Raw genomic sequence first — 56,511 nt, 5'->3', positions numbered from 1 at the left:
GCCTCCTCGACCCGACGCTGTTGCGCACGGCGCTGCCCGAGGCGATTCGCAAACTCGACCCGCGCACCCTCTGGAAGAACCCGGTCATGCTGATCGTGGAGATCGGCGCGGCGTGGTCGACCGTGCTGGCGGTCGCCGAACCGTCGTTGTTCGCCTGGGCCGTCGTCGCCTGGCTGTGGCTCACGGTGGTCTTCGCGAATCTGGCCGAGGCCGTCGCCGAGGGGCGCGGCAAGGCGCAGGCCGAAAGTCTGCGAAAAGCCAAGACCGACACCGTCGCCCGTCGGCTCACCGACTGGACGCCGGGCGCCCCGATCGTCGAGGAGCGGGTCGCCGCCCCTGCACTGCGTCGCGGTGACTTCGTGGTGGTGGAGGCCGGCCAGGTGATTCCCGGCGACGGCGATGTGGTCGAGGGCATCGCGTCGGTGGACGAATCCGCGATCACCGGTGAATCGGCGCCGGTGATCCGGGAATCCGGTGGCGACCGATCGGCGGTCACCGGCGGCACCACTGTGCTCTCGGACCGCATCGTCGTCCGCATCACCCAGGAACCCGGCGCCAGTTTCATCGACAAGATGATCGCCCTGGTGGAAGGCGCGAACCGGCAGCGCACGCCCAATGAGATCGCACTGAACATCCTGCTGGCCGCGCTGACGATCATCTTCGTCTTCGCGGTCGCGACCTTGCAGCCCTTGGCGATCTTCTCGAAGTCGAACAATCCGGGTGTGGCCGACACCCTGGCGCTGGACGGCGACGGCATCACCGGCATCGTGCTGGTGTCGCTACTGGTCTGCCTGATCCCCACCACCATCGGCGCGCTGCTCTCGGCCATCGGCATCGCCGGGATGGACCGGCTGGTGCAGCGCAATGTGCTCGCCATGTCGGGACGTGCAGTGGAGGCGGCGGGTGATGTGAACACGCTGCTGCTGGACAAGACCGGAACCATCACCCTCGGCAACCGCCAAGCCGCCGAATTCGTCACCGTGCCAGGTGTTCTCGACGACGAGCTGGCCGATGCGGCGCAGTTGTCGAGCCTGGCCGACGAAACTCCGGAGGGCCGCTCGATCGTCGTCCTCGCCAAGGAAGTGTTCAACCTGCGCGAGCGCGGCGCGGGCGAACTGCCGGGCGCCGCCTGGGTGGAGTTCACCGCCCAGACCCGCATGTCCGGCGTCGATCTCGCCGACGGGCGCCGCCTGCGCAAGGGCGCGGCCGGTGCGGTCGCCGAATGGGTTCGCGCGCAAGGTGGTTCGGTACCGGTCGAAGCGTCCACCATCGTCGACGGTATTTCCGCGTCCGGCGGAACACCACTGATGGTCGGTGAGGTCGACGGCGGCACCGCCCGCGTGCTCGGCGTCGTCCACCTCAAAGACGTGGTCAAACAGGGCATGCGGGAACGCTTCGACGAAATGCGGCGGATGGGCATTCGCACGGTGATGATCACCGGCGACAACCCGTTGACCGCCGAGGCGATCGCGGACGAAGCGGGCGTCGACGACTTCCTCGCCGAGGCGACACCGGAGGACAAACTCGCTCTCATCAAGAAGGAACAGGACGGCGGCCGCCTGGTCGCGATGACCGGCGACGGCACCAACGATGCCCCCGCGCTGGCCCAGGCCGATGTCGGCGTGGCCATGAACACCGGCACCTCGGCGGCCAAAGAGGCGGGCAATATGGTCGATCTGGATTCGGATCCGACCAAGCTGATCGAGATTGTGGAAATCGGCAAACAGCTGCTCATCACCCGTGGGGCGCTCACCACGTTCTCCATCGCCAACGACATCGCCAAGTACTTCGCGATCATCCCGGCCCTGTTCGTGCCGCTGTTCCCCGGACTGGAGGCGCTCAACATCATGCGGTTGGCCAGTCCACAGTCGGCGATCCTGTCGGCGGTGATCTTCAACGCGATCGTCATCGTCGCACTCATCCCGTTGGCTCTGCGCGGTGTCGGATACCGGCCCAGCAGCGCCTCGGTCCTGTTGCGCCGCAACCTGACCGTCTACGGGCTGGGTGGCATCGTCGCACCGTTCCTCGGCATCAAAGTCATCGATCTGTTCGTCCAACTCCTTCCCGGGATGTCCTGACATGCGTACTTCGACCTGGTTCCGCCAGCACCTGGCCGCCCTGCGTGCCCTGCTGGTACTCACCGCGATCACCGGAATCGTCTATCCCCTCGCGGTTTTCACGATCGCCCAGCTGCCCGGTCTGGATCATCGAGCCGCCGGATCGCTCGTCGAGCGGGACGGGAGGCTGGTGAGCTCGAGCCTGATCGGGCAGTCGTTCACCGATGCCGACGGCACCGCCCTCGGGCAGTACTTCCAGAGCCGTCCGTCCGCGGCGGGTGAGGGCTACGACCCGCTCGCCTCCGCCGCGAGCAATCTCGGCCCGGAGGACATCGTCGACACAACCGACCGGACCAGCCTGCTCACCACCGTCTGCGCGCGTTCCGTGGAGGTCGGCGACCGTGAGGGGGTCGACGGCCGTCGCCAGTTCTGCACGGAAAGCGGTGTGGGCGCGGTTGTCTCGGTGCTCGGTCCGCGCGATGCCGACGGTGACGTGTCGCGGCCGGAGCGGGTGGTCAGCGTCAACGAGCCGTGTCCCACGCGCCCTTTCACCGCCACCTTCCGTGGTGTCGCGGTGGAATGCGCGCGAACCGGCGAGGACTACTCGACGGGCGTGCTCGTTCCCGTCCGCGGCGACGCACCGGTCCACCCGGCGGTGCCCGCCGACGCGGTGACGGCGAGCGGCAGCGGCCTCGACCCGCACATCTCCCCCGAATATGCCGCCATCCAGGTCGACCGGGTGGCGCGGGCGCGCGGCATTTCCCCCGAGCAGGTGCGCGCGGTACTCACCGAGCACACCCACGGCCGCACGCTCGGCTTCCTCGGTGAACCGCGCGTGCATGTCCTCGAGCTCAATCTCGCACTGGACGAACAGTTCCCGCTGTCGCGCTGAACGGATGCGCCGGGCACCACGTGGGTTCCCGGCGCATCGCCGCGCTATTCGATCACCAGTTCCCAACCCTCGGGCAGGCTCGCGGTGAGTATCTCGGTGCCACGCACTTCCATGTCGATCGTGTCGGTGCCGAGCCGGAAATCGGCCAAACGGACGATGCCCCACGAGGCGGGCACGCGCGGACGAACCGTCAGGGTCTTGGCGGGAACGTCCGGGTCGATACCGACGAAGGAACGGATGAGCAGCAGCGGCGCGGCGCTGGCCCAGGCCTGCGGGGAGCAGGAGGTGGGGTACGGCACGGGTGCGGCGAAGCGTCCACGGGGGAAACCGCAGAACAATTCCGGCAGGCGGCCGTCGAAAGCCGCTGCCGCGTCGAGCAGCCCGGCCGAGAGCTGGGTGGCCAGTTCGATCGCGCCCGGCACGTGCTGGTATCGCATGAGCCCGGCCACCGCGATGGCCGTGTCGTGCGGCCACACCGAACCGCAGTGGTAGCTCATCGGGTTGTAAGCGCCCATGTTGGAAGCCAGTGTGCGCAAACCGAAGCCGGAGTCCATCTCCGGCGAGGACAGGTGCCGGATCAGGATCTCGGCGTGCTCGTCGGTGGCGATTCCCGACCACAGGCAGTGGGCCGCGTTGCTGGTGAGCGCGTCGACCTGGCGCTTGTTGCCGTCCAAGGCCACGGCGTACCAACCGCACTGGGGTAGCCAGAACTGCTCGGCGAATTTCGTGCGCAAGGCGACGGCGCGTTCGCGCATCTTGCGGGCCAGCGGTTCGTCGTCGAAGGCGTCGGCGAGTTCGGCGCGCGCGAGCAGCGCCGCGTAGACGTACCCCTGCACCTCGCACAGCGCGATCGGCGCTTGCGCGAGCTGGCCGCTCGCGAAATTGATGCCGTCGAAGCTGTCTTTCCAGCCCTGGTTGATGAGTCCACGGTCGGTGGCGCGCACGTATTCGACGAAACCGTCGTCGTCGCGGTCACCGAAATCGGTGATCCAGCCGATGGCGGCGTCAGCGGCGGGCAGCAGGGTGGCGATCGACGCGGGATCGGCACCCCAGCGCAGACATTCGGCGAGCAGCATCACGAACAGCGGGGTGGCGTCGACCGTGCCGTAGTAGATCTGGCCACCGAGGACCTGCCCGACGGCCGGGCCACGGCGCATCTCGTGCATGATGCGGCCCGGTTCCTCCTCGACCAGCGGATCCACTGTCTCGCCCTGCAATTCGGCCAGCTGCTGCAGCGTGCCCAGGGCGAGGTCGGTTTCCAGTGGCAGCGACATCCAGGCGGTGAGCAACGAGTCGCGACCGAACAGGGTCATGAACCAGGGCGCGCCTGCCGCGACGAACGGTCGGCCGGTACCGGAATCGCTGTGGATCTGCAGTGCGCCGAGATCGCTTTCGCTGCGGCGCAGTATCCGGTTGAGCATCAGGGAATCGCTGGTGATGTCGGTGGCCGTGGCCCGCCAGGCCTGGATCTTCTTCACCGGTTCGCTCGCCCGGTAGCGTTCGCCCACCGAACCCTGCATCGGCGGGCGCTGGGCCGCGCCCGCGGGCAGGGCCGCGATCTCGGTCTGCCAGCGACCGCCCGCGGGCACGACGATGCGCCAGATCATGGTGCCGGGCAGCACCATCGGCTCCACCGTCGAGGTGAGGGCGAGCCCGCGCGCCAGGTCGGCGCGGTCGTGGAGCAGCAGTTCGCCGTCGGCGGTGGTCATCTCCGCGCGTCGCCCGCCCGCACGGCCCTCCTTCACCGAGAACAGGTCGACGAAGTCGGCGTCGACGTGCACCTCGAGCACGACCGCGGTGGCTTCGCGGCTCATGTTCTCGAGGGTGATCACCTCGTGCATGCCTTCGGCGACGAGCCGGTCGCGCACCACGAGCAGCGTGCTGTCGGCCATGCCCGCCTGGGGCGGCCTGCGCAGCACGAAACGCGCCGCGAAGGCCTCCGGGCTCAGCACCGACAGCGGCTCGGGCTTCTTGCCGTCGACCAGCAGTTCCCAGCGCGAGATGACCCGTGCGTCACGGAAGAACAAACCCTGCGGTTTGCCCGGCTCCACGTCGCCGAGCCGGTCCGAGAGGCAGAAGGTGCCGCCCTCGACCAGGGTCACATTGCCGCCGTGGCCGCCGAGTCCGGCCGGTTCACCCGCGTTCAGCGGAGTCGGGCTCGGCTGCGCGTCGCTGTGGCTCATGCGCGCCCGGTGGTCGCCGCGACGGACGGCATCGCGAAGGCGCCGCCGTATCCGATCGTGGTGCGCGCCAGAATTTCCCGGTACACCTTTTCGTAGCCACGGCCGAGGGTGTCGGCGCCGAAGTTGGCCTCCACGTGCGCCCGGCAGGCGGCCGGGTCGTAGGTGGCGACCTCGTGAATCGCGGCGGGCAGTTCGGCGGGGTCCTCGCAGATGCGCGCGGTGACTCCGTCGACCAGCACCTCGCCCACCGCGCCGCCGCGCAGGGCGACAACCGGTGTGCCACAGACCATTGCCTCGATCATCACCATGCCGAACGGCTCCTCCCAGCGAATGGGGAACAGCAGACACCGAGCTCCGGCCAACAGTTTACGCTTGGCGGTCGCGTCGGCGAGGCCGAATACATGATCGTCCGCGGTGAGCCGGGGGCGCACGTATTCCTCGAAGTAGGCCATTTCCGGCGGTTCGGAGCACTTGCCCGCCAGGATCAGCGGGATACCGGCCTCGTGGGCGGCGTCGAGGGCCAGATGCGGGCCCTTGTCCATCGAGAAGCGGCCGAGGAACAGCGCGTAGTTGTCCTTCTCCGGCTGGAAGGGCCACTGATCCGGGCGGAGCGCGTTGTGCACGCGACCGGCCCAGCCCAGATCCGGCGCCAGCTCGCGCTGCCGATCGCTGATGGCGATCAGCGAGCACTCCTCGCCGAGTTCGCGGTAGTAGCGGTAACAGTCGTCCTGGACGGGGCCGTGGACGGTGACCACGGTCGGCAGGCCGAGATTGGCGTAGGCGGGGGCGTTGAGCGGTCCGGCGAACGTGTGGTCGTGCACGAGGTCGATGCCCTCGGTGTCGGCCAGTCGCTCGATCGCACGGCGCACGCGCAGCGCGTGGACCACCTCCGGGAACGGGTCGCCGAGCCGCTCGGGCACGATCCGGTCCCACAGCGGGACGAAATTCGCTTTGGTACCGGCCTCGCCCGCACCGAACAGGGTGACGTGATGGCCGCGCTCACACAGGGAATCGACCAATTCGGCGACAACAGCTTCCACCCCGCCGTACGCCTTGGGGGGAACATCGAAATACGGTGGCACGACCATCGCAATTCGCAGTGGGCCACCATTGTGCTCGATCGAATAGAGATCAGAACTGGAGAACCCGGTCGGCGACATTGCCGACATATCTGTACTCATGACCTTCCTTCCAGGGACACAACCTCGCAACACTTGCGCGAACAAGAGATGGCCGCCTCGGCGGGGTGGAGACCGAGAGCTTCACCGCCGTCCATGGGGCATGGTTGGCCTGGCCAGGCGCGGAGCGCACCGCTGGGGTGCCCGCCTGATCAGAGGGGCCGTCAAGGAACGTACCCCGCTACCGGAAAGTAAACCAGCATGTTGCTGGTTTTGTTGTACGCGATTCCCTGCCGCGACAGCAGATTCCGCCGTCACGGCCGGTCTACGCCGTACAGAGAATTGTCACGGCCGAGTCGCGCCGCGGTCAACCGGCGGCCGTAGCGCACTGAGCGACCGATCAGCACACTTCGATTACGGTTCGCATTCTGATCGCTTGGCCAACTCCAGGCAGGCGATGCCACCGAATTCGGCGACGACGAGCCGCCCGTCACCATAGACGAGATAGTCGACGAATTCGGCCGCCAGCGATCCGGCGGGCATGTTGCCGCCCGGATAGTCGTGGAAGACGAATTCCACCGAGTAGAACGGGTAGCTCCGGTCGGCCACACGGGTTTTGGTCGCGTCCTGACCGTTGATGGTCACCGCGCGCAACTCCTCGCCGACGGTCGTCGCCTCGAGATAACCCACCGCGCCCGGCGTCGCGGCGACGACCTCGGCCATCTCCCCGGTCGAGCCGACCTCGCAGTGCACCAGTCGTGCTCTGCCCGCACAGAATTCGGGATGGTAGAGGGGGCGCTGCCAGTCGAGCAGCCGGGCTTCGAGGGCGAACCGCGACCCCGATCCGTGCTGGCGATCCACCACGACCACGGGCAGATCCGGACCACCGAGCATTCGCCAGTTGTCGATCTCGCCGCGGAACAGGCGCTGGATCTGCGCGGTCGACAGATCGGCGATGCCGAGGTCCGGGTGGGTGACGACCGCGAACGGCGCCACCGCGAACGGTGTTTCGAACAGGTCGGGGAAGGTGTCGCGTTTGGGGCCCTCACCGATGGCGACGGTGTTCGGTGCTTGCTCCGGTTTGTCGAGGACACGCAGACCGTCGCTGGTACCGGCGAAATCGAAGGTGAAGTCGGCACCGGAACAGTGTGTTTCGTAGTTTTCGGCGACCTCGCGGACCATCTTCTCCATGGCGGTGGAGCCGACGAGGGTGAGGTTGCCGTCGGCGCAGTAGCTCGGTGGCGGGTCGGTGCGCGTCAGGGCGACGCCGAGCTGGACCAGGACGAGGACCAGCAGGAAGATGCTGAGCGCGATCAAGGGCCACGATCGAGAGCCGCTACGCGTCGTTTTCGCCTGCTGCGCACTACCGCGCAGACCTGTCAGCGTCGGCTTGTCGAACGCGGCGAGCCCGCGTTTGTTGTTCAGGACGGCGAGGATCTTGTAGTGGCCCTTACGGTCGATCGGTGCTTTCGGCAGGTCGACGATGCCTTCGAGCGTGTCGCCCGCATCGACGTTGCGCCAACCTATTCCCGACTCCGGCCCGAGGCTGCCCGCGTAGACGCCGTCCAGTTCCGTGACCGCGACGGCGACCACCTGACGGCCCGGAAATGTCAGGTGCAGACCGGCTTTCGGAAGCGCGGGGTCGGCAAGGGCGTAATCGTCCTTTTCGATGGGCAGCGACCCGACATTCTCGATGCGCACCAGTGCCAGCGACAACTTGTGCAGTTCCAAGTCGTCGCCGCCGGGCGCCCCTGTCTGCAGATTGCGCAACGCCCCGGTGACATCGACCTCCCCCGGCGAACTCGGCGGGGGAAACTGGATCTGACCGGTCACCGGGGTGTCCATCTGCACCCGGAACCCGATGCGCTTGTAACCGGGGAACACGAACTGCCGCAGGAAGGTCGCGACCGCGACCACCACGCCGAGCACCGACAGCACGATCTCGATCGGAAAGTTCACCAGTCCCCCACGCCACTCGTCCGAATCGAGTTGTATCAGAGGGAAACCCGTCGCCCGGCCGCCGACATCAGCTGTTGGGCAAACCTTCACCCACCGGATTCCGCCGTCCAGGCGAGCAGGTCGTCCAGCGGCCACGTATTGACGACCCGCTCCGCCGACACCCCGTGCGCGACGGCGCGTTCGCATCCGTAGCCCTGCGAGGACAACTGGCCCGGTGCGTGGGCGTCGGTGTCGATGCTGAAGTAGCAGCCGACCTCGACGGCGAGGTCGATCAGCCGACCGGGCGGGTCGCGGCGTTCGGGGCGGCTGTTGATCTCCACGGCCGTGCCGTACTTGCGACAGGCCTCGAAGACGAGTTCGGCGTCGAACTGGGATTCGGGGCGGGTGCCGCGCCCGCCTTCCACGAGCCGGCCGGTGCAGTGGCCGAGCACGTCGACATTCGGGTCGGCCACGGCGTAGACCATGCGTTTGGTCATGGTCGCGCTGTCGTCGCGCAGGTGCGAGTGCACGCTGGCGACCACGATGTCGAGCCGTTCGAGCAGGTCGGCGCGCTGGTCGAGGGTGCCGTCGTCGAGGATGTCGACCTCGATGCCGGTGAGGATGCGGAAGGGGGCGAGTTCGTCGTTGAGTTCGGCGATCACGTCGAGCTGGCGAAGCAACCGTTCGGCCGACAACCCGTTGGCGATTTTCAGTCGCGGGGAGTGGTCGGTGAGTGCGCAGTACTCGTGGCCGAGTGCGGCGGCCATGCGCATCATCTCGCCGATCGGGCTGCCGCCGTCGGACCAGTCGGAGTGGGTGTGCAGGTCACCGCGCAGCACGGTGCGCAGGGGTTCGCCCGCGGGGCCGATGGGTTCGGCGGCGGCGCGCAGGTCGGCCAGGTAGGCGGGGATCTCACCGGCACAGGCCTGTTCGATGACCGTGGCGGTCTTGGGTCCGATACCGGGTAGGTCCTGCCAGCTGTGTTCGGCCGCGCGCGAGGATCTTTCGCCCTCCGACAGCCCCTCGACCACGTCTGCGGCCCGCCGGTAGGCCTTCACGCGATGGGTCTGGGCGCGCGATCGTTCGAGCCAGAACGCGATCTCGCGCAGGGCGGCAACCGGATCGAGGCCCGTCATCGCTACCGGATCCGGCCGTACTTGAGGAAGGCGACACCGTCGGAATACACCCGGCTGGTAATCACCCGGAAGCGTTCGGGCTCGGGCAGTTTCATGCCCCCACCGAACAGTGGCCTGCCGGTGCCGAGCAGCACCGGATACAGCTTCAGGAACACCTGATCGATCTCGGGCAGTAGGGCCTGGGCGAGTTCACCGCCACCACAGAGCCAGATACCCAGGCCTGCTTGCTTTTTGAGATCGCGCACCGCCGCCACCGGATCGCCCGAGATCACCTCGACACCGGGTGCCGGCGGCTCGGGCATCGTGGTCGACACGACGAACTGGCGCAGATGCTCGTACGGGCTCGCGGTGCCGGTGCGCACCCCGAAGTCGTGGGCCTTGCGCCCCATGATGACGGTGTCGAAGTAGATATTGCCCGCCGCGACCCCGCGCGCCTCGCGCACCTTGGTCGGCAGCGTCTCCGGGTATTGCGAGATGATCGATGGCACGTGATCACCGCCCACCGGGAAGAAGTCCACCGACCCGTCCTCGGCGGCGATGAAACCGTCGATCGTCGATGCCACGAAATACGTCAGCTTGCGCATACCCGTCCTCCTGCGGACCCCACCTGCGGCAGATCTGTCAGGGAAACGGTATCGCGCGGCGATCAGCGCCGACGAGGCTTCCGCTGACACGTCGGACAGGAAAACGACGAGCGATTCATGAACTGCTCACGGATCAGCAGCGCTCCGCACCGGTCGCACGGTTCGTTCTCGCGGCCGTAGGCGGCCAGTGACCGGGAGAAATACCCGGATTCGCCGTTCACGTTCACATACAGCGCGTCGAAGGAGGTGCCGCCGACGGCCAGTGCCTCGGTCATCACGGCGGTGACGGCGTCGAGCAGGGTGCGCAGCGCGGGACGGGTCAGGCTCGCGGCGATGCGGGTGCCGTGCAAGCCTGCCCTCCAGAGGGCCTCGTCGGCATAGATGTTCCCGATGCCCGAGACCACGGTCTGATCGAGCAGCACCCGTTTGATCTCGGTGTTCTTTGCCCGGATCGCGGCGACGACGGCTTCGCGATCGAAACGCGGATCGAGTGGGTCGCGGGCGATGTGGGCGACCGTGTCGGGGACGACGCTCCCGTCGACCTCGACGAGACCGGCCAGCGACCACCCGCCGAACGTGCGCTGGTCGACGAACCGCAATTCGGCACCGTCGTCGAGGGTCGCCCGGATGTGGGCGTGCTTCTCGACCGGTGCGGTGGCGGGCTGAACCAACATCTGACCGCTCATCCCCAGATGCACGACCAAGGCCAGGTCCATCGCGGCCGCTGACGCGGGGGCGTCGCTGCCGGCCCGGTGCGACCGGGCCTCATCGAAGGTGAGCCAGAGGTACTTGCCGCGACGGTGGGCGGCGTCGATGCGCAGCCCCGTGAGCTGCGCGGACAGGTCGGCCGGGCCCGCCACATGCCTGCGCACAGCACGCGGATGGGTGACGGTCACGTCCTCGAGGACCCGGCCGACGGCGTGCTCGGCCAGACCGCGCCGCACCACCTCGACTTCGGGAAGTTCCGGCACGTCAGGCTTGGGCGGCTTCGTCCGCGGCGGCGGTCTTCTCGGTGAGCGCCTTGTAGGCGGCACCGGCGGCCTTCTGCTCGGCTTCCTTCTTGGAGCGGCCGACACCCGAACCGTACGGATTGCCGGCGATCACCGTGGTGGCGGTGAACTCCTTGTTGTGATCCGGGCCGGTGGAGGTGATCTCGTAGGCGGGCACGCCGAGACCGCGTTCGGCGGTGAGCTCCTGCAAGCTGGTCTTCCAGTCGAGGCCCGCGCCCATGCGTGGACCGCGCTCGAGGAGATCGGCGAACAGGCGAAGGACCACACCACGCGCGACCTCGATGCCGTGCTCGAGGTGCACCGCACCGAGCAGCGACTCCATGCCGTCGGCGAGGATGCTCGGCTTGTCGCGGCCGCCGGTGAGCTCTTCGCCCTTGCCGAGCAGCAGGTATTGACCGAGTCCGCCGTCGCCGAGGCCACGCGCCACTTCGGCGAGCGCGTGCATGTTCACCACACTGGCGCGCAGCTTCGCGAGTTCACCCTCGGACTTCTCCGGGTGCTCGGTGTAGAGGCGTTCGGTGATGCTCAGGCCGAGCACCGAGTCGCCGAGGAATTCCAGGCGCTCGTTGGTCGGCAGGCCACCGTTCTCGTACGCGTACGACCGGTGCGTCAGCGCGAGGCGCAGAAGCTCCGGTCGTACGTCGACACCGAGGGCGGCGAGGAGACTGGCGTGATCGGTCACGTCGCTACGTTTGATCGGACGATCAGACAGCAGCGGTGACCTGGCGGCCCTTGTAGGTACCGCAGGACGGGCACGCGATGTGCGGGAGGGTCTTCTCACCGCAGGCACGGTTCGGGCAGGTCACCAGGGTCGGCGCGACGGCCTTCCACTGGCTGCGCCGCGACCGGGTGTTGGAACGGGACATCCGGCGCTTGGGAACAGCCACGGCTACTTCTCCTCTTGGTTTTCGCTGACCACACGGGCGTCGTCTGCCCCGGGAGCGGATCGGTCTTGGGGGGTGGAACCCTCGGCGGGATCGCCGGTGCCGGGCGCCTCGGTGGCGAACGATGCCAACTTGGCCCAGCGGGGATCCAGTATCTCATGCCCATGATCGGGACCGGCAATCGCCATCCGCACACCGCATTCGGGGCACAGGCCCGCGCAGTCCGGCGTGCACAGCGGCTGCAGCGGAAGCTCCAGCCCGATGGCGTCGAGAATCACCGGCTCGAGGTCGATGAGGTCGTCTTCCATGCGGTAGACCTCGGCGTCCTCGGTCGTCTGCTCGGTCTTGCTGTCCGGATACGCGAACAGTTCCGTCAGACGAACCTCGACCCGGTCCTCGAACGGCTCGAGGCAGCGCGAGCACTCCCCGACCGTCGGCCCGGACACCGTGCCGGTGACCAGCACGCCCTCCGAGACGGCCTGCAACTGCAGGTCCAGGTCCACCTCGGCGTCGGCCGGGATGGCGATCAGGTCGAGACCCATCCGCTCGTGCTCGGTGGCGGTGCGCCGCACCTCCCGCATGGTTCCCGGCCGACGGCCGAGATTGCGGACATCCAGCACGAAACCCGCGTCGGACACAGGACCGTTGCTGGTCTTGTGCGGACGCGAAGGCGAACCGGAACGGGCGGACATCACAAACTCACTTCTGCTGAGGGGATCGTGGGCAACCACTCAACAGTAATGCAGGACCCCGTCCGAATTCAAAACGTCACCGGCGGTGCTCGGCGGCGTATTCGGGATAGTCGGGCGCCGGAGCGCCGCGCATGTGCCTGCGGCCGCGGGTGATCGTGCGCCGGGTGGTGGTGAGCGTCTCCTCGAGTGCGGCGAGTTTGCCGTCGAATTCGGCCATCCGCTGATCGACGTATTCGTCGCATTCGGCGCGGACCCGGTCGGACTCTGCCTGCGCCTCGTCGATCAGGCGCGCGGACTCGGCATGCGCGGCCCGCACGACCTCGGTCTGCGAGACCAGCCGGGCCTGCTCGGCCTCGCCGTCGGCGACCGAGCGTTCGTAGGAGGCCTTGCCCGCCTCGATGGCCCGGTCGGCATCGATCTGGGCGCGGCCGGTGAGTTCGTCGTATTCGGCGTTGCCGTCGGCGACCACCTGGTCGGCTTCGGCCTGCGCGGCGGCGACGAGCCGGTCGGCGTGCGCGGTGGCCTCGGCGACCATGCGGTCGGCATGGGCTTTGGCGTCGGCCAGGATCCGGTCGGCCTCGGCGCGGGCGTCCTCGACGGTGGTTCGGGCCTGCTCGTTGGCGGAGGTGATGGTGGTCTCGGCGCCCGCGCGGGCGTCGCCGACGATCTTGTCGCGGTGGTCGAGTACGTCCTGGGCGTCGTCGAGTTCGCCGGGCAGGGCGTCACGGACGTCGTCGAGGAGCTCGAGGACGTCGCCTCGGGGCACGATGCAGCTGCGGGTCGGCGGGATGCCGCGCGCCTCCTCGACGATGGCGACGAGCTCGTCGAGTGCTTCGAATACGCGATACATGCTCACTACCCTCCTGCGGACTCACGGCGAAAACGGCTACCGCCGTGCCCAGTCTGCCCGTGATCGGCCGGTGTGCCGAATGTCGGCGCGGTGTGTCGCGACAGTGTCCGAGATCGCACGAATATCAAGTGGAGTGCAACCCTCCACTTCGCTACGATCGAAGGGCACGACAACGGCGTCGACGCCTGTACCGCGATCGGAGCGATCATGACCGTCCTGGAAACACCGAAGTATCCGGTGACGAGCGTTTTCACACCCTGGTTCGCCCCGTATCCCACGACGATGCCCGCACCGCCCGCGGTCCGTCCGCGCCTCGACCGCGCGCTGCGCTATGTGCGTGACGACCGCGCCTTCCCCCAGCTCATCCGCTTCGCCCTGGTCGGCGGCGCCAGCAATATCGCCTACGTTCTGCTGTTCTTCGCGACGATCGGCACGGGCCCGCTGGTGGCCAATGTGGTCGGCTCGATCGTGAGCACCGTGATCGCCAACGAACTGCACCGTCAGCTCACCTTCCACGCCGCCGATCGCGTCGGCTGGTTCACCGCGCAGTGGGAAGGTGGTGGGCTCGCCCTGCTCGGGCTGGTCATCACGACGGCGAGCCTCGGCGCGCTCGGTGTCTGGGCCCCCGGTCTCGGCGATGTCGCGCAGGCGCTGGCCGTCCTCACCATCACCGCCGCCGTCGGCGGCCTCCGCTTCCTGGCGCTGCGCGGCTTCGTCTTCTAGCCGCGCCGCTCGGCCAGGCGGTCGAGGAGGCGCTTGTGGACGGCCGGGGGGAGCATGTCGGTGACGTCGCCGCCGTAGGCCGCTACTTCCTTCACCAGGGAGCTGGACAGGAAGCTCAGTGACGGGTTGGTGGCGATGAAGAAGGTGTCGACGCCCGCCAGTTTGTGGTTCATCTGGGCCATCTGCAGTTCGTAGCCGAAGTCGCCCGCGTCGCGCAGGCCCTTCACGATCGCCGTGACGCCCTCCTGCTTCGCGAAGTCGACGGTGAGCCCCTGCCACGATGCGACGCGGACGTTGGGCAGGTGCGCTACCGATTCGCGCAGCAGTTCCATGCGCTCCTCGACGGTGAACATGCCCTGCTTCTTGGGATTCACCATCACGGTGACGATGACCTCGTCGAATTGCGCGGCGGCGCGGGTGAACACGTCGAGGTGACCGTTGGTGACCGGGTCGAAGGAACCGGGGCACAGTGCTGCAGCAGCCATAGCTCAGACGCTAGCACCGAACTCGGCGAGCTCGATCCTGGTCTCCCCGTATTTGCGTGCCTTCAGCACCGAATACCCTGCGGGCCAGGCGATTTCGGGCGATCGGATGGAACGTTCCACTACCACGAGCGCCTCGGGGGCGAGCCAGCCGTGTTCGGCGAGGGCTCGCAGGTCGGCGGTGACGTCGTCGGTGCTCACGTCGTAAGGCGGGTCGGAGAACACCACGTCGTACGCCACGGGAGCCGGACGCGCCAGTACCGAGGAGACGCTGCCGAGCCGCAGTTCAGCACCGGGCAGGTTCAGCTCGGCGATATTGGCGCGCACCACCGCACCCGCCTTGCGATCGGCCTCGATCAACAACGCCTGGGACGCGCCGCGCGAGAGGGCTTCCAGCCCGAGCGCGCCCGATCCGGCGTACAGGTCGAGTACCCGTGCACCGTCGAGATCGAGCCGGGCATCGATCGCGCTGAACAGCGCCTCACGCACCCGGTCGGAGGTGGGCCGGGTACCGGCGGGCGGCACCGCGAGGCGCCGCCCGCCGGCCACACCGGCGATGATGCGGGTCATTCCGACTCGCGCGCGGCCAGTTCCACCAGCAGATCCCCACCTTCGACCTGCTGCACCTTGGCGGTGGCGATGCGCCGGACCACACCGGCGCGCGGCGCGGTGATGGCCGCTTCCATCTTCATGGCCTCGATGGTGCCGACGGTGTCACCGGCGTTGATGGTGTCGCCCTCGGTGACCGCGAGGGTCACCACACCGGCGAACGGTGCCGCGATGTGACCGGGGTTGTTCTTGTCGGCCTTCTCGGCGGCAGGCACCTCGGAGGCGACCGACCGGTCACGCACCGCGATCGGGCGCAGCTGCCCGTTCATGATGCACATGACCGTGCGCATGCCCTTCTCGTCCGGCTCGGAGATGGCTTCCAGACCGATGAGCAGGGTGACGCCCTTCTCGAGCTGCACCCGGTGCTCCTCGCCGCGGCGCAGACCGTAGAAGAACTGGTTCTCCGACAGACCGGTGGTGTCGCCGTACTTGTCGCGGTGGGCCAGGAACTCGGCGGTCGGGCCGGGGAACAGCAGCCGGTTGAGGGTGGCGCGCCGCTCTTCGGAAGTGCCGTCGAGCCCGGCCTGATCCGCCTGGGTGAGCGGGGTTTCCGGCTTGGGTTCGCTGCGGCCGGCCAGGGCCTTGCTGCGGAACGGTTCGGGCCAGCCACCGGCCGGTTCGCCGAGTTCGCCGCGCAGGAAACCGATCACCGAGTCCGGGATGTCGTAGCGGCCGGGGTCGGCGGCGAAGTCCTCGATGTCGACCCCGGAACCGACTAGGGCCAGGGCCAGGTCGCCGACGACCTTCGACGACGGCGTCACCTTGATGAGACGACCGAGCAGCCGGTCGGCCGCCGCGTACTTGGCCTCGACCTCCTCGAACCGGTCACCGAGGCCGAGCGCGATCGCCTGCTGACGCAGGTTCGACAGCTGGCCGCCGGGGATCTCGTGGGTGTACACGCGCCCGGTCGGCGCGGGCAGCCCCGACTCGAACGGCGCGTACACCTTGCGCAACGCCTCCCAGTACGGCTCGAGGTCGCACACGTTCTGCAGGTTCAGGCCGGTATCGCGCTCGGTGTGCGCGGCCGCGGCGACGATCGCCGACAGCGCGGGCTGCGACGTGGTACCCGCCATCGCGGCGCTCGCGCCGTCGACGGCGTCGGCACCGGCCTGCCAGGCGGCGAGGTAGGTGGCGAGCTGACCGCCGGGTGTGTCGTGGGTGTGCACGTGCACGGGCAGATCGAAGTTGCTGCGCAGCGCGGTGACCAGCTTCGCGGCCGCCGGTGCGCGCAGCAGACCGGCCATGTCCTTGATGGCCAGGACGTGGGCACCCGCGTCGACGATCTGCTCGGCCAGCTTCAGGTAGTAGTCGAGCGTGTAGAGCTGCTCGTCGGGGTTCAGCAGGTCGCCGGTGTAGGACATGGCGACCTCGGCGATCGAGGTGCCGGTCTCGCGGACCGCGTCGATGGCCGGGCGCATCTGGTCGACATTGTTGAGCGCGTCGAAGATGCGGAAGATGTCGATGCCGGTGGTGGCGGCCTCGGACACGAACGCCCGCGTCACCTGCTCCGGGTACGGCGTGTAGCCGACGGTGTTGCGGCCGCGCAGCAGCATCTGCAGACAGATGTTCGGCACCGCCTCGCGCAGCGCGGCGAGGCGCTCCCACGGATCCTCGTGCAGGAAGCGAAGCGCCACATCGTAAGTCGCGCCGCCCCACGCCTCGATCGACAGCAGCTCGGGGGTGAGCCGGGCGACGTGGCCCGCCACACCGAGCAGGCCGTTGGTGCGCACCCGGGTGGCGAGCAGCGACTGATGCGCGTCGCGGAAGGTGGTGTCGGTGACGCCGACGGCCTTCTGCTCGCGCAGGGCCTTCGCGAAACCTTCCGGTCCGAGGGCGAGCAGCCGCTGCCGCGAACCGTCCGGCGGCGGCACCGTCAGGTCGACGGCGGGCAGCTTGTCGTAGGGGTACACCGTGGTCGGGCGGTCACCGTTGGGCTTGTTGACGGTGACATCGGCCAGGTAGGTCAGGATCTTGGTGCCACGGTCGGCCGACCCGCGCGAGGTGAGCAGTTCCGGGCGCTCGTCGATGAAGGAGGTGGTCACCCGGCCCGCCTGGAAGTCGGGATCGTCGAGCACCGACAGCAGGAACGGGATATTGGTCGTCACGCCACGGATGCGGAACTCGGCCAGCGCGCGGCGGGCACGAGCGGCGGCGGCGGGCAGGTCGCGGCCGCGGCAGGTGAGCTTGACCAGCATGGAGTCGAAGTAGGCGCCGATCTCCGCGCCCAGGTTCGCGCCGCCGTCGAGACGGATACCCGCGCCGCCGGGCGTGCGGTAGGCGGTGATGCGCCCGGTGTCGGGACGGAAACCGTTGGCCGGGTCCTCGGTGGTGATGCGGCACTGCAGCGCGGCGCCGCGGATCGCCACCTTGTCCTGGCTCAGGCCCAGGTCGGCGAGGGTTTCCCCGGCCGCGATGCGCAACTGCGACTGCACCAGGTCGACATCGGTGATCTCCTCGGTCACCGTGTGCTCCACCTGGATGCGCGGGTTCATCTCGATGAACACGTGGTTGCCGCGCTCGTCGAGCAGGAACTCGACGGTGCCCGCGTTGCTGTATCCGATCTGGCGGGCGAAGGCGACGGCGTCGGCGCAGATCCGCTCGCGCAGCGCCGGGTCGAGGTTCGGGGCGGGCGCGAGCTCGATGACCTTCTGGTGGCGGCGCTGCAGCGAGCAGTCGCGCTCGAACAGGTGCATCACATTGCCGTGCTGGTCGGCCAGGATCTGCACCTCGATGTGGCGCGGGTTCACCACCGCCTGCTCGAGGAACACCGTGGGGTCGCCGAAGGCCGACTCGGCCTCGCGCGAGGCCGCCTCGATCGACTCGCGCAGCTGCTCCGGCGCGGCGACCCGGCGCATACCGCGCCCGCCACCACCGGCCACGGCCTTGACGAAGATCGGGTACTCGAGCTGCTCCGATGCGGCGAGCAGCTCGTCGATGTCGGCACTCGGTTCACTCGACTTCAGCACCGGCAGACCGGCGGCCCGGGCGGCCTCGATGGCAGTCGCCTTGTTGCCCGCCATTTCCAGGACCTGCGCCGACGGGCCGATGAAGGTGATGCCCTCGCGTGCGCAGGCCGCGGCGAGGTCGGGGTTCTCCGACAGGAATCCGTAGCCGGGGTAGATGGCGTCGGCGCCCGCGCTCTTGGCCGCGTCGATGATCGCCTCGATCGAGAGGTACGCCCGGACCGGGTGCCCCTCCTCGCCGATCTGATACGACTCGGCCGCCTTCAGCCGGTGGACAGAGTTGCGGTCCTCGTGCGGGAAGACCGCGACCGTTCCGATGCCGAGTTCGTAGGCCGCGCGGAAGGCACGGATAGCGATCTCGCCGCGATTGGCGACCAAGACTTTCGAGAACATTGGACCACGGTACCCGGCCGCATCGACCCGTCCGGCACGCAAGGTGGGTTCGCAGCATTCTTCACCGCCGCCCCCGCCCACCTGCGAACCGGCGGTTACGCGGCCGTCACATCTCACCACCGCGCGCCGGCTTCGGTGCGATCGGCGCCGATGATCGCTTCGCATGTTACGCACGAGTAATCCACGGCAGAATCCCTTGCGGGACTGCACTTCTCCTAGGGCATTCCACACTTTCAGCGAACATTGCGAACCGGCGGCGCTAGGATCCTGGCGTGCGGAAGATGTACGCGGGGGCCAGACTTCGACGGCTACGCGAAGAACGACGGATGACCCAGGCCGCGCTGGCCAAATCGCTCGATCTCTCGCCGAGTTACCTCAACCAGCTCGAGCGCGATCAGCGTCCGCTCACCATTCCCGTTCTGCTGAAACTGAATTCCACCTTCGACCTGGACGTGCAGTTCTTCGCCGCCGATTCCGACGCGCGGCTGGTCTCGGACCTGCACGAGGTGCTGGTCGAGGCGGCGGGTGGCGGCGACACCGCACCGATCACCGAGGTGGAGGAGCTGGCCACCCGGTTGCCGGAGGTGGCGCGGATCGTCATCGCCATGCACCGGCGGCTGCGCGCGGCCACCGATCAGCTCGATCTGCTCTCCTCCCGCGTCGACACCCCGACCGGCGCACCGGGCACACCGCTGCCCTACGAGGACGTCCGGGATTTCTTCTACGACAACCGCAATCACATCGCCACCCTCGATCACGCCGCCGAGCAGCTGTTCGAGGAATCGGGACTGAGCATCGGTTCGCTGGACCGGCAGCTGGCGCGGATCGCCGAGGAACGCGCGGGCGTCACCGTGCTCGTGCGGGGCGACGGCGCCGACCCGTCCATCCCCAAACGCCACTACGACCCCGACACCCGCACGCTCACCCTGGCCCGGCGGCTGCGACCCGGGCAGCGCGCGTTCCAGATCGCGTCCACTCTCGGCCTGCTGCTCTACGGCCGCGAGATCGACAATGTGCTCGCCGAATCCCGGGCCCTGGTCGGGGAGTCGCGCACGCTGGCGCGGGTAGGGCTGGCCAACTACTTCGCCGGGGCGCTGATCCTGCCCTACGGGCGGTTCCTGCGGTCGGCCGAGGAACTGCGCTACGACGTCGACCTGCTCGGGTTGCGGTTCGAAGTCGGGTTCGAAACGGTGTGCCACCGGCTGGCGACGCTGCAACGGCAAGGTCAGCGCGGGGTGCCGTTCTTCCTGGTACGCACCGACCGTGCGGGCAACATCTCGAAACGGCAGTCCGCCACGGCTTTTCACTTCTCCCGCGTCGGCGGCAACTGCCCGCTGTGGGTCACCCACGAGGCCTTCGCCCACCCGGGGCGCATCCTCACTCAGGTCGCGGAGATGCCCGACGGGCGCCGCTATCTGTGGATCGCACGCACCACACCCACCACGGCACAGGGATACGGCACCGCGGCGAAGAACTTCGTCGTCGCGCTCGGGTGCGATATCGAGTACGCCGACCGGCTGGTGTACTCGCAGGGGATGCAGGTGGACGACCCGAATATCGCCGTGCCGATCGGGGCCGGGTGCAAGGTGTGCGAGCGGCCGGCCTGTCCACAGCGGGCGTTCCCGCAGATCGGCCGGCCGCTGGCGGTCGCCGAGCACACGGCGACCGACCTGCCGTATCCGCGTCTGCCGCGGTGAACCCTGCCGGTTCTGCCCTGCGCCGAGCCTCGGCGGCTGGTAGGCGTGCGGACGGTTTCGCGACATCGCCCGCGCCGAACGCCTGTGCGGGGGGCGCCGGGCAAACCGCGTGGTCCTCTCGAAACTCCTAAGACTTGGCGAGGTACTCGAGTCGTTCGCCGTCGACAGCGGCGTTCATCATGCCCGCCAGGCCCGGGTGCTTCTCCAAGCCCGGGTCCTCGGCGACGATCCGGCGGGCCAGATCCTGGGCGGCGGTGATGACCTCGAGGTCGTCGAGCAGGGAGAGCAGGCGCAGCGAGCGCGCGGTGCCGGACTGGGCCGAGCCGAGCACGTCGCCCTCGCGGCGCTGACGCAGGTCCAGTACCGACAGTTCGAAACCGTCGGTGGTGGCGGCGACCGCTTCCAACCGGGCCATCGCGGTGCCGCCGGGTGCGGCATCGGTGACAAGCAGGCACAGGCCGGGGTGTTTGCCGCGGCCGATGCGCCCGCGCAGCTGGTGCAGCTGGCTCACGCCGAACCGGTCGGCGTCGACGATCACCATCACGGTGGCGTTCGGCACGTCGACACCGACCTCGACCACGGTGGTGCACACCAGCACGTCGATCGCGCCGTCGTTGAACTGGCGCATCACGTGGTCTTTCTCATCGGACGGCAACCGCCCGTGCAGCAGTCCCACGCGCACACCCGCGAGCGGCCCGGTACTCAGCGTCTCGAACATGTCGACCGCGGCCTGGGTCGTGGGGCCCTCCTTCTCTTCGGCCTTCTTACCCTTGGCCGGTGGCGCGTCCGGATCCTCGCCGATGCGCGAGCACACCACATAGGCCTGCCTGCCCTGGCCGACCTCTTCCACGATGCGCTCCCATGCCCGCTCGACCCAGGCGGGATGCAGTTTGCGCGCAACGACTTTCGAGGTGATCGGGGAACGGCCCTTGGGCAACTGGGTGAGCGTGGAGGTTTCCAGATCACCGAGGGTCGTCATCGCGATCGTGCGCGGAATGGGGGTGGCGGTCATGACGAGCAAATGCGGACTCACGCCGCCTTTAGCCTTGGCGCGCAGCGCGTCTCGCTGCTCCACGCCGAAACGGTGCTGTTCGTCGACCACCACGAGACCGAGGTCGAAGAACTCGACCGCGTCTTGGATGAGGGCATGGGTGCCGATGACGATGCCCGCCTCGCCGGTCACCGCGTCGAGCAGCGCGGACTTCTTCGCCGCCGCCGACATGGAGCCGGTGAGCAACACCACCTTGGTCGAGTTCTCGGCCGCGCCGAGTTCGCCCGCGGTGCCGAGATCGCCGAGCATCGCTCGCAGCGACCGGTAGTGCTGTGCGGCAAGAACTTCCGTCGGGGCGAGCAGGGCGCACTGGCGACCGGCGTCCACCGCTTGGAGCATGGCGTGCAGGGCGACGATCGTCTTGCCCGAACCCACCTCGCCCTGTAGCAGGCGATGCATGGGGCGGGTGCGCGACATGTCGTCGGAGATCTCGTCGATCACCTGCCGCTGGCCTTCGGTGAGTTCGAAGGGCAGTCGTTCATCGAAGTCGGCGGCGATGCCGTCGGTGCGTGGCGGGCAGGCGGGCGCGGTGCGGCCCTCCACCTCGTGACGACGTTCGGCCAGCACCAACTGCAGGGCGAGTGCTTCGTCGAAACGTAAACGGTCCCTTGCCCGCTCGATATCGAGCTTGTGTTCGGGCAGGTGGATCAGGCGAAGCGCGTCCGACACCTCGAGCAGGTTGCGCTCCTCGCGCAGCTCCGCCGGGAGCGGGTCGTCGATCGGGTCGAGCTGGTCGAGGACCTGCCGGATACAGGCCAGCAGGTCCCAGCTCTGCACCTTCGCCGTCGCCGGATACACCGGGACGAACTCGCGCTCGAAGAACGAAGCGTCCACTCCCCCAGCACCTTTGGCGCTCTGGGCCAGCCCGCGCAACGCACCGCTGCCGCGCACCGACGTGAGCTGCTCCACGCCCGCCTCGGCCTTGTCGGGCAGGATCAGGTAGTCGGGGTGCGAGAGGTTCCAGCGGTCGGGACGCCACCAGTGCACGGTGCCCGACATCATCGCCCGCACACCGTCTTTCACCAGGTAACGGACCTTGTCACCGTTGAAGAAGGTGGCCTCGATCGGCCGGGTGGCGCCGGTGTCGAGCTGCACCTTCAGCAGCGAGCCGCGGCGGTTCTTCATCGGGCGCAGTTCGGTTTTCGTGATCCGGCCGATGACGGTGATGTGGGCGCCCTCTTCCGGTTCCTCCTCCGTCAGCGGCTGGCCCTGGGTGGCGTAGCGCGCCGGGTAGTGGCGCAGCAGGTCTTCGACGGTGGTCATGTCGAAGGCTTCGGCCAGGCGGTCGGCGGCCTTCACGCCGAGTACGTGATCGAGCCGGTCGCTCAGTGTTGTCATCGTCTACTCGACCCCAATCTGCACCAGATCCGCTTGCTGCCCACCGGAATACACCACCACGTCCACACCGGGGAATCCGGCGCGCACATGATCGGCGAGAATCTGCCCGAGTTCGTGCCCGGCGCCCGCGCCCATCAGCAAGGTCACCAATTCCCCGCCGAGACCGAGCATCCGGTCGAGCAGGATGCGTCCCGCGCCGACCACGTCCGGGTCGATCACCACCACATCCTCGCCGACCAGGCCCAAACCGTCACCGGGAGAGCAGGTTCCGACCATCGTCAGCGCACGCACCCGGGCCGCCCGCAGCGCACCCCAGCGGGTGGTCGCCGCTGCCTCGGACATGGCGAAGGCGTCGTCGACGGCGATCCGCCCCCGATCGTGCACCGCGAGCGCGGCGAGCCCCTGCACCATCGACGCGCTCGGCAACAACAGCACGTCGCGCGAACCGTCACGCGCGGCCACACCGACGGCGACCAGTTCCTGCGCGGGCAAAGCACCATTGGGCAGCACCAGCACCTCGCGGTGCGGCATCGCCCGGATCGTCCGCAGGAGGATGTCGGCGTCGAAGGCCTCGTCCTCGCGCAACACCACCGCGCTCGCGTCCTCGAAAAGCTGCGCCGCTTCAGCACCGGCCACGACGGCGACGATCCCTCGGTCAGCGAGCCCATCGGTGGAAAGGGTGGTTCGCCCCACCGAGTTCGCATCGACCGGAGCCGACTCCGGGTGGTCGCCGACGCCGTTGTGCGCTGTGACGGCGAAGCTTTCGACCCGGATGGCGCTCAACGTCCCGACCGCGAGCCCCGCCTCGATGGCCGCGCCCGCGTCACGGCAGTGCACATGCGCCGACCAGGTGGTATCCCCGTCGCCGACCACGACGACGGAATCGCCGAGCACCGCCAACCGCTCCCGCAGTATCCCCGCGCCGGCGTCGTCAGTGCCGGAGATCACATACATGACCTCGAAATGCGGGTCGGCGCCGCGCCCCCGGTCCTCGTCCCCGCGTAGACCGTCGCGTTCTCCGCGCACCCCGTCACGGCCACGGAACGATTCGTCCAGGTCGCCGCCCGGCCCGCCCTCAACCCCGCGCGCCTCGTCATCCCGGCGTCCCGGCACTTCCCCATCCCGGCGCCCCGCCGCCTCGTCATCCCAGTGCCCCGGCGCCTCGCCATTCCAGCGCCCCGGCGCCTCGTCGTGGTCACCGCACGTCCCGGCGTGTGCGCCGAACCCACGACCACCGAGCGACGCACCGCGATCGCGCCGGGCATCGGCCCCACCCGCATGCGCGCCGACCGACCTGGGCAGCTGCCCCCCACCACGACCGGGCTCGGAAGCGCTGATCGACTGCCTGTGCCGACGCTCCGCACCCGTTGCCGGCGTCGCGCCGCCACCTCGCTCACGGGCGTAGGTATGGCGTTCGGGAACCACACCGCACACCTCGGCGACGAGGCAGTCCAGCAGAACCAGCAGACCGCGCGCACCGGCGTCGACCACGCCCGCAGCCCGCAGCACACCGAGTTGGGCGGGCGTCTCGTTCAGCGCGCGGGCGGCACCATCGGCCGCTGCCTTCGCCACACCCTCGAGCGAGGAATCGCCGGACTCGGCAGCAGCTACCGCGGCGCGATCGAGCACCGTCAGAATCGTGCCCTCCACCGGCGCACTCAACCCCAGCCGCACCAGCACCGCCGCCCGCCGCAACGCCACCCGCAGCCGTTCCCCGGTCAACGGCCCGGACACCACCGCCTCGGCGATTCCCCGCAATACCTGCGAAAGAATGATCCCGGAATTGCCCCGCGCCCCGGCCGTGGCGCCACGGGCCAGCGCCTTCGCCACCTCCCCTGCTCGACCATCGCCCAGCGCGCCGCCGCACGAGTCGGTCGCATAACGCGTCTGCCCCAGCTCGGGCCGCACGTGCGACCACTTCTGCACACCGCCGTCGGTCTCGGCGGCAGCGAGGGCGGCCCGCATCGTGGCCAGGAGGTTGGTTCCGGTGTCGGAATCGGCGATGGGGAAGACGTTGAGGGCGTCGATCTCGGATCGGCGGGACTCGAGGCCCGCGCAGCAGGACTCGGCCCACGACAGCAGCGCGGCGCCGTCGAGCGCCTCGGGCACCTGCGTCACCGTCACCTCGTTCCCCGTCGGCCGTGCTCGCCCGCCGAGCATCGCAGCCAGGTTAGCGCCAGCGACCGACAGCAGTACCCTGACCACGGACGCACCCCGTGTCCGCGCCGTCGAGCAGGACACCCGGTTTGGAAGTTCCCGCCCGGGCCCGCTACGCTTGCAGGGTTGCCTCGTGCGGCCTCGACAGGTCTGCGCTGGCCGATGCAAGTCGGCAAGGCATTTGACGACATCAGTTTCCGGTTCAGCGGCACACGTGCGCGCTGACCGCTTATGACATGAAGGAGCTCGCGACATGGCTGCCGTTTGCGACGTCTGCGCCAAGGGCCCCGGTTTCGGGAAGTCGGTCTCGCACTCGCACCGGCGCACCAACCGTCGCTGGAACCCGAACATCCAGACCGTGCGTGCGCAGGTTGCCCCTGGCAACACCCGCCGGATGAACGTGTGCACCTCCTGCCTGAAGGCGGGCAAGGTCGTCCGCGGCTGATTTCCGGCCCGTACATTCTGCCGACAGTGCCCCGGCACCCTTCATGGGTTGTCCGGGGTTTTGTCGTCGAACGGGTGATTCGTGGTTGAGTGGCGGATCGTCCCGGCGGGCGCCACGCACATCACCGCGCTCGCGGCCTGCCACATCGCCAGCTGGCGGGAGGCCTACGACTCGCTGGTCCCCGCCCGCCTGCTCGCCGCGTTCGATCTCGACAGTTCGGCGATCACCTGGGAACGCCGCCGCACCGACGACCGCTATCGGCTGCTCGTCGCCTGTCACGGCGACGACCTGATCGGCTTCGCCGCCGCGTCACGACAGCCGACCGGCAGCGAGCTGGAAGCACTGTACGTGCGCGCCGCCTGGCACGGCACCGGCGTCGCCGACGACCTGCTCGCGGCCACCGTTCCCGATGCGCCCTGCACGCTGTGGGTGCTCGGCGACTATCCGCGCGCGCACGCCTTCTACCGCAGGCACGGTTTCGCCGATACGGGTTTGCGCCGCACCGACCCGTTCACGCTGCTGCCCGAACAACAGTGGCGGCGCGCCCCTCGCTAATGTGACGGGCATGAGTAGCGAACCGGTCGTCGTCGACGGCGTACTGCACCTGACCATCGCCACCGCGGCCGCGGGCACCTCCCTCGATTTCGACCTGATCAACGCGGGCACCGCCGCCCTGCGTTCGCTCGGCGACGAGGTGGGCGCGATCCTGATCACCGGTGCGGGTGCCAACTTCTGCGCGGGCGGCAATGTCCGCCACTTCGCCGGTGCCGACGACCGGGGCGCCTTCCTGCACGAGCTGGCCACCCAGCTGCACGATTTCGTGCGCGCGCTGACCGCCGCACCCGTCCCGGTCGTCGCGGCGGTGCACGGCTGGGCGGCCGGTGCGGGCATGAGCCTGGTGTGCGCGGCCGACATCGCCATCGGCGGCCCGTCGACGCAGATGCGTCCCGCCTACCCCGGCATCGGCTTCACCCCAGACGGCGGGATGTCGTGGTCGCTGCCGCGCATCGTCGGCGCCGCCCGGGCCCGCGAGATCCTGTTGACCGACGCCGTGATCGGCGCCGAGCAGGCCGAACGACTCGGACTGCTCAGCCGGATCGTCCCCGACGAGGAGATCCGCACCGAGGCCCTGCGCGTGGCCACCGGCTTCACCACCGGCCCCCGCGCCGCCTACACGGCCATGAAAAAGCTGCTGGCCCAGTCGCCGACGGCAACATTGGACCAGCAGCTCGACGCGGAACGCGACAGCATCGCCGCCGCCGCGAACAGCAGCACCGGGCGCGAAGGCGTCGACGCCTTCGTCGCCAAGCGCAAGCCGGACTATCGCGGAGTCAATTGACTCAGCACGCAGCGCCGAGGGCGCTGAACGTGTTCTGCAGGAGGCAGGTGATCTTGGCGTTGACGCCGGAGGAGATGGTCGAGGTGCCGGTGGAGGTCCATTCCTCGCCGACGGGGCTGGTCGCGACCGGGGTCGCTTGCTCGTTGTAGGGCTCGAGCTGCAGGCCCGAGGCCGAGGCCGAGCCCGCGCCCGCGGTGATGGCGGCGGCGACGGCGGCGGTCGCCAGTGCGGCGCGAACGGTTGTGGTGTGCATCCGGTTGTGCTCCTTCATCATTTTCTTCTCGTGCGGGCGGCACCCCGGGTCAGGGCAACCGCCAGTCGACAGGATCGGCGCCGAGTTCGTCGAGCAGTTCGTTGACCCGGGAGAAGGGTCGCGACCCGAAGAACCCGCGCGAGGCGGACAGCGGCGAGGGGTGTGCCGATTCGATGTAGGGGACCTCGGCGGCGACCAGGGTCGGCTTCAGCGAGCCCGCGTCCCGGCCCCACAGCACGGCGACGAGCGGTTCGTCACGGTCGACGAGCGCGCGAATCGCCTGCTCGGTCACCGCTTCCCAGCCCTTGCCACGATGTGAGGCCGGGGTGCCGGGCGTGACGGTGAGCACCCGGTTCAGCAGCAGCACACCCTGATCCGACCACGGGCTCAGGTCGCCGCACTTGGGCGTATCGAAGCCGAGGTCCTTGGTGTACTCGGCGAAGATGTTGGACAGGCTGCGCGGGATCGGCGAAACATCCGGCGCGACAGAGAAACTCAGTCCCATCGCGTGGCCGGGCGTCGGGTAGGGGTCCTGGCCGACGATCAGCACGCGCACCGCGTCGAACGGGCGCCGGAACGCGCGGAGCACGTTCTCCCCGGCGGGTAGATATCCGCGTCCGGCGGCGTTCTCCGCGCGCAGGAACTCACCCATCTCGCTGATGCGGTCGGCAACCGGTTCCAGGGCCCGGGCCCAGCCCGGGTCGATGATCTCCGACAGTGGTTTGGCACCCATGACCGCACAACCTATCGTTCGCCGGGCTCGGCCGTGGCGCCTGCCCCACGGAACGATTCCCACCCGGTGGCACCGGCGGGCCGCGCGCCGTCGACGGTGACGCCGCTGCCTGCGGTAACGACGCCGATGGGCCGCCAGCCCGGCGGCAGCGCGGTCGCGGGCGACCACGTGCCGACGAACGCGTGGTCCTCTCCCCCGGCCAGAATCCATTGCCCCGCATCGGCTTCGAGCCGGGCGGCGACGGCGTCGAGTTCGGGGTCGGTGAGAGCGGCGGCGTGCACGTCGATCGCGACGCCGGAGGCGGCGGCGAGGTGGCCGAGGTCGGCGAGCAGCCCGTCGGAGACATCGGTGAGGGCGTTGGGGATATGGACGCCGAACACGTCGATCACCTCGGCGTAGGGCGGCTGCGGAACCCGGTGTGCCGCAAGCGCGTGCGCGAAGGCCGGATCGGAAACATCCGCCCCGCCGGACAATACGGCCAGACCCGCGGCCGACCAGCCGAGTTCGCCTGCGACAGCGACGATATCGCCCTCGACCGCACCGGAGCGGGTGAGCGCACCCTGCCCACCGAGGTCACCGAACGCGGTCACCGAGATCACCAACTGCTCGCTGTGCACCAGGTCGCCGCCCGCGATGGAACCGCCGGCCCGCACGGCCTCGAGCCACATGCCGTCGGCGATGCCCTCGACGACCCGTACCGGAGTGTCGCCGGGACAACCGAGCGCGACCACGAAGCCGGTGGGACGCGCGCCCATCGCCACCACGTCGGCGGCGTTCTGGGCGATCGCCTTGCGCCCGATATCGGCGGGCGTCGACCAGTCGAGCCGGAAGTGCCTGCCCTCCACGAGCATGTCGGTACTCACCACGAACCGGCCGTCGGGCGCGGCGAGCAGCGCGGCGTCGTCGCCAGGGCCGAGCAGCACGTGCGCGGCCTGCTCGCGACCGGCGTTGATCCGGTCGATCAAGGCGAATTCACCCAGCTCACGCACCGTCTGCGAACGGCTGTCCTCGCTGATGACCGACTCCTTCCCGCTGTGCTCCCGACCGACGAAATCGCCACGACGGTACCCTTTCGGAGGCGATCGGGCACCACTGACGGTGCGCGGCGCAGGCGACGAGGAAAGGACCACGCGGCTATGGCGGAATCGTCGGACCCGACAGCGGACGATCGCGACGAGGCGACCGGGCCCGAGGACACTGCCGAACCGTCAGCCCTCCGCAAAGCCGCTCCAGAAGCGGAATCGGCCGACGACGAGAGCCCTGACGCCGAGAGCGCCGACGACACACCGACCGCCGACAGCCAGTACTCCCCCGCGCTGATCGCCACCGCTGTCGCCCTGCCCATCGTGCTGATCGTGGGCGTGCTCGTGGCCGCCTTCCTGATCCTGCGCGCCCCCGTCGAACGCGAACCGCTCGCGCTGGGACCGGTCCCCGCCCCCGCCGCCGACGGCCCCGCCTGCGCGGCCCTGCTGCCGGCGCTGCCCGCCGACCTTGGCGACTACACCAAATCCACCCTCGCCGAACCGGCACCGCCCGCAACCCGCGGCTGGCAACTGCCCGAGGGCGGGGAGCCGATCGTGCTGCGCTGCGGCCTGGACCGGCCGCTCGAATTCAACCGGGCCTCACCGCTGCAAGAGGTCGACGGGGTGAAGTGGTTCCAGGTTCGCGACGAGACGGCCAAGACGGGCACGTGGTTCGCCGTCGATCGCGAAACCTACATCGCCCTGACGGTCCCCGACGGGTCGGGCACAGCCGCGGTGCAAACGGTCTCCGACACGATCACCGCGACCCTCCCCGCCCAACCGATCAACCCTGGCGAGCTGTGATTTTGGCGGCTGGCGCCGCGGGATTTTCGGCCCGGAAGGCCTCGAATCCGAGGTTGTTTCGCCGCCGGGTCAGCGCAGGCCGGTGCCTCGGGCTACGGCGGTTTCGATGAGGGTGGAGACCAAGGTCGGGTAGTCGATGCCGGTTGCTTCCCACATGCGGGGGTATTGGGAGATGGGGGTGAAGCCGGGCATGGTGTTGATCTCGTTGATGACCGGGCCGTCGGCGGTGAGGAAGAAGTCGACTCGGGCCAGGCCCTGGCAGTCCAGGGCGCGGAAGGCACGCACCGACAGGGCGCGGATCTCGTCGGCGACGGCGTCGTCGAGCTTGGCGGGCACGTCGAATTCGCACACGTCGTCGAGGTATTTGGTGGCGAAGTCGTAGAACTCGGGGGCGGCGGCGTCGGCGTCGGGCATGCGGATCTCGGAGACGACGCTGCCGCGCACGTCGCCGTCGGCGAATTCGAGGACACCGCATTCGACTTCACGCCCGACGATGCCCGCCTCGACGATCACCTTGGGATCGTGGGCGCGGGCGGTGGCGACGGCGTCGTCGAGGGCCGACCAGTCGGTGATCTTGGTGATGCCGATGGACGACCCGCCGCGCGCGGGTTTCACGAAGGCGGGCAGGCCGATGCGGTCGCGTTCCTCGGCGGTCATGGTCTGGGTGCCGGGACGTAACACCACCTGGACACCGACCGGAAGCGATTCGGCGGCCAGCAGTTTCTTGGTGAATTCCTTGTCCATCCCGGCCGCGCTGGCCAGCACCCCGGCGCCCACATAGGGCACCCCGGCCAGCTCGAGCATGCCCTGCAGGGTGCCGTCCTCGCCGAACGGGCCGTGCAGGATGGGGAAGACCACATCGACGGTGCCGAGCGTGGCGGTCGGATCGTCCAGGGCGACGAGCGCGCCGGAACGGCCGGGGTCGGCGGCCAGGGTGAGCGCGGTGCCCGCGGCATCGACGGCGGGCAGTTCGCCGTGGCTGAGCGTGAGTTCACCGATCCCCTCGGCAAGCACCCAGCTGCCGGTGGTGGTGATCCCGATGGGCACCACCTCGTAGCGCCGCGGATCGAGGTTGCGCAGGACGCTGCTCGCCGAAACACACGAGACGGCGTGCTCGCTGCTGCGCCCGCCGAACACCACAGCTACCCTGATCCGTTCCGTCATGAACGTCACCGTAGTAGGTTCGCGCCGCCGCGGCGGCATCGGCCTTATTCGGGTTTCATGCGCCTGCCGAGCAGGCTGCCGACGGCCTCGTTCACCGAAAGTCCCTCGTGGCACACCTTGTGCACCGCGTCGGTCAACGGCATCTCCACCTGGTGCTCGGCCGCGAGCGCCCGCACCGATGTGCACGACTTCACACCCTCGGCGACCTGACCGTTGGTCGCCTCCTGCGCGGCCTGCATCGACCCACCCTGTCCGAGCACATACCCGAAGGACCGGTTGCGCGACAGCGGCGAGGTACAGGTGGCGACGAGGTCACCCACGCCGGCGAGCCCGGCCAGCGTCACCGGTTGCGCACCGAGCGCCACCCCGAGCCGCATCACCTCGGCCAGCCCGCGGGTGATGAGACTGGCCACGGAGTTGTCGCCGAGGCCCATGCCCGAGGCGATACCGCAGGCCAGGGCGATGACGTTCTTACACGCGCCGCCGATCTCGCAGCCCACCACATCGGTATTGGTGTAGGGCCGGAAATAGCCCGTGGCACAGGCATGTTGCGCCTGCTGTGCGCGTTCGGTGTCGGTGCAGGCGATCACGGTGGCCGCGGGCTGGCGTTCGACGATCTCGTGGGCGAGATTGGGCCCCGACAGCACCGCGATGCGGCCCTGTTCGGCGCCGGTCACCTCCGCGATCACCTGGCTCATCCGCAGCAGCGTCCCGGTCTCGATGCCCTTGGCCAGGCTCATCAGCGTGGCATCGGCGCCGATAGCGTCCTTCCAGTGGCCGAGATTGGCCCGCAGGGACTGCGACGGCACCGCGAGCACGACCAGATCCGCGCCGTCGAGCGCGATCCGGTGATCGTGGGTGGCCCGCACGGGCGGCAGCTGCACGCCCGGCAGGTAGAACGGATTCTGATGCTCGGTGTCGAGCGCGCGAGCCACCTCTTCGCGCCTGGCCCAGATCGTCACCTCGGTACCCGCCTCGGCCAACACCTTCGCGAATGCCGTACCCCACGACCCAGCACCCATAACCGCAGCCCTCGTCATCAGCCCAATATGCCATGCAAGGATCGAGACCATGCACACCGTGCACGCCGTGATGGCGGTCAAGCACCGAGACCGGGCCAAGAGCCGGTTGTCGGCCGTGCTCAGCGCCGACCAGCGCGCCCGGCTGGTGCTCGCCATGTTCGCCGACACCGTCGAGGCGGCCGCCGCCGTGCCCGCGATCGGTTCGCTGACCGTCGTCACCCCCGACTCCGTCGTCGCAGCCCGCGCACGCGAACTCGGCGCGCACGTCCTGGCCGAGCCGCCCGCCGACCGCGACCCCCTCAACACCGCCCTCACCGCCGCGGCCGACGACGTGCGCCACCGCAGTGGCCCGGTCCGCCTGCTCGCCCTGCAGGCCGACCTGCCCGCCCTGCGCACCGCCGAACTCACCGACTTCCTCGCCGTCGCGCCCGCCACCCGCGCGGTGGTGATCGATCACACGGGGACCGGCACTTCGGCATTGCTGGCCGGTACCGCACCGGATGCGCTGGCACCACGTTTCGGCCCCGATTCGGCCCACGCCCACCGCGAATACGGCGCCGTCGTCGTGCCCGGCCACTGGCCGGGCCTGCGCTGTGACGTCGACACACCCGAGGATCTGGACGCCGTGCGCGCGCTCGGCGTCGGCGTCCACACCGCCGACGCGCTGCGGGAGTTCGGAATCACCACCCACCGAAGCGATCCCGTCCGCACGGTGTGCTAGCCGGTCGCCGCACCAGGAGTTCACCCGATGTCATGCTGCGGACCACGCGGTCCGTAGGGGATGATCGACAGCGTGAGCGACACGGAAACCATCAAGTCCCTGCCCCCGATTTCCCCGCCACCTGCGGCCGCCATCGCCTCGGGCGCCGACGGCAGTTCGCAGCGATTGCCACGCGATCGCTACCTCAACCGGGAATTGAGCTGGCTGGACTTCAATGCCCGGGTGCTCGCCCTCGCCGAGGATGCCTCCCTGCCGTTGCTGGAGCGCGCGAAGTTCCTCGCGATCTTCGCCTCCAACCTCGACGAGTTCTACATGGTCCGGGTCGCCGGGCTCAAACGCCGCGCCGAGACCGGGCTCTCGGTGCGTTCCGCCGACGGCCGCTCACCGTCCGAACAGCTCGAGATGATCACCGCCCGCGCACAGGAACTCGCCGAGCGGCACGCGAAGGTCTTCATCGATTCGGTGAACCCGGCGCTGGCAGGGGCCGGCATCGACATCATCGGCTGGTCGGGCCTCGACGAAGCCGAACGGCAACGCCTTTCGAGCTACTTCACCGATCAGGTCTTCCCGGTCCTCACACCGCTGGCCGTCGACCCGGCCCACCCCTTCCCCTACATCTCCGGCCTGAGCCTCAATCTCGCCGTGACGGTGAAGGACGCGGGCACCGGCGGCGAGCACTTCGCCCGCGTGAAGGTGCCCGACAACGTCGACCGGTTCGTCCGCGTGCGCCGCACCGGCGCGCCGTCGGCCATCGCGGCCTTCCTGCCGATGGAAGAACTCATCGCCGCCCACCTCGATCTGCTGTTCCCCGGCCTGACCGTGGTGGAGACCCACTCGTTCCGGATCACCCGCAACGCCGATTTCGAGGTCGACGAGGACCGCGACGAGGACCTGCTGCAGGCGATGGAACGCGAACTGGCGCGTCGCCGTTTCGGCAAGCCGGTGCGGCTCGAGGTCTCCGACGACATGACCGAGCACATGCTGGAGTTGCTACTACGTGAGTTAGAGGTCGACCCCGCCGATGTGATCCAGGTGCCCGGCCTGCTCGACCTGTCGTGCCTGTGGCAGGTCTACGGCGTCGACCGGCCCGAACTCAAGGACGCGCCCTACGTACCGGCCACCCCCGCCGCGTTCGGTGAGCGCGAGACCCCGCGCAATGTCTTCAGCGCGCTGCGCGAGGGCGACGTGCTGGTGCACCACCCCTACGACTCGTTCTCCACCAGCGTGCAGCGGTTCATCGAACAGGCCGCCGCCGACCCGCAGGTGCTGGCGATCAAGCAGACCCTGTACCGCACCTCCGGTGACTCTCCCATCATCAACGCCCTCATCGAGGCCGCCGAGGCGGGCAAGCAGGTGGTGGCCCTGGTGGAGATCAAGGCACGTTTCGACGAGCAGGCCAACATCAAATGGGCGCGGGCGCTGGAACAGGCGGGCGTGCACGTGGTCTACGGCCTCGTCGGCCTCAAGACCCACTGCAAGACGTGCCTGGTGGTGCGCCGCGAGGGTTCGACCATCCGCCGCTACTGCCACATCGGCACCGGCAACTACAACCCCAAGACCGCGCGCCTGTACGAGGACGTCGGATTGTTCACCGCGGCACCGGAGATCGGCGCCGACCTGACGGACCTGTTCAACTCGCTCACCGGGTACTCCCGCAAGGAGGACTACCGGAACCTGATGGTCGCCCCGCTCGGTGTCCGGGCGGGCATCATCGAGCGGATCGACCGTGAGATCGAGCTGGCACGTGAGGGTTTCGACGCCCGCATCCGGCTCAAGGCCAACGCGATCGTCGACGAGCAGATCATCGACGCCCTCTACCGCGCCTCCCAGGCAGGCGTGCCGGTGCAGATCGTGGTGCGCGGCATCTGCGGCCTGCGCGCGGGCGTGCCGGGCCTCAGCGAGAACATCGAGGTGCGCTCCATTCTCGGTCGCTTCCTCGAGCACTCGCGGGTGCTGCAGTTCCAGGCACAGGAACAGACCTGGATCGGCAGCGCCGATATGATGCACCGCAATCTCGACCGCCGGGTCGAGGTGATGGTGCAGGTGAAGGATCCGCGCCTGACCGAGCAGCTCGGTGTGGTCTTCGATTCCGCGCTCGACCCCATGACGCGCTGCTGGGTGCTGCTGCCCGACGGTTCCTGGCAGGCGAGCCCCACCGACGCCGACGCCAACCAGGTGCGCGATCACCAGGAATTCCTCATGCGGTTGCGTCGTCCCGAACAGCCGTGAGCAAGCACGCACAGGAGAAGCCCGAACCGATGCGCGACCCGCGGGTCCGGCCCAATATTCATGCCGCGGGAGCGGTTCTGTGGCGCGCGGGCGCCACCGGACCGGAGATCGCGGTGATCCACCGGCCGAAATATGGCGACTGGTCACTGCCCAAGGGCAAGCTCGATCCCGGCGAAAGCCCGGTGGTCGCGGCCGTGCGGGAGGTCGGCGAGGAGACCGGCCTACCGTGCACGCTCGGGCGATATCTCGGCCGGGTCACCTATCCCATCCCGGGGCACCGGCAGCTCAAGCGGGTGGACTACTGGGCCGCCGAGGCGGCCGAGGGCGAGTTCACCGAGAACTCCGAAGTCGACCAGCTGCGCTGGATTCCGCTCGACGACGTGATGGACGAGCTGTCGTACCCGATGGACCGCCAGATCGTGCGCGTCTTCGCCCGTCACCCACCGAAAACGGCCACCGTGCTGCTCGTCCGCCACGCCAAGGCGGGCAAGCGCTCCGAGTTCGACGGTCCGGACGATCAGCGCCCACTCGAGCCCGCCGGGCTGCGGCAGGCCGAGGCACTCGTCCCGAATCTCCTGGCGTTCGGAGCATCCCGGATCTATTCGGCCGATCCCCTGCGCTGTATCCAAACCGTTACCCCGTTGGCAGAGCATCTGAACGCCGAAATCAATTGCGAGCCAATGTTTTCCGAGCAAGGTTACGATTCAGCGAAAGATGCGGCGCGGCAACGATTTCTGTCGTTGGTAACAGATCGGGGTGTACCGGTGGTCTGCAGTCAGGGCGGCGTGATTCCCGATCTGACACAGTGGCTGGCTCAGCGCGACGGACTCACCCTGCCGCCCGCGCGTAATCGCAAGGGCAGCGTCTGGGCTTTGTCGTTCATCGGGGACCGATTAGTCGCGGCGAACCATATGGATCGTGCCTTGTCTACGGGAATCGTCACCGGCTGAACAAAAGTTACCCCGCACAGCCGAAACGGCCCCGGAAATTCCGGGGCCGTTCTCGGTCCAGTGGTGGGTGATGCGGCTTTACGTGCACATTCCCCGACCTGATCCCGCTGCGGCAGGATCAACGAGCACGACGGGTGGCTGTCTTCTTCGCAGCAGTCTTCTTAGCAGGAGCCTTCTTAGCAGCGGTGGTCTTCTTGGCCGCCGTGGCCTTGGTGGCGGTGGCCTTGGCGGCGGTGGCCTTGGTGGCAGTCTTCTTGGCCGGGGCCTTCTTTGCCGCCGTGGTCTTCTTGGCGGCGGTGGCCTTGGCCGCCGTCGTCTTCTTGGCGGCAGGAGCCTTGGTCGCGGCCTTGCGGGCCGTGGTCTTGGCCGGACCCTTCGACGGCGTGGCCTTCTTGGCCGCGGTCTTCTTCGCCGCGGTCTTCTTGGCTGCCGCCTTCTTCGCCGCCACGGGCGCATTCACGCCACGCTTCACGGCAGGGCCGGACGCGGCCAGCTTCTGCTTACCCGCGATCACCGCTTTGAACTGAGCGCCCGGACGGAAGGCAGGCACCGAAGTCGCCTTCACCTTCACGGTTTCACCGGTACGCGGGTTACGGGCAACCCTGGGAGCACGCTTGCGCTGTTCGAACACACCGAATCCGGTGATGGTGACGCTTTGACCTTTGTGCACGGCACGGACGATGGTGTCGACCACGTTCTCGACAGCCGCAGTAGCCGTGCGCCTGTCCGTACCCAACTTTTCGGTCAGAACGTCGATCAGTTCCGCCTTGTTCATTGAATCCTCCGCAGACTAATGGCCCGTCGTCGGACCGACTAGGTACCACGGTAAACCCAGTTTGAGCAAGAGTCTATGTGCCACGCCAAAATTCATGTGGTTTAGCACACGTCCAGCTACCGCTCCCGGGGAAGCGCCCCTAAGCGCCCCAGCCGATTACGCCGGTGAAATAGGCTCCGGCAGCGTCACGGGTTTCCATGACGGCCTTCCCTTTTCGAACTCGGTGATCGCGTCGCCTTGCCGCAGCGTGAGGCCGATGTCGTCCAAACCCTCCAGCAGACGCCAGCGGGTGTAGTCGTCAATATCGAACGGCAACACGATGGTTCCCGCCGTGACGGTGCGCGCCGACAGGTCGACAACCAATTCGAGGCCGGGTTGTTCCTCGATGAGCTTCCAGAGCATTTCGACATCGTTCTGTGACATCTGCGCGGCCAGCAGACCACCCTTGCCCGCATTCCCACGGAAGATGTCGGCGAAACGCGAGGAGATCACCACTCGAAAGCCGTAGTCCGACAGCGCCCACACCGCGTGCTCACGCGAGGAACCGGTGCCGAAATCCGGCCCGGCCACCAGAACGCTGCCGCTGCGGTACGGCTCGGTGTTGAGAATGAAGTCCGGATCGGTACGCCAACCGGCGAACAGACCGTCCTCGAAACCGGTACGAGTCACGCGCTTCAGGTAAACGGCGGGGATGATCTGATCGGTGTCGACATTGGACCGGCGCAGCGGTACCCCGATGCCTTTGTGAACAGTGAAGGCTTCCATAACGATTCTCCTTCGATCGTGGTGGTTCGGGGCCGCTCAGGCCAGATCGGCGGGCGAGGACAGGGTGCCGCGCACCGCCGTGGCGGCGGCGACCAGCGGCGAGACCAGGTGGGTACGCCCGCCCTTGCCCTGTCGGCCTTCGAAATTGCGGTTGGAGGTGGAGGCGCAGCGCTGACCCGGTTCCAGCTGATCCGGATTCATCCCGAGGCACATCGAACAGCCCGCCTGGCGCCATTCCGCACCGGCCGCGGTGAAAATCTCGCCGAGTCCTTCTTTTTCCGCCTGGGCGCGCACCCGCATCGAGCCGGGTACGACCAGCATTCGCACACCGTCGGCGACGCGGCGGCCCTTCAAAACATCGGCGACGGCACGCAGATCCTCGATCCGGCCATTGGTGCAGGAACCAACGAAAACGGTATCCACGCTCACCTCGCGCAGCGGCATTCCCGGCGTCAGGTCCATGTAGCGCAAGGCCTTCTCGGCGGCCTCGCGTTCGGACTCGTCGGCGATCTGGGCCGGGTCGGGCACGTTCGCACCGAGCGGCAGGCCCTGACCGGGGTTGGTACCCCAGGTGACGAACGGGGTCAGCTTGGTGGCATCGATGTGGACTTCGGCGTCGAAAACCGCGTCGTCGTCGGTCTTCAGCGCCTCCCAGGCGGCCACGGCGGCATCCCAGTCGGCGCCCTGGGGCGCGTGCGGACGGCCCTTCAGGAATTCGTAGGTCACTTCGTCGGGGGCGATCATGCCCGCGCGGGCGCCCGCCTCGATCGACATGTTGCAGATCGTCATCCGCGCTTCCATCGACAGCTTGCGAATGGCCTCGCCGCGATATTCGAGCACATACCCCTGGCCGCCGCCGGTGCCGATTTCGGCGATCACGGCCAGGATCAGGTCCTTACTCGTGACGCCGGGCGCCAATTCGCCGTCGACGGTGATGGCCATCGTCTTGAACGGGCGAAGCGACAGCGTCTGGGTGGCCAGCACGTGCTCCACCTCGCTGGTGCCGATGCCCATGGCCAGCGCGCCGAACGCGCCGTGGGTGGAGGTGTGGCTGTCGCCGCACACCACGGTCATGCCGGGCTGGGTCAGACCCAGCTGCGGACCGACCACGTGCACGATGCCCTGTTCGACATCGCCCATCGGGTGCAGGCGCACGCCGAATTCGGCGCAGTTGCGGCGCAGCGTCTCCACCTGGATGCGCGAGATCGGATCGGCGATCGGCTTGTCGATGTCGGCCGTGGGGACGTTGTGGTCCTCGGTGGCGATGGTGAGGTCGGGCCGGCGGACCGGCCGTCCGGCCGCGCGGAGCCCGTCGAAGGCCTGCGGGCTGGTCACCTCGTGCACGAGGTGCAGATCGATGTAGATCAGGTCGGGTTCGCGGGAAGTACCGTCACCGTCGCCGGGGACGACGACGTGCTGTTCCCACACCTTCTCGGCCAGTGTGCGGGCGCGCTCGGCCATTGCTTGATCACCTTTCGACGGGCATACTTGGTATCTCAACATATGAGAAGTTAGTATCGTTCTATGAGACAGCATAGCGGTATCGGTGTTCTCGACAAAGCCGTGGCGGTGCTCTACGCCGTCGCCGACGAACCTTGCGGTCTCAACGACCTGTGCACCCGAACCGGCCTGCCACGTGCCACCGCGCACCGCCTGGCGGTCGGGCTGGAGACGCATCGGCTGCTGGCGCGCGACGCCAACGGGCTGTGGCGGCCGGGTCCCGCGCTCAGCGAGTTGTCGGCGGGGGCCGCCGATCCACTGGTCGAGGCGGCGGGAGCCATTCTGCCCCGGCTGCGCGAGATCACCGGCGAGAGCGTCCAGCTGTACTGCCGCGACGGCAACGCGCGCGTGTGTGTGGCCGCGCTGGAGCCGCCCGTCGGCCTGCGCGACACAGTGCCTGTCGGTTCGCGACTACCGCTCACCGCGGGCTCGGCGGCCAAGGTGTTGCTGGCGTGGGCCGACCCGGAGCTACAGCGCACTGTCCTGGCCGACGCCGTGTTCGGCGAGCGGGCGCTGGCCGAGGTCCGCAGGCGGGGGTGGGCGCAGAGCGCGGCAGAACGCGCACAGGGCGTGGCGAGCGTCTCGGCCCCGGTGCGTGACGCCTCGGGCGTGCTGGTGGCGGCGGTGTCGGTGTCGGGTCCGATCGACCGGATGGGCCGCAGGCCGGGCGCGCGCTGGGCGGCCGATCTGGTGGCGGCGGCGGAGGCGCTGCACAAACGATTGTGAAACGAAGAAGGCCCCCGGTCGGATTCGACCGGGGGCCTTTCTTGGTAGCCCCGACGGGATTCGAACCCGCGCTACCGCCTTGAGAGGGCGGCGTCCTAGGCCGCTAGACGACGGGGCCAGGACGATTTCACCGAAGTGAAACCTTGCTGGGGTACCAGGACTCGAACCTAGAATGGCTGAACCAGAATCAGCTGTGTTGCCAATTACACCATACCCCAAGGATGGAAACGCTCGGCCCTGCGCTCACCGAGTGGTTGTCGGTGTTGCGAGGCCGTGTTCCGCGGCGATGAGAAGATTACCAAACAGCAGGGGGTAAACTACAAATCGCCTGGTCAGCGGCCGGTTTTCGAGCGTTTTCCGGCTGCCGGGCGGATGCGGCGCGTGCCGCACCCGCCTGCCGTACGGCTACTGCACGGCGGGCTGCCAACCGCGTGCGGCACGCAAGCGGTCGAGCGAGACCTCGCGGCCGAGCAATTCCATCGATTCGTAGAGCGGCGGGCTGATGTGCGAGCCCGTCACCGCCACCCGCACGGGCGCGAAGGCCTTGCGTGGCTTGAGGCCCAGATCGTCGATCAACGCCTTCTTCAGGGCCTCTTCCAGGGCCGGTGTGGTCCATTCGGCCAGCGGCTGGACCGCGGCGATGGCGGCGTCGAGCACCTGGTCGGCTTCGGCGCCGAGGTTCTTCGTGCCCGCGGCCTGGTCGATCGCGAACTCCTCCGGCGCCACGAAAAGGAACTTCAGCAGGTCCCAGGCGTCGCCGAGCACGACGATCCGGGTCTGCACGAGTTCGGCGGCGGCCAGGAACGTCTTCTCGTCGATTTCGGCACCGATATGCCCCTGCGCTGTCAGGAACTCACGCAAACGGTGGCCGAAATCACCGGGCTCGAGCAGACGAATCTGTTCGGCATTGATCGCGTCGGCCTTCTTCTGGTCGAAACGAGCCGGATTCGAATTCACGGTGGAAATATCGAAAGCCGCCACCATTTCCTGCATGGAGAACACGTCGCGGTCCTCGGCGATACTCCAGCCGAGCAGTGCGAGGTAATTCAGCAAACCCTCGGGAACGAATCCCCGATCGCGATGCAGGAACAGATTCGATTCCGGGTCGCGCTTGGACAGCTTCTTGTTGCCCTGGCCCATCACGAACGGCAGGTGACCGAACTCCGGAGTGAAGTCGGCAACACCGATACGCTGCAGCGCGGCATACAGCGCGAGCTGACGCGGTGTCGACGAGAGCAGGTCCTCGCCGCGCAATACATGGGTGATCTTCATGAGCGCGTCGTCGACCGGATTCACCAGTGTGTACAGCGGATCACCATTTCCACGGGTGAGCGCGAAATCGGGAACCGTGCCCGCTTTGAAGGTGGTTTCCCCACGAACAAGATCATTCCAGCCGAGGTCGGAATCGGGCATGCGCAAACGCACCACCGCGGGCCTGCCCTCGGCTTTGTAGGCGGCGATCTGCTCGGGCGTCAGATCACGATCGAAATTGTCGTAACCGAGTTTCGGGTCGCGACCGGCGGCGCGGTGGCGGGCCTCGACCTCCTCGGGCGTGGAGAACGCCTCGTAGGCCTCGCCGGCCTCGAGCAGCTTGCGCACGACGTCGAGATGCTGGTCGCGGCGCAGCGACTGCCGGTACGGCTCGTACGGGCCGCCGACCTCCGGACCCTCGTCCCAGGTGAGGCCGAGCCAGCGCAGCGCGTCGAGTAGCGCGCGGTAGGAATCCTCGGAATCGCGTGCGGCATCGGTGTCTTCGATCCGGAACACGAAGCTGCCGCCGTGATGGCGGGCGAACGCCCAGTTGAACAGCGCCGTGCGGATCAGGCCGACGTGCGGCGTGCCGGTCGGCGACGGGCAGAAACGGACCCGTACTTGTGTCATGACTCTCTTCTCCGCTATCAGCGCTTGGTGGCAACAGGATTGGTGAGGGTGCCGATGCCCTCGACGGTGACCGACACGTTCTGCCCGGCAGCCAGCGGGCCGACGCCTTCCGGTGTGCCGGTGAGGATCACGTCGCCGGGCAGCAGCGTCATCACCGAGCTGATCCACTCGATGATCTTCGGGATGTCGTGCAGAAACAGCGACGTGCGGCTGCGCTGGCGGACTTCGCCGTCCAGCTCGGTGGTGATCTCCAGATCGCTTGGGTCGATGGCGGTTTCGATCCACGGGCCGAGCGGGCAGAACGTGTCGTAGCCCTTGGCCCTCGTCCACTGCCCGTCGTGGCGCTGCTGGTCGCGCGCGGTGACGTCGTTGGCGACGGTGTAGCCGAGGATCACGTCGGCGGCCTTGGCGGCGGGCACGTCCTTGCAGGGGCGGCCGATCACCACGGCCAGTTCGCCCTCGAAGTCGACCTGAGAGGAGCTGGGCGGCAGGATGATCGGGGCGTTGGGCCCGACGATCGAGGTGTTGGGCTTGATGAAGATCACCGGATCCTTCGGCGCCTCACCACCCATTTCGGCCGCGTGGGCGGCGTAGTTCTTGCCGATGCAGATCACCTTGCTGGCCAGGATCGGCGCCAGCAGGCGGATGTCGGCCAGCGGCCAGCTCCGCCCGGTGAACGTCGGCGTGCCGAACGGATGTTCGGCGATCTCCTTGGCGACGGCGTCGCTTCCGTCGCCTTCGATGCTGACGAACGCGACTCCATCGGGACTGGCAACTCGACCTAAGCGCATGCCGGGGAGTCTATCGAGGCGCGCCCACCTGCCCGAACGCGCCCGCGATCGCCTCGCGCGGCCGAACCGGGAGGGCGAGCGAAGTCACATTCGTGTGATTTCGAACCTGCTGCCCGCGTTCGTGATTCGCATTACGCACGGTCGCCACCCGATGTGATCCGTCAGACACCGACGCCGAGCACCGGAACCCGGGGTCACCGGTGTAGCGTGATCTTCGATGTTCACAAGATGAGACATCGATCTCAAATAGTGAGATGCAATCGTGCAATTCGGCGAGGTGAGTATCGTGACGAACGCGCGGCCGACGGCCGGGGTGTCCCAGATCAGCAACGGCAGACGCTGGCTGATGCTCGCTCTCGGCGTGCTCGCGCAGACGTCGAGTTCCACCTTCGTGCACGGCACCCCCTTCCTGCTGCCCGCGCTCACCGATCGCGGTGATTCGCTGGCCGCCGCGGGCGCGCTCGTCGCCCTGCCGACCGTCGGTCTGGTGTGCACGCTGATCGCGTGGGGTTATGTCGTCGACCGCATCGGTGAGCGGATCGTGCTGGTCGCGGGCACGACGCTGATGTTCGCCGCCGGTGTCGGCGCCGCCCTGGTCGAGGATCCGGTCGCCTTCGGCGTGCTGCTGTTTCTCGGTGGGGTCGGCGCGGCCAGTTCCAACGGTGCGAGCGGGCGGGTGATCGTCGGCTGGTTCCCGCCGGACCGGCGCGGGCTGGCGATGGGTATTCGCCAGACCGCCCAGCCTCTCGGTGTCGGCGTGGGCGCGCTGACCATCCCGTGGGTCGCCGACCGGTACGGCATCGCCGCCGCCCTGCTGGTGCCCGCGCTGCTGGCCGGTGCGGGTGCGATCGGCTGCCTGGCAGGCATTGTCGATCCGCCCCGCCCGCTCGCGAAAGCCGCCGACCGGGCCAACCCCTACCGTGGCGACTCCACTCTGTGGCGCATTCACGCGGTGTCCATCCTGCTGGTCTTCCCGCAGGCCACCCTGTGGACGTTCGGGCTGATGTGGTTGCACCGCGATCTGGGTTGGTCGCTGGCGGCGGCGGGCGCACTGATGACGGTCACCCAATTGCTGGGCGCCGCTGGACGAATCGGCGCGGGCGCGTGGTCGGATCGGGTCGGCAATCGGCTCGGACCGCTGCGTCAGGTGGCTGTCGCCGCGGTGTTGTCGATGGCCGCGCTGGCGCTCGCCGCGGGGACCGGTTGGGGGTGGATCGCGGTGCCGCTGATGGTGGCGGCGTCGGTGATCTCGGTGTCGGACAACGGATTGGCGTTCACCGCGGTCGCCGAGATCGCCGGACCGTTCTGGAGCGGACGTGGTCTCGGCATTCAGAACACGGGCCAGAACCTCGTATTGGCCGCGATCCCACCGGCGTTCGGCGCGCTGATCACGGTGAGCGGGTACCCGGCGGCGTTCGCGTTCGCGGCCGTCACGGCGATGGCGGCGGTGCCATTGGTACCGAGGGGCACCGGAAGGTAGTCACCCGCAACAGCTCCGGCGCGGGTCGGCGCCTGCGACGGGCGCCCCGCGCCGGACTGGAGGCTCGGCGCTCGGTCTCCGGATCAGGCGGTGCCGGAGCGGTCGGACAGGCCGAGGCGCAGGTGTTCGCTGTGGTAGACGGCTTCGTCGAGCAGTTGGGCGACGTGGTTGTCGTGCAGGCTGTAGACGATGCTGCGGCCCGCGCGGGTGCCGATGACGAGACCGAGGTTGCGCAGCAGGCGCAGTTGGTGGGAGACGGCCGACTGTTCCATTCCCACCGCCTCGGCCAGTTCGGTCACCGGGCGCGGGCCCTGCCGTAGTTCGGACAGGATCAGCAGCCTGCTCGGGGTGGCGAGGGCCTGCAGAGTGGTCGCGACGTGCGCGGCCGTATCGGCGTCCAGCCGGGTGGTCGGCCGGTCGCGGCCCTCCACACCGTGTCCCATGGCAGGAGTCTAACCGACCCGTTGAAATGAAGACCTCTTCATATGTTCTGTTATTCTCGGGTTCTTCTGTTCCCGTCTCACGGAGGTTTCCCGTGGCCATGCCCACCGCCGTCGCGGCACACCCCGGCGCCGCCACTCCCCCGCGATCGCGACGGACCCGGCTGTTCGAGATCGCCGAAATCCGCTGGGCGGCCGCCTCGCTCGTGCTGTTCCTGGTGGGCCTGGCCGCGCAGCTGTCCGGTGCGCCGTCGTGGTCGTGGTGGGCGCTGTATCTGGCCTGCGCCGTCACCGGCGGATGGGAGCCGGCACTGGGCGGGTTACAGGCGTTGCGGGAGAAGACGCTCGATGTCGATCTGCTGATGGTTGTCGCGGCGATCGGCGCCATGTCGATCGGGCAGGTGACCGACGGTGCGCTGCTGATCGTCATCTTCGCGACCTCCGGCGCGATGGAGGCGCTGGCCACCGCGCGGACCGAGGACTCCGTGCGCGGGCTGCTCGACCTCACCCCCGACGTCGCCGTCGTCCTGCGTGACGGCGACGAACAGACGGTGGACGCGACGGATCTCGCCATCGGTGACGTGGTGCTGGTCCGCCCGGGCGACCGTATCGCGGCGGACGGGACCGTGGTCGGCGGGTCGAGCGAGGTCGACCAGGCCACCATCACCGGCGAACCGTTGCCCGTCGACCGGACAGTCGGCGACGAGGTTTTCGCGGGGACCCTCAACGGCACCGGCACGCTGCGGATCCGGGTGGATCGGCGGGCGGGCGACTGGGTGGTCGCACGGATCGCCGGCCTGGTCGACGAGGCCGTGCGCACCAAGGCGGGCACCCAGCTGTTCATCGAGAAGATCGAGCAGCGCTATTCGATCGGCATGGTGGCGGCTACCGTCGCCGTGTTCGTGGTGCCACTGCTGTGGGGTGAGCCGGTGCGCGAATCCCTCTTGCGCGCCATGACTTTCATGATCGTCGCGTCCCCGTGTGCCGTGGTTCTCGCGACCATGCCGCCGTTGCTGGCCGCCATCGCCACGGCTGGCCGCCACGGTGTGCTGGTGAAGTCCGCCGCCGTGATGGAACAGCTCGGTACCACCACCCGCGTCGCGTTCGACAAGACCGGCACGCTCACCCGTGGCACGCCCGAAGTGGCCGAGGTCCACGTGCTGCCCGGTACCGCCCTCACCGAAGACGCGGTCCTACGGCTGGCCGCGGCCGCCGAGCACGGCAGCGAACATCCGTTGGCCGAAGCCATCGTGCGTGCGGCTCGTCAGCGCGGCCTCGGCTTGCCCGATGCCGTGAACTTCACGTCCGAACCGGGGCGTGGCGTTTCCGCCACCGTCGACGGGCATGCGATCCGAATCGGTTCGCCCACAGCACTACTCGCCACGCCGACCGCGGATCGAGCTGTTGCCGTGGAGGTGGCGAGTCAGCAGTCGCGTGGCCGTACCGCGGTGGTCGTCGTCTGCGACGGCTCCCCGGTAGCGGTCCTCGGCATCACCGATCGCGACCGTCCTGAATCAGCCGCCACCGTCGCCAGACTCACCGAATCGACGGGCGCCTCACCGGTTCTGCTCACCGGCGACAGTCACACCACCGCAAGCCATCTCGCCACCCGCGTCGGAATCACCGACTTGCGAACAGACTTGCTCCCCGAGGACAAGGTCACCGCCATCCGGACGCTGCAGTCCGGCGGCGACCGCATCACCATGGTCGGCGACGGCATCAACGACGCCCCCGCCCTGGCCACCGCCCACGTCGGAATCGCCATGGGCCCCACCGCCTCCGACCTCACACTGCAAACCGCCGACGCCGTGGTGGTCCGCGACGACCTCACCACCATCCCCACCGTCATCGCCCTGTCCCGCCGAGCCCGCCGCCTGGTCATCGCCAACCTCGCCATCGCCGCCACCTTCATCGCGATTCTGGTCACCTGGGACCTGGTCGGCCACCTCCCCCTCCCGCTCGGCGTGGCAGGCCACGAAGGCTCGACGGTGATCGTCGCCCTCAACGGCCTGCGCCTCCTCAGCTCCTCCGCCTGGCGCCGCGCCGAGTCGGGTCACTAGCCTTCCAAGGGACTCACCCAACAGCGCTTGATGACCCACGAAGCTGAAAGGCGCTCAACGGCAAGCGACTTACGGATCCTTCGCCGCGGTAGCTGTTCACTGTGTCTTCCGGGCCGATGAGCACATACGAAAGGGCCCGCACCGGCGAGTTGCCGGCGCGGGCCCTTCTTTGTCGGTTCTCTCAGACAGTGGCGGCGATGCGGTCGCCGATCTCCACGGTGGAGGCGGTGCCCGTGCGGGCGGCCAGGTCCTTGGCGACGGCGGATTCGATGCGGGCGGCGCCTTCGGTGTTGCCCAGGTGGTTGAGCAGCAGGGCCACCGAGAGGATGGCGGCGGTCGGGTCGGCCTTGGACTGCCCGGCGATGTCAGGAGCACTGCCGTGGACCGGCTCGAACATCGACGGGTTCACACCCGAGGCGTCGATATTGCCCGAGGCGGCCAGGCCGATGCCACCGCTCACGGCGGCGGCGAGGTCGGTGATGATGTCGCCGAACAGGTTGTCGGTGACGATCACGTCGAAGCGGCCCGGATCGTTCACCATGTGGATGGTCGCGGCGTCGATGTGCTGGTAAGCCGTTGCCACATCGGGGAATTCGGCGCCGACCTCGTCGACGGTGCGCTGCCACAGCGACCCGGCGAAGGTGAGCACGTTGTTCTTGTGTACCAGGGTGAGATGCTTGCGGCGGGCCTGCGCGGTGGCGAAGGCGTAGCGGACCACGCGCTCGATGCCGAAGCGGGTGTTGTTGGAGACCTCGGTCGCCACCTCGTGCGGCGTGCCGACGCGGATCGCGCCACCGGTACCGGTGTACGGCCCTTCGGTGCCCTCACGCACGACGACGAAGTCGATGTCCGGGTTGCCGCTGAGCGGGCTGGTGACACCCGGGTACAGCTTCGAAGGCCGCAGGTTCACGTGATGATCCAGCGCGAACCGGGTCTTCAGCAGCAGCCCACGCTCGAGCACACCGCTGGGCACCGACGGGTCGCCGATCGCGCCGAGCAGGATCGCGTCGTGCTGCTTCAGCTCGGGCAGCACCGACTCCGGCAGGATCTCCCCGGTGCGGTGGTAGCGGGCGGCGCCGAGGTCGTACTCGGTCTTCTCGACGCCGGGCGACACCACGTCGAGCACCTTGAGCGCCTCGGCGATGACCTCGGGACCGATGCCGTCACCGGCGATGACTGCGAGTTTCATGAACAAGCTCCGTTTCGAAGCCGGGGCGGTTCGCCACCGGGATACGAGTGCGCGCCGCCACCGTGGGGTGACGACGCGCAGCTGCCGATGTCCCGGCGTCGAACCGGGACGTCAATCTCAGGCCAGGTCGACCAGGACGACCTTCGACGCGCCGACGGCCTCGCCGATCGCGGTCTGCACCTCGGCGGGCACCTCGCGGTTCACGCGCAGCACGACGGTGGCGCCTTCGGCATCCACGTCCTGGCTCAGCTGAGCGGCCAGGATGTCGATCTCGGCCTCACCGAGCAGGGTGCCGATCTTACCGAGCGCGCCCGGCTTGTCGCCGTAGTTCAGCACGGCCAGGTTCAGGCCCTCGGCGCGCATGTCGTAGTTGCGGCCGTTGATGTTGACGATCTTCTCCACCTGAGCGGGCTCGGTGAGCGACCCGGCCACGTTCAGGGTGGAGCCGTCGCCGAACACGGCGCGCAGGTCGACCATGCTGCGGTGGTTGGGGCTCTCGGTGGCGGTGGTGACAGTGGCGGTGATGCCACGCTCCTTGGCCAGCGACGGCGCGTTGACGAAGGTGACCTGGTCCTCGACCAGCGCCGAGAACACACCGCGCAGCGCCGACAGCTCGAGCACGGCCACGTCCTGGGCGGCCAGCTCGCCGCGCACCTGCACCTCGATGCTGACGGGCAGCTCGTTGGCGATGGCACCGAGCAGCGCGCCCTGCTTGCGGACGACGTCGAGCCAGGGGGCGACCTCGTCGTTCACGACACCACCGGTGACGTTCACGGCGCCGGGCACGAACTCACCGGCCAGCGCGAGCAGCACCGACTTGGCGACATCGGTGCCCGCGCGGTCCTGGGCCTCCGAGGTGGACGCACCCAGGTGCGGGGTCACGACGACCTGCGGCAGGTCGAACAGCGGCGAGTCGGTGCACGGCTCGGTCTCGAACACGTCGAGGCCCGCGGCGCGCACGTGACCCTTGGTGATCGCGTCGGCGAGCGCCTGCTCGTCGATCAGCCCACCGCGCGCGGCGTTGACAATGACGACGCCCGGCTTGGTCAGCGCGAGACGCTCGGCGTTGAGCAGGCCCTTGGTCTCGGGGGTCTTGGGCAGATGCACCGAGATGAAGTCGGCACGCTGGAGCACCTCGTCGAGCGAGAGCAGCTCGATGCCGAGCTGGGCGGCCTTGGCCGGCGACACGTAGGGGTCGTAGGCGACGATCTTGGTCTCGAACGCGGCCAGGCGGGCCGCGAACAGCTGACCGATGCGGCCGAGGCCGATCACACCGACGGTCTTGCCGAAGATCTCGACACCGTTGAACTTGCTGCGCTGCCAGGTCTTCTCGCGCAGCGTCGCGTCGGCGGCCGGGATCTGGCGGGCGGCGGCGAGCAGCAGGGTGACCGCGTGCTCGGCGGCGGTGTGGATGTTGGAGGTGGGCGCGTTCACGACCATCACGCCACGCTCGGTGGCGGCGGGCACGTCGACGTTGTCGAGGCCGACACCGGCACGGGCGACGATCTGGAGCTTCTTGCCCGCGTCGAGCACCTCGGCGTCGACGGTGGTGGCGGAACGCACGAGCAGCGCGTCGGCCTCGGGGACCGCGGCGAGCAGCGCCGGGCGGTCGGGGCCGTCGACCCAGCGAACCTCGACACCGTCACCGAGCGCGTCGACGGTCGACTGGGCGAGCTTGTCGGCGATCAGAACTACAGGACGGCCTGCTTGGCTCACTGTGGGGTACTCCTGGGGAAGAAAGGGGTCGGCAGTTACCGCGGCCCAGAATAGTCGCCGGGGTTCGGGTCCCCTTACCCCCCTGCCCGAAAACCGGGTGAACCCTGGGAGCCGCGCCCCTTAACATCACCGCATGTCGCTGCGCACCATCCCCGAGTCGATGGATCCGGCCGTGGTGGCCGCCGTCGAGGCCGAGCTCGACCGGGTCGCCGCCGAGCACGGTGTGCGCATCCGCCTGGCCATCGAAAGCGGCAGCCGCGCTTGGGGTTTCCCCTCCCCCGATTCGGATTACGACTGCCGTTTCGTCTATGTCGCGGGCCTGGAGACGTATCTGTCGCCATGGCGTACCCGCGATGTGATCGAGACGCCGCCGGCCGGCCTGCTCGATGTGAACGGCTGGGATCTGGCCAAGGCGCTGCGCCTGCTGGTGCAGGGCAACGCGGTGCTGGTGGAGTGGCTGATGTCACCCATCGTCTATCGCGGCGACGAGGATTTCCGCGCCCGGCTGCGTGAAGTCGCAGCTCAGGTGGCCGACCGCGACCGCATCGCCCGGCACTATCTGCACCTGGGTGCCCGCCAGTGGGGGCTCTACGCGCGCAACGGCGGGTTGAAGAAGGTGTTCTACTCGCTGCGCCCGGCGATGGCGCTGCGCTGGTTGCGCGAGCATCCCGGCGCGGCGGTGGCGCCCATGCACCTGCCGACATTGATGGCGCAGTGCGAGCTGCCCGCCGATCTGGTCGCGGCGATCACCGAACTCACGGACCTGAAGTCGCGCACCCGCGAGATGGGGGCCGGTGCACCGCCTGCCCTGATCCCGGCCTTCATCGACGACGAGTTCGCCAGGGCGGCAACAGAGTTCACCGCACGTGCGCCGCGCGACCTCAGCACGGCGCGGGCGGTGACCGACGAGTTCTTCCGCGCGGAGGCCCTGAAATAGCAGAAACTCCGCACCATCCGGTGCGGAGCTTCACGTTCGTACGCTGGTTCGCGCAGAATCAGAGGACGCGGACGTCCTGAGCCTGGGGGCCCTTCTGACCCTGGCCGATCTCGAACTCCACACGCTGACCCTCATCGAGGGAGCGGAAGCCCGAGCCACTGACAGCCGAGTAATGCACGAAGACGTCGGGGCCTCCGCCGTCTTGCGCGATGAAGCCGAAGCCCTTCTCGCTGTTGAACCACTTCACAATGCCCTGAGCCATTTCAAAAACTTTCCTGTAGACGAGCCAGGTCCTAATAGTCCGGTCCCGGTCTCACTGTTCAACAATGCCACGGTTTCGGAAATTCCTCCACACCTCCACCGGAGCCCTGTGAGCAAGCCAACGCTGGTAGCTGCCAGTCGGTGCTGTCGCATAGTCACCGAGGTGGATGCTGCGCGGATGCCGATGCGGTTGCCGCAGGGATGCGGTGAATTGTCCGGAACACGAACCGAACCGACTGGCACGCATCACCATCGATAACCCTATTGCGCGGTGACCGACCACCGTCAGCGACCCTAGACATTTTCGATAAAACCAATACGGCAAATTCTCTACCAGCGTACTTTCCGTTTCGTGAGGGTGCACACACCCCCGACGGGAAACCGCGCAAGGAGCTGAGCATGCTGAACATCAACCATTTCACTTACGGCTGGCTGACCCCGCTGCTCGCCTATCTCATGTCGGTCCTCGGATCGATGCTGGCACTGCGATGCATGGTTCGCTCGCGCGCCTCCGGCATCCACGGCGGATGGCTCACCGCGGCCGCGATCGCACTCGGCGGAACCGGCATCTGGGTTATGCACTTCATCGCCATGCTCGGTTTCTCCGTGCAGGGCGCGACCATCCGCTACAACGTGCCGATCACACTGTTCAGCGCCGCCGTCGCCATGGCCGTGGTGTGGCTCGGCTTGTCGATCGTCGTACGCCGCAGCTGGGACACCGCCGCGCTCCCGGTGGGCGGCGCGATCACCGGTCTCGGCGTGGCAGCCATGCACTACGCCGGGATGTACGCGATGAAAACCGACATCGAGATCGTCTACGAGCCGACCGTCGTGGTCGCCTCGTTGGTGATCGCCGTGGTCGCCGCCACCGCGGCCCTCTGGTTCGCCCTGCACATCCACGGCTTCCTCGCCACCATCGGCGCCGCTCTGCTGATGGGCGTGGCCGTCACAGGCATGCACTACACCGGCATGTTCTCCATGAGCGCCCACACCAGCGCGCACGTCGCCCATGCCACGGGCGCTACCGCGTCACAGCTGCTCACACCGCTGATCGTGGCCATCAGCATGGTCACCATGATCCTGCTCATGCAGGTCGGTATCACCGAGGCCGAGGATCCGAACCCGACCCGCCCGATCCACGGGCAACGCGCCAGCCGGTTCTGGCCGAGCGGTCAGAACTAGTCGACGACGCGCACCCGCTGTGCCTCGGGACCGCGCCGCGTCTCGTGCACCGCGAATTCCACGCGCTGACCGGCCCGCAGTGTCCGGAACCCCTCGCCGACGAGTTCGGTGTACTCCACGAACACCTCCGGTCCGCCCGCGTCCGGGGTGATGAAACCGAACCCCTTGCCGCCGTCGAACCAGCTCACCACGCCGCCGGTCATCCACCGACCTTCCTAATCATTTGCCTGACATGCCGATTCGTTCATGGTCGCATGCCGTCGGGCGCGACACGAAAGCGCACGGACCGGTCGACGCACCCGAGCTGGATAAACTCCAGCCAGGTTCGTCCGCGAGAACGGAGATCCGGTGTCCCACCACCCTGCGCGACCCCCGCTCCGGCACGGCTGGTCATGATCCGCGTCGCGGCGAGGCCCGCCGCCGAGGCACTCACGATCGTCGTCGCCACCTCCGTGGCGGTGCTCGCGATCATGATGCCCATCAGCTTCGCCGACCTGGGCGAGTCCGCCCACGACGATCTGCTCGTGTTCAACATCCCGCGCGCGATGACCGGCGGCGCGTTCATCGCGGTCATCACCGCCGCTGTCACCGTGGCGGTGGGCAGTGTGCGCGCCGCCCGCTGGACGGCCCTGCTCGCGCTCGCCGGGATCCTGGTGAGCCACCTACTCGCCGCGGGCGACAGCAGCGACGGTCGTCTCGACAGCGGCGTATCCCTGGCGACCCTGAACTTCGTCGACGCGCTGCTGGCCGGGATGGCGCTCGGCGCGACCGCGGTGGCGGTGTGGAACGAGCAGCGGCTGCGCATCGCGTTCCTGTTCGCCGCGATCGGGGCCACGGTCCTCGGTGACATCACCCAGACTCCGACCGACGACACCACCGGCGGTTTCGACGGGGCGCTCGCCGGCTCGCTGCCGCTGTGGTTCATCGGGGGCAGCGTGCTCGCACTCGCGTATTTCGCGGTCACCAGCGCCGCGCCCGCCCCGTCACATACCGATTCCGCGATCCCGCTCGCGCCGGTGCTCGCCGCCGTTTTCGTCTACTCGGCGATCATCTTCACCTCGCTGAACGTGTCACACCACAAGACCAGCCTGCGGCACGTGGTGATCGCCTCGATCATCGTGCTCGCCGCCACCGCTGCCGCCGCCCTCGTGCTGCCCGAGCGCGACGGCGTGCTCACAGTATTGATGTCATCGTTCTCGGTGGCAGGCAGCCTGGTCATCACCCTGCCCCGCAACGGCTGGGTGGACCTGGGCACCCTCGTCGCCATCGCCCTCGGCCTCGGCCTCGGCCTGCACCGCCCACGCCCCCTCGCCGCCGCCCTCTGGATCGTGGCCCTGGCCGGCCTCACCCTCGCCGCCGACATGACCGCGCCGCCGGCGGCACTCACCGCGGCCGTGGGCTGCCTCGCGCTCGGCGCCATCTGCGGTTACGGCGTGGGCAGTGCGGTTCCGGTCAACTCCTCGTCGGCGGTCGTCGGCTTCTGCGTGCTGTTCGTCCCTTCCCTCGGAGTCGCACTGAGCGACACCGAATTCGGCCACCTCGCCTACTCCTCGGCCTGGTACCGCACCGCGGAGGTGGACCGTGGACCTGTGCCCGGCACCGTCGCGGTGATCATCGCGCTCGTCTGCGCGGCCATCATCGCCCTGATCCTGCGCCGGCGTCAGCCCTCCTTGCCGGATCAGTCCCTCTAGTCAGGTCCTGCCGCAACAGCTTTCGGGGTATACCCAGTTCATGAGTTTCCCGGTGTCCTTCGGGCTCCCCCAGATCGGCCTGCTCGTCCTGCTCGCGGTGGGCGTCGCCCTGCTCGTCGCGGCAGTCCTGGCCCGCCGCCGCGGCCTCAAATCCGTGCTCGGCCGCGCGATCCCCGGCCTCGCCCTCCTCCTGGCCGCGACCGTGCTGCTGTGGATCGCCACCCTCCTGCAGACCTATCTCGGCCTCACCGGCGAGATCAAAGCGGCCCACGTGATCGCGAAAACCGTTGGGGACCAATCCCTCGAACTCGACGTCACCACCTTCGACACCGATGGAACTGTCACCGACCGCACCACCCACCGCATCGAAGGCGACCTGTGGGTGATGCAGGCAGCCATCGTCGAACTGGAACCCTGGGTCAACGCCCTCGGCTTCCACTCCGGCTACACCCTCACCCGCCTCTACGGCCAGCGCCTCGACGGCCGACCCACCACCCAATCCCACATCTTCCTCAACGGCTCCGACCGCGACTTCTTCGAGGACATGCGCGAAAACCGCTGGTACACCTCCCCCTTCATCCGCTCCGCCTACGGAAACGCCGTCATCGCCTCCCCCGGCGAATACGACGTCTGCATCTCCCGCGACGCCATCAAGATCTGCCCACCTCGCTGAAACCGCTGGGTCCGCAAGAGCTTTCGTGCGTACATTGGATCCGTGGAGATCCGCAGATACACCGAGGCCGACCGTCCCGAACTGACGGCCCTGGCCTCCCATGTCGGTGAGGGCTCTCCGACGGCCAGCCTCTGGGGCCACCCCGAATCCGAGAAAGCCGTGTACCTGACCCCCTACATGGACCTCACCCCTGACTCCCTCTTCCTCGCGGTGGACGACGGCCGCCTGGTCGGCTACCTCACCGGCTGCGTCGACAGCACCACCTTCCCCACCGAAGAAGCCCGCCTCGAATCCGCGATCCGCGACCACCGCCTGATCTTCCGCCGCAAGCCCGCCACCTTCTTCGCCCGCGCCCTCACCGACACCGCCATCGCCAAACTCCGCCACCACCCCCTCGCCACCGAACTGACCGACCCCCGCTGGCCCTCCCACCTCCACATCAACCTCATCCCAGCCGCCCGAGGAACCGGCGCCGCCGACGCCCTGATGCAACACTTCTTGGACCATCTGAGCGCGAGCGGGTCCCCCGGCTGCTACCTACAAACCCTCGTCGAAAACCCCCGCGCTGTCCGCTTCTTCGAACGCCACGGCTTCACCGCCCACGGATCCCCTGCCGCAGTCCCCGGCCTGCGCTACCAAGGATCAAAGGTCCACCAACAGACCATGGTCCGCCCAACCTCACGCCTCTGATCACGAACCACTCCGCCAATCGAATTCGGGCCGCTTCGATTTCATCCGCCGTGCACTTGTGCAGATCAGCCGCATGCACATCGACGACGACCCAGACAATGTCGTCACCGAACGCGGCTCGTCCTCGTGCGGCCAGCTCGGCAACTTCATTCAGCGTGGCGTCGAATTAGCGCAGCCGCTAGTCGACCGTTCGTCACTCACGCGGCGAAGGCGAGCCGCTTCGGACCGCGATCGACACCACATCGAAGTAGCTCATTCGAATCCAGATCAGCCGTCGTCACCACATCGACCGGACACCCGAGCAGATCTCGGAGCTCGGAGTCCAGGTCGAGGATGTCGAGTACCGACGAGTTCGGCGCCAACTCCACCAGCAGATCCAGATCGGAGTCCGGCCGGTCCTCTCCTCGGGCAACCGACCCGAACAACCACACATTGATCACCGGATATCGCGCCAGGACAGCTTCGAATTCACTCCGGCGCTCCTCGAGCAGCACGCTCGGGCGCACCGCGTTCACCAGTGCAGTCCCCAACCGGAACCCCGCCGCACCCAACAACTGCTCGACCATCGCGAACGAGGGCTGCCTCCGCCCCGCCTCCACAGTCGCGACCGTCGACTGCGCAACCCCTGCCCGCTTCGCCAACTCACGCTGGGACAACCCGCGACGATGTCGAGCCTCGCGAACCAGGCTCCCCGCGGTCGACTGCTCGCTCTCCCCTGATGCCATCCTCACATGATGGCGTATCCACTATCGGCACAAAGTGGATCATCCACCGTTCACGGGTGATGCGACGGGGTTCGGGTTCGAAATCACGCCGAAACCCACGTTCTGAGGCAGCCACAGCCCGTCGCCGACCGGCAACTCACCGATTCGAACCCCGAGGTCGTTGCGGGCGCATTCGTAGAATGCATTCCGTTTGTGCCCGGCTGCTTCGAACGCATGGATGTAGTCCTCATGACTGATTTCGGCGCCACGCGCCACAAGGCTCAACTCCCACACTGCCTTGTTCCAGGCCCGCGCGGCTGCCACAGCTTCGGGGGACCCGAGGAGCAACACCATCTCCCACTTCAACGTCTTCTCGGAGTCGGCCCCGAGCAAAAGGCGTTCTCCTTCCTCGGCAGGGATCGACTGCCCGGCGCTCGGAAAGCCCCTGCCTGCAGCCATCCGCATAGACACGACTGAATAGTTCTTGAGCGCGTGCGCGAACTCCCTGTAAGCAACCAGCAGCCGATCATCCCCACCGGCTCTGCTGCGTCCGACGCCACTTCGCCCGCTCGGTGAAGGCAGCGTCGGCAAACGTCACCTCGCACCGAGCAGCACGTCGGCCACTTTGATCAATTGCTGCACAACAGTATTCATGAATCACTTGTGCGCTCTCCGGAGCTCCGAACCGGCATGTGACGGGGCGGTCAGGAAACAGCCCCTGAGTGAGGCTGGCGCACGAAGTCCACTCCTGCTCGGGCATAGGCGAGGGAGTGGCCTTCGTGTGCATACCAGTCAACAAACCAGTTGGCATGTTTATACTGAGTTGAGCCGGGACTCGGCAGTTTTAGCTGTTAGATTGCAACCGGAAGCCCGGCGGCTCAGCGGGGAAACTTTCCAGGGTCATCCATTATGAGCCGTCAACGACGTGTACCGACCCGGTAGACACAGCCGGGTTGGTACACGTTCCCGGCGGCGATGACATCCACACAGTCAAGAGCACCGGTACACAGACCAGACTCAAACTCCTCCCATACCTGAGGAGCACGAGGAACCTGCCCGACCAGGGCGAGGGCTGATCAACATCCGCCGGCCCGTTCGGTTTGTCATCACTCATCGCGAGTTACCATCTCCTAAGCTAATTCGACTCCGCCTACACCAGTCGGTGAGCGGGGGGTGTGAAGAATCCAAGTCGTCACATGACGACCGCTGCCGCGAATTCCTCTTCGTTATGGAGCTTTCCTCGTCACGTTCGGCGGTCCACGCGCCTGCCGCCTGTTCACGACGCACACCTTCCGGCAGCCGCCAGCACACCCTTCAGCAGCATGGAAGCGTCAGGACCTCCCTCAGATACGAGCAACCCGTAGGCGATCTCGACGACATCCAGGACGTCCTCTCGGTTCGCGGCGTACGCAAGAATCGCCTCCGCCGCATCCTCGCTACCGACAATGCGGCAAGACTTAACCGCGGCCACAGCTTCTCTCGGGGAAGCAACGGATCCAACGTGCCGGATAAGACCGTTTGCGCGAGCGAGATCGCCGGCATCGATGTACCCGACTATCAGCTTCGCCTCCGGCCATGCGACATCGAAACTGCCGTCGGCGTTGTGCCGGT

The 56,511-nt window shown here is 68.2% G+C and carries 52 protein-coding genes and 2 tRNA genes (2 of these 54 only partly in view); 19 read left to right on the top strand and 35 right to left on the bottom strand.

The genetic code is table 11. From position 1 onward, the window contains the following. A protein-coding gene (gene kdpB, locus NI2_RS21590) for a potassium-transporting ATPase subunit KdpB (RefSeq protein WP_067493393.1) crosses the window boundary here: on the top strand, positions 1–2,078 show its 3' portion. 58 nt of this gene lie to the left of the window's left edge; 2,078 of the gene's 2,136 nt are visible here — the last part of the coding sequence; its start codon lies beyond the left edge, outside the window; its stop codon occupies positions 2,076–2,078. A 1-nt stretch (position 2,079) separates the two neighbouring features. Next, on the top strand, positions 2,080–2,949 hold the full coding sequence (locus tag NI2_RS21585) for a potassium-transporting ATPase subunit C (protein WP_067493391.1): 870 nt from the start codon (positions 2,080–2,082) through the stop codon (positions 2,947–2,949). Positions 2,950–2,993: 44 nt separating this feature from the next. Here the strand turns inward: NI2_RS21585 and NI2_RS21580 are convergent, their stop codons facing one another. From NI2_RS21580 to NI2_RS35250, 10 genes are all read right to left on the bottom strand, one after another. Beyond that, entirely contained in the window at positions 2,994–5,132 is a 2,139-nt protein-coding gene (locus tag NI2_RS21580) for an amylo-alpha-1,6-glucosidase (RefSeq protein ID WP_067493389.1), read from the bottom strand. Continuing rightward, on the bottom strand, positions 5,129–6,292 hold the full coding sequence (locus NI2_RS21575; RefSeq protein WP_067493386.1) for a glycosyltransferase family 4 protein: 1,164 nt from the start codon (positions 6,290–6,292) through the stop codon (positions 5,129–5,131). The genes NI2_RS21580 and NI2_RS21575 overlap by 4 nt, the downstream gene beginning before the upstream one ends. A gap of 372 nt (positions 6,293–6,664) precedes the next feature. Next, the gene (locus tag NI2_RS21570; RefSeq protein ID WP_067493384.1) at positions 6,665–8,209 is read right to left on the bottom strand and encodes a substrate-binding domain-containing protein; all 1,545 of its coding nucleotides are present in this window, start codon (positions 8,207–8,209) and stop codon (positions 6,665–6,667) included. 86 nt (positions 8,210–8,295) lie between these two features. Next, positions 8,296–9,324, bottom strand: coding sequence for a PHP domain-containing protein (locus NI2_RS21565; RefSeq protein WP_067493382.1), 1,029 nt, complete (start codon positions 9,322–9,324; stop codon positions 8,296–8,298). Positions 9,325–9,326: 2 nt separating this feature from the next. Next, entirely contained in the window at positions 9,327–9,908 is a 582-nt protein-coding gene (locus NI2_RS21560; protein WP_067493380.1) for a dihydrofolate reductase family protein, read from the bottom strand. A gap of 62 nt (positions 9,909–9,970) precedes the next feature. After that, entirely contained in the window at positions 9,971–10,879 is a 909-nt protein-coding gene (mutM, locus tag NI2_RS21555) for a bifunctional DNA-formamidopyrimidine glycosylase/DNA-(apurinic or apyrimidinic site) lyase (protein ID WP_067493378.1), read from the bottom strand. 1 nt (position 10,880) lies between these two features. Continuing rightward, positions 10,881–11,600 carry a ribonuclease III gene (gene rnc, locus NI2_RS21550; protein ID WP_225279164.1) on the bottom strand — a complete coding sequence of 240 codons (720 nt, stop codon included), beginning with the start codon at positions 11,598–11,600 and terminating at the stop codon, positions 10,881–10,883. Positions 11,601–11,622: 22 nt separating this feature from the next. Continuing rightward, complete coding sequence (gene rpmF, locus NI2_RS33210) at positions 11,623–11,805, bottom strand: 50S ribosomal protein L32 (protein ID WP_022565580.1); 183 nt, start codon at positions 11,803–11,805, stop codon at positions 11,623–11,625. Between the two features lie 2 nt (positions 11,806–11,807). Next, positions 11,808–12,494, bottom strand: coding sequence for a YceD family protein (locus tag NI2_RS21545; RefSeq protein WP_067493375.1), 687 nt, complete (start codon positions 12,492–12,494; stop codon positions 11,808–11,810). Between the two features lie 76 nt (positions 12,495–12,570). Beyond that, positions 12,571–13,344, bottom strand: coding sequence for a DivIVA domain-containing protein (locus NI2_RS35250; RefSeq protein ID WP_067493372.1), 774 nt, complete (start codon positions 13,342–13,344; stop codon positions 12,571–12,573). A gap of 207 nt (positions 13,345–13,551) precedes the next feature. Here NI2_RS35250 and NI2_RS21535 point away from each other — a divergent pair, with 207 nt between their 5' ends. Beyond that, positions 13,552–14,067, top strand: a complete 516-nt coding sequence (locus NI2_RS21535; protein WP_084476595.1) for a GtrA family protein — start codon at positions 13,552–13,554, stop codon at positions 14,065–14,067. Here NI2_RS21535 and coaD read toward each other — a convergent pair. The 3 genes from coaD to NI2_RS21520 are packed head-to-tail and all read right to left on the bottom strand — an operon-like array spanning position 14,064 to position 18,514. After that, the gene (gene coaD / locus NI2_RS21530; protein WP_067493370.1) at positions 14,064–14,552 is read right to left on the bottom strand and encodes a pantetheine-phosphate adenylyltransferase; all 489 of its coding nucleotides are present in this window, start codon (positions 14,550–14,552) and stop codon (positions 14,064–14,066) included. The genes NI2_RS21535 and coaD overlap by 4 nt on opposite strands. Before the next feature lie 3 nt (positions 14,553–14,555). Then, positions 14,556–15,119, bottom strand: a complete 564-nt coding sequence (gene rsmD / locus NI2_RS21525; protein ID WP_067493368.1) for a 16S rRNA (guanine(966)-N(2))-methyltransferase RsmD — start codon at positions 15,117–15,119, stop codon at positions 14,556–14,558. Continuing rightward, entirely contained in the window at positions 15,116–18,514 is a 3,399-nt protein-coding gene (locus tag NI2_RS21520) for a pyruvate carboxylase (protein ID WP_067493366.1), read from the bottom strand. The genes rsmD and NI2_RS21520 overlap by 4 nt, the downstream gene beginning before the upstream one ends. 272 nt (positions 18,515–18,786) lie before the next feature. On the opposite strand from NI2_RS21520, the gene NI2_RS21515 reads away from it, so the two are divergent. Further along, positions 18,787–20,211 (top strand): short-chain fatty acyl-CoA regulator family protein, encoded by a 1,425-nt coding sequence (locus tag NI2_RS21515; protein ID WP_084476583.1) that lies wholly within the window; start codon positions 18,787–18,789, stop codon positions 20,209–20,211. Between the two features lie 127 nt (positions 20,212–20,338). Here the strand turns inward: NI2_RS21515 and recG are convergent, their stop codons facing one another. Both recG and NI2_RS21505 read right to left on the bottom strand, forming a co-directional pair. Then, entirely contained in the window at positions 20,339–22,600 is a 2,262-nt protein-coding gene (gene recG / locus NI2_RS21510; protein ID WP_067493361.1) for an ATP-dependent DNA helicase RecG, read from the bottom strand. A 3-nt stretch (positions 22,601–22,603) separates the two neighbouring features. Then, complete coding sequence (locus NI2_RS21505; RefSeq protein ID WP_067493359.1) at positions 22,604–24,760, bottom strand: DAK2 domain-containing protein; 2,157 nt, start codon at positions 24,758–24,760, stop codon at positions 22,604–22,606. A 250-nt stretch (positions 24,761–25,010) separates the two neighbouring features. On the opposite strand from NI2_RS21505, the gene rpmB reads away from it, so the two are divergent. From rpmB to NI2_RS21490, 3 genes are all read left to right on the top strand, one after another. Further along, complete coding sequence (gene rpmB, locus NI2_RS21500; RefSeq protein WP_011210730.1) at positions 25,011–25,202, top strand: 50S ribosomal protein L28; 192 nt, start codon at positions 25,011–25,013, stop codon at positions 25,200–25,202. Positions 25,203–25,283: 81 nt separating this feature from the next. Then, the gene (locus NI2_RS21495; RefSeq protein ID WP_067493357.1) at positions 25,284–25,757 is read left to right on the top strand and encodes a GNAT family N-acetyltransferase; all 474 of its coding nucleotides are present in this window, start codon (positions 25,284–25,286) and stop codon (positions 25,755–25,757) included. A gap of 10 nt (positions 25,758–25,767) precedes the next feature. Further along, a complete protein-coding gene (locus NI2_RS21490; protein WP_084476594.1) occupies positions 25,768–26,541 on the top strand; it encodes an enoyl-CoA hydratase/isomerase family protein in 774 nt (257 codons plus the stop codon). A 1-nt stretch (position 26,542) separates the two neighbouring features. Here NI2_RS21490 and NI2_RS21485 read toward each other — a convergent pair whose 3' ends face one another. Genes NI2_RS21485 through NI2_RS21475 form a run of 3 tightly spaced genes read right to left on the bottom strand, consistent with a single transcriptional unit; the run spans position 26,543 to position 28,516 of the window. Beyond that, the gene (locus NI2_RS21485; protein ID WP_067493480.1) at positions 26,543–26,794 is read right to left on the bottom strand and encodes a hypothetical protein; all 252 of its coding nucleotides are present in this window, start codon (positions 26,792–26,794) and stop codon (positions 26,543–26,545) included. A 49-nt stretch (positions 26,795–26,843) separates the two neighbouring features. After that, the gene (locus NI2_RS21480) at positions 26,844–27,527 is read right to left on the bottom strand and encodes a uracil-DNA glycosylase (protein WP_067493352.1); all 684 of its coding nucleotides are present in this window, start codon (positions 27,525–27,527) and stop codon (positions 26,844–26,846) included. 11 nt (positions 27,528–27,538) lie between these two features. Then, positions 27,539–28,516 carry a thiamine-phosphate kinase gene (locus NI2_RS21475; RefSeq protein ID WP_243749707.1) on the bottom strand — a complete coding sequence of 326 codons (978 nt, stop codon included), beginning with the start codon at positions 28,514–28,516 and terminating at the stop codon, positions 27,539–27,541. A gap of 147 nt (positions 28,517–28,663) precedes the next feature. Here NI2_RS21475 and NI2_RS21470 point away from each other — a divergent pair, with 147 nt between their 5' ends. Further along, positions 28,664–29,353: a DUF3515 domain-containing protein gene (locus NI2_RS21470; RefSeq protein WP_067493350.1), complete on the top strand. Its 690-nt coding sequence runs from the start codon at positions 28,664–28,666 to the stop codon at positions 29,351–29,353. A 69-nt stretch (positions 29,354–29,422) separates the two neighbouring features. On the opposite strand, the gene NI2_RS21465 is transcribed toward NI2_RS21470, so the two are convergent. Both NI2_RS21465 and NI2_RS21460 read right to left on the bottom strand, forming a co-directional pair. After that, on the bottom strand, positions 29,423–30,517 hold the full coding sequence (locus tag NI2_RS21465; RefSeq protein ID WP_067493476.1) for a D-alanine--D-alanine ligase family protein: 1,095 nt from the start codon (positions 30,515–30,517) through the stop codon (positions 29,423–29,425). 44 nt (positions 30,518–30,561) lie between these two features. Further along, on the bottom strand, positions 30,562–31,557 hold the full coding sequence (locus NI2_RS21460; protein ID WP_067493348.1) for an NAD(P)H-dependent glycerol-3-phosphate dehydrogenase: 996 nt from the start codon (positions 31,555–31,557) through the stop codon (positions 30,562–30,564). 31 nt (positions 31,558–31,588) lie between these two features. Here NI2_RS21460 and cofC point away from each other — a divergent pair, with 31 nt between their 5' ends. From cofC to NI2_RS21445, 3 genes are read left to right on the top strand one after another with little or no spacing between them, the layout of a single operon-like run. After that, on the top strand, positions 31,589–32,260 hold the full coding sequence (cofC, locus tag NI2_RS21455) for a 2-phospho-L-lactate guanylyltransferase (protein WP_067493346.1): 672 nt from the start codon (positions 31,589–31,591) through the stop codon (positions 32,258–32,260). A gap of 60 nt (positions 32,261–32,320) precedes the next feature. Then, positions 32,321–34,489: an RNA degradosome polyphosphate kinase gene (locus NI2_RS21450; RefSeq protein WP_067493343.1), complete on the top strand. Its 2,169-nt coding sequence runs from the start codon at positions 32,321–32,323 to the stop codon at positions 34,487–34,489. A 29-nt stretch (positions 34,490–34,518) separates the two neighbouring features. After that, positions 34,519–35,439, top strand: a complete 921-nt coding sequence (locus tag NI2_RS21445; protein WP_067493474.1) for an NUDIX hydrolase — start codon at positions 34,519–34,521, stop codon at positions 35,437–35,439. 118 nt (positions 35,440–35,557) lie between these two features. Here NI2_RS21445 and NI2_RS21440 read toward each other — a convergent pair whose 3' ends face one another. The 3 genes from NI2_RS21440 to leuC form a co-directional block, all read right to left on the bottom strand. Then, complete coding sequence (locus NI2_RS21440; RefSeq protein WP_067493341.1) at positions 35,558–36,214, bottom strand: HU family DNA-binding protein; 657 nt, start codon at positions 36,212–36,214, stop codon at positions 35,558–35,560. A 156-nt stretch (positions 36,215–36,370) separates the two neighbouring features. Continuing rightward, entirely contained in the window at positions 36,371–36,979 is a 609-nt protein-coding gene (gene leuD / locus NI2_RS21435) for a 3-isopropylmalate dehydratase small subunit (protein ID WP_067493338.1), read from the bottom strand. A 36-nt stretch (positions 36,980–37,015) separates the two neighbouring features. Continuing rightward, complete coding sequence (gene leuC, locus NI2_RS21430; protein ID WP_067493336.1) at positions 37,016–38,440, bottom strand: 3-isopropylmalate dehydratase large subunit; 1,425 nt, start codon at positions 38,438–38,440, stop codon at positions 37,016–37,018. 63 nt (positions 38,441–38,503) lie between these two features. Here leuC and NI2_RS21425 point away from each other — a divergent pair, with 63 nt between their 5' ends. Then, positions 38,504–39,205: an IclR family transcriptional regulator gene (locus NI2_RS21425; RefSeq protein ID WP_067493334.1), complete on the top strand. Its 702-nt coding sequence runs from the start codon at positions 38,504–38,506 to the stop codon at positions 39,203–39,205. A 42-nt stretch (positions 39,206–39,247) separates the two neighbouring features. Here NI2_RS21425 and NI2_RS21420 read toward each other — a convergent pair. From NI2_RS21420 to NI2_RS21405, 4 genes are all read right to left on the bottom strand, one after another. Then, positions 39,248–39,323: transfer RNA gene (locus tag NI2_RS21420), tRNA-Glu, on the bottom strand. Positions 39,324–39,351: 28 nt separating this feature from the next. Beyond that, positions 39,352–39,423: transfer RNA gene (locus tag NI2_RS21415), tRNA-Gln, on the bottom strand. A gap of 187 nt (positions 39,424–39,610) precedes the next feature. After that, entirely contained in the window at positions 39,611–41,086 is a 1,476-nt protein-coding gene (gene gltX / locus NI2_RS21410; protein WP_067493331.1) for a glutamate--tRNA ligase, read from the bottom strand. Positions 41,087–41,103: 17 nt separating this feature from the next. Then, positions 41,104–41,877, bottom strand: coding sequence for a fumarylacetoacetate hydrolase family protein (locus NI2_RS21405; protein WP_067493329.1), 774 nt, complete (start codon positions 41,875–41,877; stop codon positions 41,104–41,106). Between the two features lie 346 nt (positions 41,878–42,223). Between NI2_RS21405 and NI2_RS21400 the strand changes: the two genes are divergently transcribed. Beyond that, positions 42,224–43,357: an MFS transporter gene (locus NI2_RS21400; RefSeq protein ID WP_067493472.1), complete on the top strand. Its 1,134-nt coding sequence runs from the start codon at positions 42,224–42,226 to the stop codon at positions 43,355–43,357. Between the two features lie 83 nt (positions 43,358–43,440). Here NI2_RS21400 and NI2_RS21395 read toward each other — a convergent pair whose 3' ends face one another. Then, positions 43,441–43,800, bottom strand: a complete 360-nt coding sequence (locus NI2_RS21395; RefSeq protein ID WP_067493327.1) for an ArsR/SmtB family transcription factor — start codon at positions 43,798–43,800, stop codon at positions 43,441–43,443. Positions 43,801–43,898: 98 nt separating this feature from the next. On the opposite strand from NI2_RS21395, the gene NI2_RS21390 reads away from it, so the two are divergent. After that, positions 43,899–45,857: a heavy metal translocating P-type ATPase gene (locus tag NI2_RS21390; protein ID WP_067493470.1), complete on the top strand. Its 1,959-nt coding sequence runs from the start codon at positions 43,899–43,901 to the stop codon at positions 45,855–45,857. A gap of 181 nt (positions 45,858–46,038) precedes the next feature. Here NI2_RS21390 and NI2_RS21385 read toward each other — a convergent pair whose 3' ends face one another. Further along, positions 46,039–47,046 carry a 3-isopropylmalate dehydrogenase gene (locus NI2_RS21385; RefSeq protein WP_067493324.1) on the bottom strand — a complete coding sequence of 336 codons (1,008 nt, stop codon included), beginning with the start codon at positions 47,044–47,046 and terminating at the stop codon, positions 46,039–46,041. A 117-nt stretch (positions 47,047–47,163) separates the two neighbouring features. Next, positions 47,164–48,762 (bottom strand): phosphoglycerate dehydrogenase, encoded by a 1,599-nt coding sequence (gene serA / locus NI2_RS21380; RefSeq protein ID WP_067493322.1) that lies wholly within the window; start codon positions 48,760–48,762, stop codon positions 47,164–47,166. A 133-nt stretch (positions 48,763–48,895) separates the two neighbouring features. Here serA and NI2_RS21375 point away from each other — a divergent pair, with 133 nt between their 5' ends. Next, the gene (locus NI2_RS21375; protein WP_067493320.1) at positions 48,896–49,699 is read left to right on the top strand and encodes a nucleotidyltransferase domain-containing protein; all 804 of its coding nucleotides are present in this window, start codon (positions 48,896–48,898) and stop codon (positions 49,697–49,699) included. Positions 49,700–49,757: 58 nt separating this feature from the next. Here NI2_RS21375 and NI2_RS21370 read toward each other — a convergent pair whose 3' ends face one another. Continuing rightward, positions 49,758–49,961: a cold-shock protein gene (locus NI2_RS21370; protein ID WP_014987157.1), complete on the bottom strand. Its 204-nt coding sequence runs from the start codon at positions 49,959–49,961 to the stop codon at positions 49,758–49,760. Positions 49,962–50,359: 398 nt separating this feature from the next. Between NI2_RS21370 and NI2_RS21365 the strand changes: the two genes are divergently transcribed. Beyond that, the gene (locus NI2_RS21365; RefSeq protein WP_067493318.1) at positions 50,360–51,142 is read left to right on the top strand and encodes an MHYT domain-containing protein; all 783 of its coding nucleotides are present in this window, start codon (positions 50,360–50,362) and stop codon (positions 51,140–51,142) included. Here NI2_RS21365 and NI2_RS21360 read toward each other — a convergent pair. Then, positions 51,139–51,345 carry a cold-shock protein gene (locus NI2_RS21360; protein WP_067493316.1) on the bottom strand — a complete coding sequence of 69 codons (207 nt, stop codon included), beginning with the start codon at positions 51,343–51,345 and terminating at the stop codon, positions 51,139–51,141. The two genes, NI2_RS21365 and NI2_RS21360, sit on opposite strands and share 4 nt — an antisense overlap. Before the next feature lie 189 nt (positions 51,346–51,534). On the opposite strand from NI2_RS21360, the gene NI2_RS21355 reads away from it, so the two are divergent. Genes NI2_RS21355 through NI2_RS21345 form a run of 3 tightly spaced genes read left to right on the top strand, consistent with a single transcriptional unit; the run spans position 51,535 to position 54,196 of the window. Continuing rightward, positions 51,535–52,833: a hypothetical protein gene (locus NI2_RS21355; protein ID WP_067493313.1), complete on the top strand. Its 1,299-nt coding sequence runs from the start codon at positions 51,535–51,537 to the stop codon at positions 52,831–52,833. A 40-nt stretch (positions 52,834–52,873) separates the two neighbouring features. Continuing rightward, positions 52,874–53,506: a hypothetical protein gene (locus tag NI2_RS21350; protein WP_067493311.1), complete on the top strand. Its 633-nt coding sequence runs from the start codon at positions 52,874–52,876 to the stop codon at positions 53,504–53,506. Between the two features lie 42 nt (positions 53,507–53,548). Further along, positions 53,549–54,196 carry a GNAT family N-acetyltransferase gene (locus NI2_RS21345; RefSeq protein ID WP_084476581.1) on the top strand — a complete coding sequence of 216 codons (648 nt, stop codon included), beginning with the start codon at positions 53,549–53,551 and terminating at the stop codon, positions 54,194–54,196. A 197-nt stretch (positions 54,197–54,393) separates the two neighbouring features. Here NI2_RS21345 and NI2_RS21340 read toward each other — a convergent pair whose 3' ends face one another. From NI2_RS21340 to NI2_RS33950, 3 genes are all read right to left on the bottom strand, one after another. Then, positions 54,394–54,921, bottom strand: a complete 528-nt coding sequence (locus tag NI2_RS21340) for a nucleotidyltransferase domain-containing protein (protein ID WP_084476592.1) — start codon at positions 54,919–54,921, stop codon at positions 54,394–54,396. A 39-nt stretch (positions 54,922–54,960) separates the two neighbouring features. Further along, entirely contained in the window at positions 54,961–55,365 is a 405-nt protein-coding gene (locus tag NI2_RS33205) for a hypothetical protein (RefSeq protein ID WP_243749708.1), read from the bottom strand. An 811-nt stretch (positions 55,366–56,176) separates the two neighbouring features. Then, positions 56,177–56,511, bottom strand: the 3' portion of a protein-coding gene (locus tag NI2_RS33950) for a hypothetical protein (protein WP_133733799.1). The gene runs 247 nt beyond the window's last position; 335 of the gene's 582 nt are visible here — the last part of the coding sequence; its start codon lies off the right edge, out of view; the stop codon is at positions 56,177–56,179.

Origin of the sequence: Nocardia ignorata NBRC 108230, assembly GCF_001612905.1 — a bacterium.
GTDB lineage: Bacteria > Actinomycetota > Actinomycetes > Mycobacteriales > Mycobacteriaceae > Nocardia > Nocardia ignorata.
The sequence above is the reverse complement of the archived record's forward strand: the minus strand, read 5'-3'. Positions and strand labels throughout refer to the sequence as shown.

Excerpts from the sequence above, each read along its gene's own strand:
- NI2_RS21585 (WP_067493391.1), top strand. The coding sequence starts at position 2,080 with ATGCGTACTTCGACCTGGTTCCGCCAGCACCTGGCCGCCCTGCGTGCC.
- NI2_RS21580 (WP_067493389.1), bottom strand. The coding sequence starts at position 5,132 with ATGAGCCACAGCGACGCGCAGCCGAGCCCGACTCCGCTGAACGCGGGT.
- NI2_RS21575 (WP_067493386.1), bottom strand. The coding sequence starts at position 6,292 with ATGTCGCCGACCGGGTTCTCCAGTTCTGATCTCTATTCGATCGAGCAC.
- NI2_RS21565 (WP_067493382.1), bottom strand. The coding sequence starts at position 9,324 with ATGACGGGCCTCGATCCGGTTGCCGCCCTGCGCGAGATCGCGTTCTGG.
- NI2_RS21560 (WP_067493380.1), bottom strand. The coding sequence starts at position 9,908 with ATGCGCAAGCTGACGTATTTCGTGGCATCGACGATCGACGGTTTCATC.
- NI2_RS21545 (WP_067493375.1), bottom strand. The coding sequence starts at position 12,494 with ATGTCCGCCCGTTCCGGTTCGCCTTCGCGTCCGCACAAGACCAGCAAC.
- NI2_RS35250 (WP_067493372.1), bottom strand. The coding sequence starts at position 13,344 with ATGTATCGCGTATTCGAAGCACTCGACGAGCTCGTCGCCATCGTCGAG.
- NI2_RS21535 (WP_084476595.1), top strand. The coding sequence starts at position 13,552 with ATGACCGTCCTGGAAACACCGAAGTATCCGGTGACGAGCGTTTTCACA.
- coaD (WP_067493370.1), bottom strand. The coding sequence starts at position 14,552 with ATGGCTGCTGCAGCACTGTGCCCCGGTTCCTTCGACCCGGTCACCAAC.
- rsmD (WP_067493368.1), bottom strand. The coding sequence starts at position 15,119 with ATGACCCGCATCATCGCCGGTGTGGCCGGCGGGCGGCGCCTCGCGGTG.
- NI2_RS21520 (WP_067493366.1), bottom strand. The coding sequence starts at position 18,514 with ATGTTCTCGAAAGTCTTGGTCGCCAATCGCGGCGAGATCGCTATCCGT.
- recG (WP_067493361.1), bottom strand. The coding sequence starts at position 22,600 with ATGACAACACTGAGCGACCGGCTCGATCACGTACTCGGCGTGAAGGCC.
- NI2_RS21505 (WP_067493359.1), bottom strand. The coding sequence starts at position 24,760 with ATGCTCGGCGGGCGAGCACGGCCGACGGGGAACGAGGTGACGGTGACG.
- rpmB (WP_011210730.1), top strand. The coding sequence starts at position 25,011 with ATGGCTGCCGTTTGCGACGTCTGCGCCAAGGGCCCCGGTTTCGGGAAG.
- NI2_RS21490 (WP_084476594.1), top strand. The coding sequence starts at position 25,768 with ATGAGTAGCGAACCGGTCGTCGTCGACGGCGTACTGCACCTGACCATC.
- NI2_RS21485 (WP_067493480.1), bottom strand. The coding sequence starts at position 26,794 with ATGCACACCACAACCGTTCGCGCCGCACTGGCGACCGCCGCCGTCGCC.
- NI2_RS21480 (WP_067493352.1), bottom strand. The coding sequence starts at position 27,527 with ATGGGTGCCAAACCACTGTCGGAGATCATCGACCCGGGCTGGGCCCGG.
- NI2_RS21470 (WP_067493350.1), top strand. The coding sequence starts at position 28,664 with ATGGCGGAATCGTCGGACCCGACAGCGGACGATCGCGACGAGGCGACC.
- NI2_RS21465 (WP_067493476.1), bottom strand. The coding sequence starts at position 30,517 with ATGACGGAACGGATCAGGGTAGCTGTGGTGTTCGGCGGGCGCAGCAGC.
- NI2_RS21460 (WP_067493348.1), bottom strand. The coding sequence starts at position 31,557 with ATGACGAGGGCTGCGGTTATGGGTGCTGGGTCGTGGGGTACGGCATTC.
- cofC (WP_067493346.1), top strand. The coding sequence starts at position 31,589 with ATGCACACCGTGCACGCCGTGATGGCGGTCAAGCACCGAGACCGGGCC.
- NI2_RS21450 (WP_067493343.1), top strand. The coding sequence starts at position 32,321 with ATGATCGACAGCGTGAGCGACACGGAAACCATCAAGTCCCTGCCCCCG.
- NI2_RS21445 (WP_067493474.1), top strand. The coding sequence starts at position 34,519 with ATGCGCGACCCGCGGGTCCGGCCCAATATTCATGCCGCGGGAGCGGTT.
- NI2_RS21440 (WP_067493341.1), bottom strand. The coding sequence starts at position 36,214 with ATGAACAAGGCGGAACTGATCGACGTTCTGACCGAAAAGTTGGGTACG.
- leuD (WP_067493338.1), bottom strand. The coding sequence starts at position 36,979 with ATGGAAGCCTTCACTGTTCACAAAGGCATCGGGGTACCGCTGCGCCGG.
- leuC (WP_067493336.1), bottom strand. The coding sequence starts at position 38,440 with ATGGCCGAGCGCGCCCGCACACTGGCCGAGAAGGTGTGGGAACAGCAC.
- NI2_RS21425 (WP_067493334.1), top strand. The coding sequence starts at position 38,504 with ATGAGACAGCATAGCGGTATCGGTGTTCTCGACAAAGCCGTGGCGGTG.
- gltX (WP_067493331.1), bottom strand. The coding sequence starts at position 41,086 with ATGACACAAGTACGGGTCCGTTTCTGCCCGTCGCCGACCGGCACGCCG.
- NI2_RS21405 (WP_067493329.1), bottom strand. The coding sequence starts at position 41,877 with ATGCGCTTAGGTCGAGTTGCCAGTCCCGATGGAGTCGCGTTCGTCAGC.
- NI2_RS21400 (WP_067493472.1), top strand. The coding sequence starts at position 42,224 with ATGCTCGCTCTCGGCGTGCTCGCGCAGACGTCGAGTTCCACCTTCGTG.
- NI2_RS21395 (WP_067493327.1), bottom strand. The coding sequence starts at position 43,800 with ATGGGACACGGTGTGGAGGGCCGCGACCGGCCGACCACCCGGCTGGAC.
- NI2_RS21390 (WP_067493470.1), top strand. The coding sequence starts at position 43,899 with ATGCCCACCGCCGTCGCGGCACACCCCGGCGCCGCCACTCCCCCGCGA.
- NI2_RS21385 (WP_067493324.1), bottom strand. The coding sequence starts at position 47,046 with ATGAAACTCGCAGTCATCGCCGGTGACGGCATCGGTCCCGAGGTCATC.
- NI2_RS21375 (WP_067493320.1), top strand. The coding sequence starts at position 48,896 with ATGTCGCTGCGCACCATCCCCGAGTCGATGGATCCGGCCGTGGTGGCC.
- NI2_RS21370 (WP_014987157.1), bottom strand. The coding sequence starts at position 49,961 with ATGGCTCAGGGCATTGTGAAGTGGTTCAACAGCGAGAAGGGCTTCGGC.
- NI2_RS21365 (WP_067493318.1), top strand. The coding sequence starts at position 50,360 with ATGCTGAACATCAACCATTTCACTTACGGCTGGCTGACCCCGCTGCTC.
- NI2_RS21360 (WP_067493316.1), bottom strand. The coding sequence starts at position 51,345 with ATGACCGGCGGCGTGGTGAGCTGGTTCGACGGCGGCAAGGGGTTCGGT.
- NI2_RS21355 (WP_067493313.1), top strand. The coding sequence starts at position 51,535 with ATGATCCGCGTCGCGGCGAGGCCCGCCGCCGAGGCACTCACGATCGTC.
- NI2_RS21350 (WP_067493311.1), top strand. The coding sequence starts at position 52,874 with ATGAGTTTCCCGGTGTCCTTCGGGCTCCCCCAGATCGGCCTGCTCGTC.
- NI2_RS21340 (WP_084476592.1), bottom strand. The coding sequence starts at position 54,921 with ATGGCATCAGGGGAGAGCGAGCAGTCGACCGCGGGGAGCCTGGTTCGC.
- NI2_RS33205 (WP_243749708.1), bottom strand. The coding sequence starts at position 55,365 with ATGCGGATGGCTGCAGGCAGGGGCTTTCCGAGCGCCGGGCAGTCGATC.